49 protein-coding genes, 1 tRNA gene and 3 pseudogenes (1 of these 53 running past the window's edge) are annotated in these 57671 nt (G+C 55.1%); 27 read left to right on the top strand and 26 right to left on the bottom strand.

The annotated features are described in order from the left end of the window. The 15 genes from RUA4292_RS06130 to RUA4292_RS06060 all read left to right on the top strand — a co-directional run. Positions 1-613 carry the 3' portion of a 5-bromo-4-chloroindolyl phosphate hydrolysis family protein gene (locus tag RUA4292_RS06130; protein WP_058276800.1) on the top strand. The gene continues 302 nt to the left of window position 1, outside the view, so the window shows 613 of its 915 coding nt (coding positions 303-915); the start codon falls outside the window, past its left edge; it ends in the stop codon at positions 611-613. A 29-nt stretch (positions 614-642) separates the two neighbouring features. After that, entirely contained in the window at positions 643-1833 is a 1191-nt protein-coding gene (locus RUA4292_RS06125; protein WP_058275612.1) for a toxic anion resistance protein, read from the top strand. A gap of 49 nt (positions 1834-1882) precedes the next feature. Then, positions 1883-2803: a DUF2927 domain-containing protein gene (locus RUA4292_RS06120; RefSeq protein WP_058276873.1), complete on the top strand. Its 921-nt coding sequence runs from the start codon at positions 1883-1885 to the stop codon at positions 2801-2803. Positions 2804-2824: 21 nt separating this feature from the next. After that, positions 2825-3970 carry an SPFH domain-containing protein gene (locus RUA4292_RS06115; protein ID WP_058276799.1) on the top strand — a complete coding sequence of 382 codons (1146 nt, stop codon included), beginning with the start codon at positions 2825-2827 and terminating at the stop codon, positions 3968-3970. Between the two features lie 17 nt (positions 3971-3987). Further along, positions 3988-4464, top strand: a complete 477-nt coding sequence (locus RUA4292_RS06110) for a protein tyrosine phosphatase family protein (protein WP_058276798.1) — start codon at positions 3988-3990, stop codon at positions 4462-4464. Beyond that, positions 4464-5573 (top strand): TFIIB-type zinc finger domain-containing protein, encoded by a 1110-nt coding sequence (locus RUA4292_RS06105; RefSeq protein WP_058276797.1) that lies wholly within the window; start codon positions 4464-4466, stop codon positions 5571-5573. Before RUA4292_RS06110 ends, RUA4292_RS06105 begins: the two co-directional genes overlap by 1 nt. A 79-nt stretch (positions 5574-5652) precedes the next feature. After that, entirely contained in the window at positions 5653-6321 is a 669-nt protein-coding gene (locus RUA4292_RS06100; RefSeq protein ID WP_058276796.1) for a nitroreductase, read from the top strand. A gap of 25 nt (positions 6322-6346) precedes the next feature. Beyond that, a complete protein-coding gene (gene dtd / locus RUA4292_RS06095; protein WP_058276795.1) occupies positions 6347-6784 on the top strand; it encodes a D-aminoacyl-tRNA deacylase in 438 nt (145 codons plus the stop codon). Further along, on the top strand, positions 6784-7887 hold the full coding sequence (locus RUA4292_RS06090) for a glycerate kinase type-2 family protein (protein WP_058276794.1): 1104 nt from the start codon (positions 6784-6786) through the stop codon (positions 7885-7887). The genes dtd and RUA4292_RS06090 overlap by 1 nt, the downstream gene beginning before the upstream one ends. 51 nt (positions 7888-7938) lie before the next feature. Further along, positions 7939-9933 carry a CocE/NonD family hydrolase gene (locus tag RUA4292_RS06085; protein ID WP_058276872.1) on the top strand — a complete coding sequence of 665 codons (1995 nt, stop codon included), beginning with the start codon at positions 7939-7941 and terminating at the stop codon, positions 9931-9933. A gap of 125 nt (positions 9934-10058) precedes the next feature. Further along, complete coding sequence (locus RUA4292_RS06080; RefSeq protein ID WP_058275605.1) at positions 10059-11645, top strand: ABC transporter substrate-binding protein; 1587 nt, start codon at positions 10059-10061, stop codon at positions 11643-11645. Between the two features lie 15 nt (positions 11646-11660). Next, complete coding sequence (locus RUA4292_RS06075; RefSeq protein ID WP_058276793.1) at positions 11661-12617, top strand: ABC transporter permease; 957 nt, start codon at positions 11661-11663, stop codon at positions 12615-12617. Beyond that, on the top strand, positions 12617-13432 hold the full coding sequence (locus RUA4292_RS06070) for an ABC transporter permease (protein WP_058276792.1): 816 nt from the start codon (positions 12617-12619) through the stop codon (positions 13430-13432). The genes RUA4292_RS06075 and RUA4292_RS06070 overlap by 1 nt, the downstream gene beginning before the upstream one ends. Further along, positions 13429-15066 carry an ABC transporter ATP-binding protein gene (locus RUA4292_RS06065; RefSeq protein ID WP_058276791.1) on the top strand — a complete coding sequence of 546 codons (1638 nt, stop codon included), beginning with the start codon at positions 13429-13431 and terminating at the stop codon, positions 15064-15066. The genes RUA4292_RS06070 and RUA4292_RS06065 overlap by 4 nt, the downstream gene beginning before the upstream one ends. Before the next feature lie 158 nt (positions 15067-15224). Further along, positions 15225-16061, top strand: coding sequence for an alkaline phosphatase family protein (locus tag RUA4292_RS06060; RefSeq protein ID WP_058276871.1), 837 nt, complete (start codon positions 15225-15227; stop codon positions 16059-16061). Positions 16062-16065: 4 nt separating this feature from the next. On the opposite strand, the gene RUA4292_RS06055 is transcribed toward RUA4292_RS06060, so the two are convergent. The 4 genes from RUA4292_RS06055 to RUA4292_RS06040 all read right to left on the bottom strand — a co-directional run bounded on the left by RUA4292_RS06055 (position 16066) and on the right by RUA4292_RS06040 (position 21205). Further along, on the bottom strand, positions 16066-16989 hold the full coding sequence (locus tag RUA4292_RS06055; RefSeq protein ID WP_058276790.1) for an alpha/beta hydrolase: 924 nt from the start codon (positions 16987-16989) through the stop codon (positions 16066-16068). A 12-nt stretch (positions 16990-17001) separates the two neighbouring features. Next, positions 17002-18891: an acyl-CoA synthetase gene (locus RUA4292_RS06050; RefSeq protein WP_058276789.1), complete on the bottom strand. Its 1890-nt coding sequence runs from the start codon at positions 18889-18891 to the stop codon at positions 17002-17004. Between the two features lie 154 nt (positions 18892-19045). Further along, on the bottom strand, positions 19046-20866 hold the full coding sequence (locus tag RUA4292_RS06045; RefSeq protein WP_058276788.1) for an ABC transporter transmembrane domain-containing protein: 1821 nt from the start codon (positions 20864-20866) through the stop codon (positions 19046-19048). 264 nt (positions 20867-21130) lie between these two features. After that, positions 21131-21205: transfer RNA gene (locus tag RUA4292_RS06040), tRNA-Gly, on the bottom strand. Between the two features lie 536 nt (positions 21206-21741). Here RUA4292_RS06040 and RUA4292_RS24910 point away from each other — a divergent pair. From RUA4292_RS24910 to RUA4292_RS06005, 6 genes and pseudogenes are all read left to right on the top strand, one after another. Then, positions 21742-22449 carry a hypothetical protein gene (locus RUA4292_RS24910; protein ID WP_058276786.1) on the top strand — a complete coding sequence of 236 codons (708 nt, stop codon included), beginning with the start codon at positions 21742-21744 and terminating at the stop codon, positions 22447-22449. Between the two features lie 44 nt (positions 22450-22493). Next, positions 22494-23153, top strand: a complete 660-nt coding sequence (locus tag RUA4292_RS06025; RefSeq protein ID WP_058276785.1) for a response regulator transcription factor — start codon at positions 22494-22496, stop codon at positions 23151-23153. After that, positions 23153-23485, top strand: a complete 333-nt coding sequence (locus RUA4292_RS06020) for a hypothetical protein (RefSeq protein ID WP_058276784.1) — start codon at positions 23153-23155, stop codon at positions 23483-23485. The genes RUA4292_RS06025 and RUA4292_RS06020 overlap by 1 nt, the downstream gene beginning before the upstream one ends. Positions 23486-23533: 48 nt before the next feature. After that, on the top strand, positions 23534-24127 hold the full coding sequence (locus RUA4292_RS24725; protein ID WP_058276783.1) for a hypothetical protein: 594 nt from the start codon (positions 23534-23536) through the stop codon (positions 24125-24127). Beyond that, on the top strand, positions 24013-24492 hold the full coding sequence (locus RUA4292_RS25620) for an ATP-binding protein (protein WP_082637020.1): 480 nt from the start codon (positions 24013-24015) through the stop codon (positions 24490-24492). The genes RUA4292_RS24725 and RUA4292_RS25620 overlap by 115 nt, the downstream gene beginning before the upstream one ends. A gap of 476 nt (positions 24493-24968) precedes the next feature. Beyond that, positions 24969-25495 (top strand): annotated as a pseudogene (locus RUA4292_RS06005) (tyrosine-type recombinase/integrase). A 373-nt stretch (positions 25496-25868) separates the two neighbouring features. Here the strand turns inward: RUA4292_RS06005 and RUA4292_RS06000 are convergent. The 3 genes from RUA4292_RS06000 to gntH all read right to left on the bottom strand — a co-directional run bounded on the left by RUA4292_RS06000 (position 25869) and on the right by gntH (position 30330). Next, complete coding sequence (locus tag RUA4292_RS06000; protein WP_082637019.1) at positions 25869-27119, bottom strand: HupE/UreJ family protein; 1251 nt, start codon at positions 27117-27119, stop codon at positions 25869-25871. Next, positions 27116-28873, bottom strand: a complete 1758-nt coding sequence (locus RUA4292_RS05995) for a hypothetical protein (RefSeq protein WP_058276780.1) — start codon at positions 28871-28873, stop codon at positions 27116-27118. The genes RUA4292_RS06000 and RUA4292_RS05995 overlap by 4 nt, the downstream gene beginning before the upstream one ends. Before the next feature lie 125 nt (positions 28874-28998). Then, entirely contained in the window at positions 28999-30330 is a 1332-nt protein-coding gene (gene gntH, locus RUA4292_RS05990) for a guanitoxin biosynthesis MBL fold metallo-hydrolase GntH (protein ID WP_082637018.1), read from the bottom strand. Between the two features lie 211 nt (positions 30331-30541). Here gntH and RUA4292_RS05985 point away from each other — a divergent pair, with 211 nt between their 5' ends. Beyond that, the gene (locus RUA4292_RS05985) at positions 30542-31846 is read left to right on the top strand and encodes a tetratricopeptide repeat protein (RefSeq protein ID WP_058276778.1); all 1305 of its coding nucleotides are present in this window, start codon (positions 30542-30544) and stop codon (positions 31844-31846) included. 287 nt (positions 31847-32133) lie between these two features. On the opposite strand, the gene RUA4292_RS05980 is transcribed toward RUA4292_RS05985, so the two are convergent. The 7 genes from RUA4292_RS05980 to RUA4292_RS05950 all read right to left on the bottom strand — a co-directional run bounded on the left by RUA4292_RS05980 (position 32134) and on the right by RUA4292_RS05950 (position 38680). Beyond that, complete coding sequence (locus RUA4292_RS05980; RefSeq protein ID WP_058276777.1) at positions 32134-33006, bottom strand: NAD(P)-dependent oxidoreductase; 873 nt, start codon at positions 33004-33006, stop codon at positions 32134-32136. Between the two features lie 14 nt (positions 33007-33020). Then, entirely contained in the window at positions 33021-33983 is a 963-nt protein-coding gene (locus RUA4292_RS05975) for a 2-hydroxyacid dehydrogenase (RefSeq protein ID WP_058276776.1), read from the bottom strand. A 4-nt stretch (positions 33984-33987) separates the two neighbouring features. After that, the gene (locus RUA4292_RS05970) at positions 33988-34182 is read right to left on the bottom strand and encodes a hypothetical protein (protein ID WP_058276775.1); all 195 of its coding nucleotides are present in this window, start codon (positions 34180-34182) and stop codon (positions 33988-33990) included. A gap of 4 nt (positions 34183-34186) precedes the next feature. Continuing rightward, on the bottom strand, positions 34187-35542 hold the full coding sequence (locus tag RUA4292_RS05965; protein ID WP_058276774.1) for an amidase: 1356 nt from the start codon (positions 35540-35542) through the stop codon (positions 34187-34189). After that, the gene (locus RUA4292_RS05960) at positions 35539-36903 is read right to left on the bottom strand and encodes a TRAP transporter large permease (protein ID WP_058272737.1); all 1365 of its coding nucleotides are present in this window, start codon (positions 36901-36903) and stop codon (positions 35539-35541) included. The genes RUA4292_RS05965 and RUA4292_RS05960 overlap by 4 nt, the downstream gene beginning before the upstream one ends. Continuing rightward, the gene (locus RUA4292_RS05955) at positions 36896-37504 is read right to left on the bottom strand and encodes a TRAP transporter small permease subunit (RefSeq protein WP_058272736.1); all 609 of its coding nucleotides are present in this window, start codon (positions 37502-37504) and stop codon (positions 36896-36898) included. Before RUA4292_RS05955 ends, RUA4292_RS05960 begins: the two co-directional genes overlap by 8 nt. 81 nt (positions 37505-37585) lie before the next feature. Beyond that, entirely contained in the window at positions 37586-38680 is a 1095-nt protein-coding gene (locus tag RUA4292_RS05950; RefSeq protein ID WP_058272735.1) for a TRAP transporter substrate-binding protein, read from the bottom strand. A 246-nt stretch (positions 38681-38926) separates the two neighbouring features. On the opposite strand from RUA4292_RS05950, the gene RUA4292_RS05945 reads away from it, so the two are divergent. Next, the gene (locus RUA4292_RS05945) at positions 38927-39760 is read left to right on the top strand and encodes an IclR family transcriptional regulator (protein ID WP_058276773.1); all 834 of its coding nucleotides are present in this window, start codon (positions 38927-38929) and stop codon (positions 39758-39760) included. A gap of 433 nt (positions 39761-40193) precedes the next feature. Here RUA4292_RS05945 and RUA4292_RS05935 read toward each other — a convergent pair whose 3' ends face one another. After that, the gene (locus tag RUA4292_RS05935) at positions 40194-41138 is read right to left on the bottom strand and encodes a glutathione S-transferase family protein (RefSeq protein WP_058276870.1); all 945 of its coding nucleotides are present in this window, start codon (positions 41136-41138) and stop codon (positions 40194-40196) included. A 305-nt stretch (positions 41139-41443) separates the two neighbouring features. Next, positions 41444-42082, bottom strand: a complete 639-nt coding sequence (locus RUA4292_RS05930; protein WP_058276771.1) for a glutathione S-transferase family protein — start codon at positions 42080-42082, stop codon at positions 41444-41446. Positions 42083-42336: 254 nt separating this feature from the next. Here RUA4292_RS05930 and RUA4292_RS05925 point away from each other — a divergent pair. Continuing rightward, positions 42337-42523: pseudogene (locus RUA4292_RS05925) on the top strand (IS6 family transposase); the annotation flags it as partial. Between the two features lie 78 nt (positions 42524-42601). Here the strand turns inward: RUA4292_RS05925 and RUA4292_RS23895 are convergent. The 5 genes and pseudogenes from RUA4292_RS23895 to RUA4292_RS05905 all read right to left on the bottom strand — a co-directional run. Beyond that, positions 42602-42928 (bottom strand): annotated as a pseudogene (locus RUA4292_RS23895) (helix-turn-helix domain-containing protein); the annotation flags it as partial. A gap of 135 nt (positions 42929-43063) precedes the next feature. Further along, positions 43064-44131: an L-glyceraldehyde 3-phosphate reductase gene (gene mgrA / locus RUA4292_RS05920; RefSeq protein WP_082637022.1), complete on the bottom strand. Its 1068-nt coding sequence runs from the start codon at positions 44129-44131 to the stop codon at positions 43064-43066. 125 nt (positions 44132-44256) lie between these two features. Then, entirely contained in the window at positions 44257-44781 is a 525-nt protein-coding gene (locus RUA4292_RS05915) for a cysteine dioxygenase family protein (RefSeq protein WP_233493369.1), read from the bottom strand. 225 nt (positions 44782-45006) lie between these two features. Further along, positions 45007-45276 carry an HlyU family transcriptional regulator gene (locus RUA4292_RS05910; RefSeq protein ID WP_058276768.1) on the bottom strand — a complete coding sequence of 90 codons (270 nt, stop codon included), beginning with the start codon at positions 45274-45276 and terminating at the stop codon, positions 45007-45009. A gap of 327 nt (positions 45277-45603) precedes the next feature. After that, positions 45604-46401, bottom strand: coding sequence for a GNAT family N-acetyltransferase (locus tag RUA4292_RS05905; RefSeq protein ID WP_145974885.1), 798 nt, complete (start codon positions 46399-46401; stop codon positions 45604-45606). 352 nt (positions 46402-46753) lie between these two features. Between RUA4292_RS05905 and RUA4292_RS05900 the strand changes: the two genes are divergently transcribed. Next, positions 46754-50095, top strand: coding sequence for an adenylate/guanylate cyclase domain-containing protein (locus tag RUA4292_RS05900; protein ID WP_058276766.1), 3342 nt, complete (start codon positions 46754-46756; stop codon positions 50093-50095). Positions 50096-50469: 374 nt separating this feature from the next. On the opposite strand, the gene RUA4292_RS05895 is transcribed toward RUA4292_RS05900, so the two are convergent. Next, a complete protein-coding gene (locus RUA4292_RS05895) occupies positions 50470-52125 on the bottom strand; it encodes a sulfatase-like hydrolase/transferase (protein WP_058274123.1) in 1656 nt (551 codons plus the stop codon). Positions 52126-52257: 132 nt separating this feature from the next. Here RUA4292_RS05895 and RUA4292_RS24720 point away from each other — a divergent pair, with 132 nt between their 5' ends. Continuing rightward, on the top strand, positions 52258-52404 hold the full coding sequence (locus RUA4292_RS24720) for a hypothetical protein (RefSeq protein WP_158506969.1): 147 nt from the start codon (positions 52258-52260) through the stop codon (positions 52402-52404). A 419-nt stretch (positions 52405-52823) separates the two neighbouring features. Here the strand turns inward: RUA4292_RS24720 and RUA4292_RS05890 are convergent, their stop codons facing one another. The 3 genes from RUA4292_RS05890 to RUA4292_RS05880 form a co-directional block, all read right to left on the bottom strand. Further along, entirely contained in the window at positions 52824-53219 is a 396-nt protein-coding gene (locus RUA4292_RS05890) for a hypothetical protein (protein WP_058276765.1), read from the bottom strand. Positions 53220-53287: 68 nt separating this feature from the next. After that, positions 53288-54868, bottom strand: a complete 1581-nt coding sequence (locus tag RUA4292_RS05885; protein ID WP_058276764.1) for a DUF1254 domain-containing protein — start codon at positions 54866-54868, stop codon at positions 53288-53290. Between the two features lie 92 nt (positions 54869-54960). Beyond that, positions 54961-55467, bottom strand: a complete 507-nt coding sequence (locus RUA4292_RS05880; protein ID WP_233493366.1) for a TetR/AcrR family transcriptional regulator — start codon at positions 55465-55467, stop codon at positions 54961-54963. Positions 55468-55817: 350 nt separating this feature from the next. Between RUA4292_RS05880 and RUA4292_RS25185 the strand changes: the two genes are divergently transcribed. Then, complete coding sequence (locus tag RUA4292_RS25185) at positions 55818-55976, top strand: hypothetical protein (RefSeq protein ID WP_233493365.1); 159 nt, start codon at positions 55818-55820, stop codon at positions 55974-55976. A gap of 329 nt (positions 55977-56305) precedes the next feature. On the opposite strand, the gene RUA4292_RS05875 is transcribed toward RUA4292_RS25185, so the two are convergent. After that, a protein-coding gene (locus RUA4292_RS05875) for an IS3 family transposase (RefSeq protein WP_145974883.1) occupies positions 56306-57432 on the bottom strand; the annotation gives its coding sequence in 2 pieces (ribosomal slippage) (positions 56306-57168 and positions 57168-57432; 1128 coding nt in all). Positions 57433-57671 lie beyond the last annotated feature (239 nt).

Raw genomic sequence — 57671 nt, 5'->3', positions numbered from 1 at the left:
GATATTCTCCAGCCTATTGACCGGACTTGGCGTCGGATTGGCCGCTTATCGCACCGAATATCTGGATGCAGCCGCAGCGTCTGAGGCCAGCCTGATCGCCCCGATTCTGTTCGGCTTGATGGCCGGCGTCCTGCACTCTGTCTCTTTCGGAATTGATCCGATGACTGACAAAGGCATGGAAGGCATCGACACTTTCCAGCAAGACCGCGTTGCCCGCGTCGTGGAAGATGCTGAAACACATCTGTCCGAGATGACCGACGCCATCAAACGCGCTGGCGACCGCAGGATCGAGGCCCGGGTTGAACGTTTTCAGGATACCGCTCGCGACCTGTTCCGCACGGTCGAGGAAGACCCCCGCGATCTGGCCGGTGCGCGTAAATACCTGACCGTTTACTTAAAGGGCGCCCGTGACGCGACGGTCAAGTTTGCTGACGTTTATGCCCGCACACGCGATGCCCAGGCGCTGGAGGATTATTCGTCCCTCCTGGATGATCTTGAACAGAATTTCGCGGCGCGTACCCGCAAGTTGCTTTTGGACGACCGCAGTGATCTGACGGTTGAAATTGATGTGTTGCGCGAAAGGCTGCAACGCGAAGGCGTCCGGTTGGACTGACCGGCCACAATTTGAGAGAGGATTACCCCATGTCCGATGACATCAAGAACAAGGCGGTCGAGGCTGAAACGCTGGTGCAGGAAGTGACCGCTGTCACCCTGCCCGACCCGACCGCCGAAATCGTCTTGCTTGAGGAAGCCGACGAACCTGTCAGCGCCGAAATCCGCAAGCGCATGGACGAGATCGACATGGATAACACCAATTCCATCGTCGCGTTCGGGTCGTCTGCCCAGGCGGAATTGCAGGAAATCAGCCAGGCCATGCTGGCGGATGTCCGCAACAAAGATGTCGGACCTGCCGGGGACAGTCTGCGCAATATCGTCACGACGATCCGCGGGTTTTCAGTCAGTGAGCTGGATGTCCGGCGCGAACGCAGCTGGTGGGAAAAGCTGTTGGGCAAGGCTGCGCCTTTCGCCCAGTTTACCGCCAAGTTTGAAGACGTTCAGGGGCAGATCGACAGGATCACCGACGATTTGCTGGGCCACGAGCATACGCTGCTGAAAGACATCAAGTCGCTGGACCTGTTGTATGAAAAGACGCTGGGTTTTTATGACGAGCTTGCGCTGTATATCGCAGCAGGTGAAGAAAAACTGACTGAGCTGGACAGCCAGAACATCCCCGAAAAAGAAGCCGAAGTTCAGGCCGCGCCCGAAGACCAACAAGTTATGAAAGCGCAAGAGCTGCGTGACCTGCGTGCAGCGCGGGATGATCTGGAACGGCGTGTTCACGACCTGAAGCTGACACGACAGGTGACGATGCAATCGCTGCCCTCGATCCGGTTGGTGCAGGAAAACGACAAGTCGCTGGTGACCAAGATCAACTCGACCCTCGTCAACACCGTGCCTTTGTGGGAAACGCAACTGGCGCAGGCCGTCACCATCCAGCGTAGCGCCGAGGCAGCTGCGGCCGTGCGTGATGCGAATGACCTGACGAATGAGCTGCTGACCTCGAACGCGGCAAACCTGCGCGAGTCGAACAAGATGATCCGCGAGGAAATGGAACGCGGTGTGTTTGATATTGAGGCGGTCAAGCAAGCCAATGCTGACCTGATCGGTACGATCAACGAAAGTCTTGCAATTGCTGACGAAGGCAAGGCCAAACGCGCCGCAGCCGAACAGGAACTGCAGAAGATGGAGACCGAGCTGCGCGACACCCTTGCCTCTGCCAAGGCGCGCAAAGACGGCGTTGGCGACAACGCTGGAACTGCGGTTTCGAGCTAAAGGCAGGCTGGACGTGCCGGTGCCGGGATATCTGAAACCCTTGTTGGGTATGGTGGCGCTGTTGGCGCTGGCCAATTGCGATGAGGCGCTGACGTCGTCCGTTGTGCCGCAACCGCGCCCGGTGGCACCTGCACCGGCACCCAATGCTTATGTTCCCCCGTCTGCGGCAAGTCAGGATCTGGCCCGGTTCTATCAGCGGGTCGAACGTGACCTGCTGACCCGCGATATGTTGCGCGTGGACGGAGGCGGTCCCGACACACCCTATGATGCCGATGATCTTGCCCGTAATTTCGAGGCTATAGCCTTTTACAGCGAATACCCCGATCACGCTGTAACTACACGCATTCGGCGAACGGACGGACAGCTTAGCCGGTGGGCAGGACCTGTGCGGATTCAGACCGAGTTCGCCCCGTCCGTGGCACCCGAGATACGCAAAAAAGACGCGGCTGACGTCGAGGCGTTCGCGGAGCGGCTGAGTAAATTGACGGATCACCCGATCTCGGTCGTCAATCGCAAGGCCAATTTCCATGTCTTCTTTGCAGGCAAGGATGACAGCGCCTATGTGGTGAAACGCCTGAAACAGCTGATTCCGGGCATCAGCACGCCTTCACTGGATTTGGTTGCAAACCCGCGCGCCAATATTGACTGTCTTGTTTTTGCGTCTCCTACCAATACCTCACCGTATAAATTTGTGCGGGCTGTCACTCTCATCCGGGCTGAACTGCCGGACCTGACCCGGCGCAGTTGCATCCACGAGGAAATTGCGCAGGGGCTTGGATTATCCAATGACAGCCCGGCGGCACGGCCGTCGATATTCAACGACAATGATGAGTTTGCGCTGTTGACCAGCCATGACGAGAAACTTCTGACAATGCTTTATGACCCGCGCCTTGAACCCGGTGTGACAGCCGAGGACGCCCGCCCCGTGGTACGGATCATTGCACGCGAATTGATGGGCCAGCAGCTCTGAGCCCAAGAAAAGGAGACCCCAATGGGTATTTTCGATTTTCTGACCGGAGAGTTTATCGACGTCATTCACTGGGTCGACGACACCCGTGACACCATGGTCTGGCGATTCGAGCGTGAAGGACATGCCATCAAGTACGGCGCCAAACTGACGGTGCGCGAAGGACAAGCAGCGGTGTTCGTGCACGAGGGACAACTGGCAGACGTGTTTACGCCCGGTCTTTATATGCTTGAGACCAACAACATGCCGATCCTGACGACGCTGCAGCATTGGGATCACGGGTTTCAATCGCCCTTCAAGTCCGAGATCTATTTCGTCAACACGACGCGTTTCAATGATCTGAAATGGGGCACCAAGAACCCGATCATGCTGCGCGATCCGGAGTTCGGACCGACCCGTATCCGCGCCTTTGGCACCTACACGGTCCGGGTCAAGGACCCGGCGAAATTCCTGATTGAGATCGTCGGCACCGACGGCGAGTTCACAATGGACGAGATCAGCTTTCAGATCCGCAACATCATTGTGCAGGAATTCAGCCGCGTGATCGCCGGATCCGGCATTCCGGTTCTGGACATGGCCGCCAACACCGCCGATCTGGGCAAACTGATCGCGGCCGAAGTCTCGCCCGTGCTGGAAGGGTACGGGCTTGAAATGCCGGAGTTCTACATCGAAAACATCTCGCTACCGCCTGCCGTCGAGGCTGCGTTGGACAAGCGGACGTCGATGGGATTGGCGGGCGATCTGGGCAAATTCACTCAGTATTCCGCCGCCGAGGCGATGACTGCAGCCGCCAACAACCCCGGACAAGGTGGAGGCATGGGTGCGGGTCTTGGCATGGGCATGGGCATGGCGATGGCCAACCAGATGGCAAACATGGCAGCGGGTCAACCAAGCGGACCGTGGGGCGGTTCCGCCCCCGCTGCCCCGCAACCAGCGGCGCATGCGGCACCGCCACCTCCTCCGGTTGAGCACGTGTGGCATATCGCGGTGGACGGGCAAACCAGCGGGCCGTTTTCCAAGGCCAAGATGGGTCGTATGGCGACAGATGGTGAGATCACGCGCGACACCCATGTCTGGACAGCGGGTCAGGACGGTTGGAAAAAGGCCGGGGATGTTCAGGAATTGGCGCAGTTGTTCACGATCTTGCCGCCACCACCGCCGGGAGCTTAGGCTCGGAAACGTAAGAAATGGCGTCGCTGACAGATATCCTCAATTTTCGTCGCGTCGATGAGCGGCTGACTTTATCAGGCCAGCCGACCGAAGAACAGATCGCAGCGCTGGCGGATGCTCGGATCACGGATATCATCAACTTGGGACCGCATGCCAACAAGGGGGCGCTTGCGGACGAACCCGGAACTGTCGCAGCAGCCGGTATGACCTATCATTATATTCCGGTGGATTTCGAGAACCCGACCGAAGACAACTACTCCGCGTTTGTCAGAACTCTGGATGCGCTCGGCGATACGCCGGTGCATGTGCACTGCATCTACAATGCCCGCGTTTCAGCTTTTATGCTGCGCAGAGCACGGGATGGATCTGGTGACATTGAGGCCGCCGAAGCGCTTATGGATGGGATTTGGCGTCCCGGAGGCGTTTGGGCCGCCTTTCTGGGACATGGAGCCGATATCGACAAACCGAACCGTTTTTTAGGTTATGAGTACTGATGAACGAGAATCCAGCCAACCCGTTGACCGAACATCGTTTTCCCTGCGATCAATGCGGCGCGGATTACCGATTCAATCCGGGCGATGGCACGCTGACCTGCGATCACTGCGGTCACTCGGAACAGATCGGAGCCGGGCCGTGGGGCGGTGCCAACCTGAAAGAACTGGATTTCAACGCTGCGCTAGCGAACAAACTGCCAGATGCTGAAATTGAGGAAACGCGAGTTCTGTCCTGCCCGAACTGTGCGGCTCAGGTCGAGTTTGACCCCAACACCCATGCCGCCGAATGCCCATTTTGTGCCACGCCGGTTGTGACAGAGACCGGTGTAAACCGGCATATCAAACCCAAGGGCGTATTGCCCTTTGCCTTGGATGAACGCGCGGCTCACAAGGCGATGTCAAGCTGGTTGGGCAAGTTGTGGTTCGCGCCCAACGGGTTGAAGGATTATGCCCGCAAAGGTCGCAAGATGCAGGGGATTTACGTCCCCTACTGGACCTTCGACGCGGATACCAAGTCAGCTTATCGCGGCGAGCGGGGCACGGTGTATTACGAGACCCAGACCGTCATGCGTGACGGCAAGCGCGTGCAACAGCAGGTGGCAAAGGTGCGGTGGTCCCCAAAATCCGGTCGGGTTGCCCGGTTCTTTGACGATGTTCTTGTGCTGGCGTCCCAGTCATTGCCGAAACGCTATACTGACGCGTTGGAACCCTGGGACCTGCCGGCGCTTGAACCTTACCAGCCCGAGTATCTGGCCGGATTCCGGGCCGAGGCTTATACAGTCGAACTGCAGGACGGGTATACCGAAGCGCGCGGGCATATGGCCCGTGTGATCGAACGGGATGTTCGGTTCGATATCGGCGGTGACCGGCAGCGCATTCACGCAATCGACACGAATGTGCAAAATGTAACCTTCAAACATATTCTACTGCCTGTCTGGCTGGCCGCATACAAATACCGGGGCCAGACCTATCGTTTCGTTGTTAACGGCAGAACGGGGCGTGTTCAGGGCGAACGCCCTTGGTCCGCTATCAAGATCACGATCGCTGTTGTGTTGGGTCTGCTGGTTGCAGCGGGTGTCGGATACCTCATGGCAACTGGTCAGCAGTAGCACCTGTCCCCTTTTAACCGCTTGAACATCGCCGATCCTACCGCCATCCTGCGCCTCGGCTACACGAAGGGGGGGCAGAGTGACGCTATCCGATTTGGATCGATTGCTGGCTGAGCGACATTCTTGCCGGGCGTTCCGACCTGAACCCGTTCCCAAAGACCAGATCAAAAAGATTCTGACCAGCGCGTCCCGTGCGCCCAGCTGGTGTAATGCGCAGCCCTGGAACATCGTGATCACCAGTGGAGCCGAGACTGACGCTTTTCGAAAAGCGCTGCAAAACGAAGTCACAACCGGCGCACCGGAACCCGACCTGCCGTTCCCAACGGCGTATACCGGTATCTATCAGGAACGACGTCGCGAATGTGGCTGGGCATTATACGAAGCCGTGGGCGTGCAGCGCGGGGACCGCGTCGGTTCGGCCAAGCAAATGATGGAAAACTTTGCCCTCTTCGGTGCGCCGCATTGTGCGATCATCTCAAGCCCTGCCGACCTTGGCCCTTACGGAGCAATGGACTGCGGAGGTTTTGTCATGGCTTTCACCCTCGCCGCGCAAGCCTTGGGAGTGGCCACAATCCCTCAGGCCGCCGTGGCCAGCTATGGCAAGTTTCTGCACCGGTATTTCGACATTCCCGATGATCGGTTGATCTTGTGCGCAATCTCATTCGGATACTCGGATGCAGACCACCCTGCGAACGGGTTTCGAACCGACCGGGCCGATCTGGACGAGATCGCTCGTTGGGTCGGATAACCACGCCACCAAACGGAGAACAGATTTGCGTGCACTTTTACAGAGGGTTTCCCGGGCAAAAGTCTCGGTTGACGGACAAACGGTTGGGCAGTCCGGTCCGGGGCTGATGATCCTGGTCTGTGCGATGAAGGGTGACGACGAACAAAAGGTCGAACAACTGGCGGCCAAGGTTTCAAAGCTGCGTATTTTCAAAGATGACACCGGCAAGATGAACCGCTCTGTCGTGGATGTGGGTGGCTCGGCGCTGGTGATCAGCCAGTTCACGCTGGCCGCCGATACCTCGCGCGGGAACCGGCCGGGATTTTCCGAGGCCGCCCCCCCTGATGTGGGGCAGCGCCTCTATGAAGAGTTTGCGCGGCGGTTGCAGACCCATGGCGTGCCCGTCGAAACCGGGCAGTTCGGGGCCGACATGGCGGCAGAGCTGGTCAATGATGGACCAGTCACAATTTGGATGGAAAGCTGATGGACCAAAGGCAACAGGCAATTCGTATTTGGCAGGCCGGTGTTGATGCGGTTGACGGAAAACGAGCCACCAAAGCTGCTCTGGATGAGGTCCCAACGCCCGACCGGATTTTGGCCGTCGGCAAGGCAGCCGCAGCGATGGCCAGCGCGGCATTGGACCATTTCGGCCCGCGTCCGACGTTGGTTGTCACCAAGGACGATCATGGGCGCGACCTGCCGGAACATGTGCAGTTGATCGAAGCCTCTCATCCGGTTCCGGACACACGCAGTCTGGACGGTGGCCGCGCCCTGCGCGAAGCGATCGAGGTGATGGCACCTGGTTCCCATGTGCTGCTGCTGGTTTCGGGCGGGGCATCATCCTTGGCAGAGGACTTACTGCCGGGTAACTCTTTGGCAGATCTGGCGCAATTGAACACAAGGCTGCTGGCCGAAGGTTTGGATATCACCGCAATGAATGCCGAGCGTCGAAAGCTGTCGCGGATTAAGGGCGGCGGGCTGTTGTCCCATTTCAACGGGGCCAAAGCGACCGTTCTGGCAATCTCGGATGTGCCCGGGGACGACCTGAACGTCATCGGATCGGGAATTGGCGCATTGCCTGACACTTACAAATTTCACGCCACGACCAAGATCGTTGCTTCGAACGCCCATGCACGCTTGGCAGCCGCAGATATGACGCGCCGAGACGGATTGCAATTGCTGGCTGACGAAGAATGCCTGCATGACGACTTCTTAAGCGTCGCATCCCTTATCGGGCAACGCCTGAGGGATATGCCCCCCGGCGTCATGGTTTTCGGCGGCGAACCAACGGTGGTTTTGCCGGACAAGCCGGGCCGTGGCGGGCGCAATCAGGCTCTGGCGCTGGCACTCGCCCGGGAAATAGCTGGAACACCAAACTTGATTGTTGTTGTCGGTGGTACCGATGGCACCGATGGCCCAACCAATGCGGCCGGAGCTGTAGTCGACGGCAAAACTTGGGGCAAAGGGGCCGAGACCGCCTTGCAGCAGGCAGACAGTGGTAGTTTTCTGGACAAGTCCGGGGCTTTACTGGTGACAGGCCCAACTGGAACGAACGTGATGGACCTTGTTGTCGCAATCAAACAGTGATTTGACGATTTTAGTACGTTGCAAAAAGACAAAGACCGAAAGACTTCCGAAATGACTCGCTCGCCCAATTCGCTATGCGATATCGAAGATCTACCGGATGTCGGCATAGTGATGCCGGATGGATGTCGTCTTTCAGCGCGTGTCTGGCGCCCGGTGGATGCGGACAGCAACCCCGTTCCGGCCATTTTGGAGTTCCTGCCCTATCGCAAGCGCGACGGCACGGCGACGCGGGATGCCCTGACCCATCCATGGTTTGCCAAACGCGGCTATGCTTGCCTTCGTGTGGACATGCGCGGCAATGGAGACAGCGAAGGGTTGATGGAAGACGAGTACACCCAGCAAGAGCTGGAGGATGCCGTTTCCACAATTCAATGGCTGGCGGATCAGCCGTGGTGTTCGGGCACCGTTGGGATGATGGGAATCAGTTGGGGCGGGTTCAACGCGCTTCAGGTTGCCGCCCTTCAACCCACGCCGCTGAAAGCAATTATCACTCTGTGTTCAACCGCAGATCGTTACGCAGACGACATCCACTTTAAGGGCGGATGCTTGCTGAATGAAAACCTAGGTTGGGGCGCGACCATGTGGTCGTACTCATCCCGCGCACCGGACCCTACGCTGCGCCCCAACTGGCGGGAGTTATGGCTTGAGCGTTTGGAAAACCAACCGTTCCTACCCTCGGTCTGGCTGCGCCACCAGACGCGCGACGCCTATTGGCAGCATGGCTCTATCTGCGAAGACTTCAGCGCGATCCGCGCGGCGACTTTGGCCATAGGCGGCTGGGGTGACGCGTACAAGAACACCGTGCCGCTGCTGGTCGAACAGCTTAGCGCTCCGGTCAAGGGAATCGTGGGGCCATGGGTGCACAAATACCCGCATTTCGCAGTGCCCGAACCGAGGATCGGTTTTCTGCAAGAGGCGCTGCGTTGGTGGGATCATTGGCTGAAGGGTCTGGAAAGCGGCGTTGAAACCGACCCAGACTATCGAGCGTATCTGATGGACGGCGTCCGCCCAAAGCGGTGGTACAACAACAGACCCGGGCGCTGGATCAGCGAGCAAGCCGGCGCGACCTCGCATTTGTCCAACCTAACTTTGAACCTGTCGAACGATGGGCTCGGGCAAGATGAGCCGCTGGACACGCGGATCCAGTCGCCCCAAACCTGCGGCATGGATGGCGGCGAGTATTGCGCAATTTGGCTGGGCCCGGACATGCCGGGAGATCAGCGCGCCGATGATGCGTTGTCCGCCTGTTTCGATGGCCCGCCTTTGTCGGAAGATCTGGATATTGTCGGCGCTCCGCGCATTTGCCTGAATGTCAGTGCCGACCGACCGCAGGCACAGATTGCCGTTAGGTTAAATCATGTCCATCCGGATGGGGCCTCAACCCAGATCACCTATGGCGTTCTGAACCTGTCGCACCGAGATTGCCACGCGCAACCAACTCCGTTGACGCCCGGAGCGCCCTACGAAATCTCATTGGACCTGGATCACATCGCCTATCGCGTTCCCAAAGGGCATCGCGTGCGGGTGGCTGTGTCTAGCGCGTATTGGCCGCTGATCTGGCCAGCGCCCGAACCCGTCGAACTGCACCTGAAAGGTGGTACGATCAAGATCCCGAACCGGCCGACCGCGGGTGATGATGAGCATGTGTTTCAGCCGCCCGATTCTGAAACCCCGATTGATGTGACGACCCTGCGGGACAGCAGCAACTCTCGCCGGGTGGAGACTGACTTGAATTCAGGTGAAACCCGATTGATCATCGAAGACGATTTCGGTCGCGTAACGGACAATCACCACGGGCTTACGCATGGTGGCACTGCATATGAACGCTGGACCATCCACCCCGACGACCCGCTATCTGCCCACGGGCAGTGCCGCTGGACACAGGAGATCAGTCGGGACGGGATAGACCTGCGCACGGAAACATCCTGCGAAATGTGGTCGGATCGAGAGAGCTTTTTTCTTAAGGCGCAAATAAGTGCCTTTGAAAACGAAACCTTGGTATTCTCTAAACAAACGGAGGACGCCGTTCCACGAAACCAGATGTGATATTTTGGTGGCCAAAGGTCAGACATTTGTCCTTGCTCGGTAGACCGAAATGCGCCTAACTTGACTCATGCGTCAATAAAAATGCCCGGGAAGGGCTGAAATTCAATCAACTGGGAGATCACTAAATGAACGAACAACTCACTCACATGGCCGGTCAGGTCACTGCGGGCAAACTGACCCGTCGCGAATTCATGGGGAAAGCGGCGGCTCTGGGTGTGTCGGCGGCGATGGCCAGCACCATGTTCGCTGACGCTGCGCGCGCGGCAGGACCGAAGAAGGGCGGCGACCTGAAATTTGGCCTGCAGGGCGGCGAATCCACCAATTCGCTGGATCCGGCGACCTATGCCAGCTCGGTGCCGTTCCAGAACGGCAAACAATTCGGCGACCAGCTTGTGGAAGTTGCGCCCGACGGGTCGATCGAGCCGCGTCTGGCTGAAGCCGTCGAAGGCAGCGCGGACGCCAAAGTTTGGACGTTCAAACTGCGTCAGGGCGTCGAATTCCACAACGGCAAGACCATGACCAGCGAAGACGTGCTGAAAACCATGGAGCGCCACTCGAACGAAGACTCCAAGTCCGGTGCCCTGGGTATCATGAAGGGCATCGAGTCAATGAAGGCCGATGGCGACAATTTCCAGGTCACCCTGACTGAGCCAAATGCCGACTTGCCGTATCTGATGGCCGACTATCACCTGATCATTCAGCCTGATGGCGGAATGGAAAACCCAGGTGCGGGCATTGGTACCGGACCATACCAGTTGGAAGTCGATGAGCCGGGCGTACGCCACGTGTTCAAGAAATTTGCCAACCACTGGAACCCCGATTTCGGCAATTTCGACAGCGTCGAAGTGATTGTCATCAACGATGCGACTGCCCGTACGGCTGCTCTGCAGTCCGGTCAGGTTCATGCGATCAACCGCGTTGAACCAAAGGTTGCCGATCTGCTGGGCCGCGCCCCGAACTTGACGGTGCACTCGACCGCCGGCCGTGGACATTATGTGTTCATCATGCATTGCGACACCGCGCCGTTCGACAACAACGAACTGCGGCTGGCGCTAAAACACGCAATCAACCGCCAGGACTTGGTCGACAAGGTTCTGCGCGGCTACGGCACAATTGGCAACGACATGCCGATCAATGCGGCATACCCGCTGTTTGACGGCTCTATCCCGCAACGCGACTACAGCCTTGAAAAGGCGGCAGAGCACTATGCGAAGTCGGGCCATGACGGTTCGCCGATCATCCTGCGTGTTGCAGATGGCGCCTTCCCGGGTGCCGTTGACGCAGCGGCCCTGTTCCAGCAAAGTGCGGCTCAGGCCGGTATCCCGCTGGAAATCAAGCGCGAGCCCAACGATGGCTACTGGTCGGAGGTCTGGAACGTTCAGCCGTTCTGCGCATCCTATTGGGGTGGCCGTCCGGTGCAGGATCAGATGTACGCGACAGCGTATCTGTCGACTGCCGACTGGAACGACACCCGCTTCAAGGTGCCAGAGTTCGACGAAATGCTGTTTGCAGCACGGGCCGAACTGGACAACGACAAACGCAAGGACATCTACAGCAAAATGGGCATGATGGTCCGCGACCAGGGCGGTCTGATCTGCCCGATGTTCAACGATTTTGTCGAAGGCGTCACCAATCAGCTCGAAGGTTGGGAAAGCGACCCAACCCAAGAGATGATGAATGGCAACATGTCACGCAAGATGTGGTTCGCCTGATAGGGCCCACGGATAATGCATCCTATCATCAAACTGGTTTCCCAGCGCCTTGCGCTGGGACTCCTGCTTCTCTTCGGTGCATCGGCTCTGATTTTCGGCCTCACCGAAGCCCTGCCTGGGGACGCTGCGCAAGCGGTCCTTGGCCAATCCGCAACCCCCGAGGCGCTGGCAAACCTGCGCGAGGAAATGGGCCTCAACCGTCCCGCTCTAACCCGATATTTCGAATGGTTGGGCGGCATCCTGCAGGGCGATCTGGGTCAGTCTTTGACCAACAAACTCGACATCGCAGAAAGCATCGGAAAGCGCTTGGGCAACACCCTGTTTCTGGCTTGTGCTGCAGCCGTCGTATCCGTGCCGCTTGCTATCTTTCTGGGCCTTCTGGCCGTTCGGTACCGCAACCGCTGGCCTGACAAACTGATTTCTGCAATCACCCTGACAACGGTTTCAATCCCGGAATTCCTGATCGGTTACGTGGTGATCTACTTCGTCTCAGTGAAACTGGGCTGGTTCTCCTCACTCGCAATGATCAACGACACAATGTCCTTCGGGCAAAAGCTCAATGCCATCGCCCTGCCTGCCTTCGTTCTGACACTGGTAGTGCTGGCGCAGATGATGCGAATGACCCGCGCTGCGATCCTGAACCTGATGCAGTCGGCCTATATCGAAACGGCTGAACTGAAAGGCCTCTCGAATTTTCAGGTCATTGCGCGCCACGCGTTTCCCAACGCGATTTCCCCCATTGTCAACGTTGTGATGTTGAACCTGGCCTATCTGGTTGTGGGCGTCGTCGTTGTCGAAGTGGTGTTCGTATATCCCGGCATGGGGCAATATCTGGTGGATTCGGTGACCAAGCGTGACGTGCCAGTCGTTCTGGCCTGCGGTGTCGTCTTTGCCGCGGTCTATATCGGGCTCAACATGGTTGCCGATATTGTGTCTATCCTTGCCAACCCAAGACTGAGGCATCCGAAATGATGAAGAACATTCCTGTTTCGGCCGCCGTTGGTCTGTTTTTCACCGGACTGTACTTTTTCATAGCCATCGCAGCCCCACTGATCGCCCCCTACGGAATGGCTGAAGTGGTCGGTGATGTGTGGGAACCGTCAAGCGCCGAGCATCTGCTGGGCACGGACAACATCGGGCGCGATCTGCTGACACGCATGATCTATGGTGGTCGCACGACCATTTTTATCGCTGCGATGGCTACGATCCTCAGCTTTATCACTGGCACCTCTCTGGGCCTATTGGCTGCGGTTTTGGGTGGTTGGGCTGACCAGGCGCTTAGCCGGATGGTTGACCTGATCATGTCGATCCCAACGCTGATCCTGGCACTGGTTATCCTGGCGATTGTTCCGGTGACCGTTCCGATCCTGATCCTTGTGATGGGGCTGTTGGACGCCACACGTCCTTACCGACTTTCTCGATCGGTCGCCGTGGACATCAACGTGATGGACTATGTCGAAGCCGCAAAGCTGCGCGGTGAAGGTCGGCGCTGGATCATTTTCCGGGAAATCCTGCCAAACGCTCTGTCGCCTCTGGTGGCTGAATTCGGGCTGCGGTTCATCTTTATGGTTCTGTTCATCTCGACCCTGTCGTTCCTGGGTCTGGGCGTCCAGCCACCGCTGGCGGACTGGGGCGGCATCGTGAAGGAAAACAAGGACGGGATCGTCTATGGCATCGGCGCGGCCCTATACCCCGCTGTCGCCATCGCGACGCTCGCCATCTCGGTCAACCTTGTAGCTGACTGGGTTCTGAACCGTACCACATCGCTGAAAGGAGGCCGGGGATGAGTGATACCCTTCTCAAGGTCCGCAACCTCAAGATTGGCGCGACCGTCTATCCGCCCGGCGAAAAGCCCCATGACATCGAAATCGTGCACGGGGTCAGCTTTGACCTCGAACGCGGCAAGGTGTTGGGGCTGATCGGTGAATCCGGTGCCGGTAAATCGACCATCGGTCTGGCGTCTATGGCTTATGGCCGCGGTGGCGTCGAACTGACCGGTGGCGAAGTCTGGGTCAACGGGCGCGACATTCTGAAAACCTCGCATAGCGATATCCGCAATCTGCGTGGGGGCGAAGTTGCCTATGTCTCGCAATCCGCGGCCGCGTCGTTTAACCCGGCGAAGAAGATCATGGATCAGGTGGTCGAAGCGGCGGTCGAACATAAGAAGTTTTCGCGTAAAGAGGCCGAAGGCCGTGCCCGGGAACTGTTCGCCAAGCTAGGACTGCCTGATCCGGACAATATCGGTGATCGTTACCCTCACCAGGTCTCGGGCGGTCAGCTACAGCGTTGCATGACGGCGCTGGCGCTGTGCCCCGAGCCTGATCTTGTGGTGTTTGATGAACCGACCACAGCACTGGATGTGACCACTCAGATCGACGTTCTGATGGCGATTAAAGAGGCCATTCGCGATACCGGCGTGGCTGCGCTCTACATCACGCATGACCTCGCCGTTGTTGCTCAGGTCAGTGATGACATCATGGTTCTGCGGATGGGCAATACGGTCGAGTATGGCAATACCGACCAGATCATCAACAACCCGCAGGAAGAGTATACCAAGGCGCTGGTTTCGGTCCGCTCGATCGAGCACGAAGAGAAAAAACCCACACCGGAATCGGTATTGAGCGTCGAAGGTATTACCGCGCGCTACAAGGGTTTGAATTTTGACGTGCTACACAACGTCAATGTCGAGCTTCACCCGGGGCAGACACTGGCGGTTGTCGGTGAATCCGGTTCGGGCAAGTCGACACTGGCGCGGGTGATCACAGGCTTGCTGCCGCCGCGCGATGGTGAAATCACCTTTGCTGGCCGCAAGCTTAGTGGTGATCTGAAGGGCCGCAGCCGCGAAGACCTGCGTGAATTGCAGATGATCTACCAGATGGCCGACGTGGCAATGAACCCACGCCAGACTGTTGGTACGATCATCGGACGCCCGCTGGAGTTTTACTTCAACATGCGCGGTGCCGAAAAACGCAAGCGGATCATCGAGCTGTTGGATGAGATCGAACTGGGCGAAAAGTACATGGACCGCTATCCGGCGGAACTGTCAGGTGGTCAGAAACAGCGTGTCTGTATCGCGCGGTCACTGGCGGCCAAGCCCAAGATGATCATCTGTGACGAAGTCACCTCGGCACTTGATCCACTGGTTGCGGACGGCATCCTGAAACTGCTGCTGGACCTTCAGAAGATCGAGGATGTGGCGTACCTGTTCATCACCCACGATCTGGCGACGGTGCGCGCGATCAGCGATAGTATCGCGGTGATGTATCAGGGTCGCGTGGTTCGCTATGGGTCGAAAAGCGAGGTGCTGAGCCCGCCGTTCGACGACTATACCGACCTGCTGCTCAGTTCCGTCCCCGAGATGCATCTGGGTTGGCTGGAAGAGGTCGTTGCCCACCGCAAAATGGAAAGCGCCGGAAACTGACCCCTGCCCTTTCCGTGACAGGTAAGTGAAAAATTGAAATCCCGGCGCCTTGTTCGATGACAGGTGTCGGGATTTTGCTATTGGGGGCGCGAACGGGCAGAGCCCTGATCGCGAATCCCCTAGGGTCGCCAGAAATATTTATTCAAAAGGCCAAAGACATGGACCGCAAACTACTCCTTATCATCCTGGACGGTGTTCCGTGGCGCAATTTCCGACGGTTGTTCGGTAACCTTGAAGGTTGGGTCGACAGCGGTGAGGCGCGCGTGTGGAAACTGCGCGCTGTTTTGCCGTCCACATCCGCCAGCTGCTATGCCTCGATCCACACCGGTGTCACACCACAGGAGCATGGCTGTACCGGCAACGGTAATGTCTTTCGCCTAGGCCATAAGGACGTCTTTGGCCAGGTCCGTGAAGCTGGTGGTGTAACCGGTGCGGTCACCCACAGCTATTGGTCGCAGTTCTTCAACCGTCACCCGTTCGATTACGTCCGCGACATCGAATATGATGAGCCTGAGAGCAAGACAATCAACCACGGCCGCTTTCACACCATGACCGGCTATGGCAAAGCCAATCAGATGACCCCGTCTGACGTGGATCTCTATGCCACTCTGACCAACCTTTGCCTGCGTCATGGGCTGGATTACGGCCTGCTGCATGCCTGCACATTGGACAGTATGGGGCACCGTTTCTACCATGATTGCGAGGAGATGGACCACGCCTGTTTCGTCGCGGATGAGATGTTGGCACCATTCATCCCGCGTTGGCGGCAACTAGGCTATGAGGTCATCGTGACCGCCGATCACGGTCAGGACGAACGCGGACATCACGGCGGGCGCAGCCCGCTGCAACAGGAAACGGCACTGTACTACTTTGGCGACGCGGAAGGCCCCGAGGTCGACACGGTGATCGACCAGCTACGGCTGGCGCCCACGATCCTGAACCGGATGGGTGCGCCCATTGCCGAAACGATGAAGGCGAAACCGTTCCTGAAGTGAGAGATCAGTCGTAGGGCCAGATCTGCTGACCCAACGCCTCGATCGCGACCGAAATCCTCTCAAAACTGTCTGCAGCGCGCTTAACACTGGTACGCGCGCGCAGATAGCCGTGAACGAGGCCCGGCTCGTTGATCCAATGCGCTTGCCCTCCGGCGGCGGAAACCTTGTCGCAATAAGCGCCACCATCATCCCGCAGCGGATCACAATCTGCAGTCACCACTACGGTCGGCGGAAGACCCGAGAAATCTGTGTCGTGAAGCGGCGCGAAGGTCGGATCATCTTGCGGGACATCACCACCACAACGCACTTTTTCGTAGAACTGAATCTCATCCAGCGTCAAAAGCGGCGCGTGGGCGTGCTCTATATACGACCCTTTCGTGCTGTCACCACCCAAACCGGGGTAGATCAGGACCTGACCCAGCACATGGTCCAACTTACCTCGTCCGTATTGGGCGACTGCGGCCGCCAGGTTGCCACCGGCACTGTCACCCGCAAGGACAATCGGGTCGCCGAATTCCTGCGCCACCCAGTTTGTCGCATTCCAGCTGTCTTGAAACTGCGCCGGGTGGACATGTTCGGGACACAGACGGTAGTCCACGGCCACAACCCGATATCCGGTCTGCGCGCAGATCTCGGCGCAAACATCATCGTGGCTGTCCAGACCTCCAACAACAAATCCACCACCATGAAAATAAGTGACGGTTCGCGTCGGCTGACCCGCATTGTAGACACGGACAGGCACGCCAAATGCCTGCCTGTCCTCAGTCTCGACCCCCTGCGGGCGGGGTTGGCGAAAGTCGCGACACATCGTGTCGTACACCCGGCGCTGATCCTCGATCGACTGTTCGACCGCATCATCGGGATAGCTTTCAGCCGTTCGTTTTATGAACGCCCAAGTCTCTTCATCAATCAGACGTTCATAATCCATGTTTCCTCCCGGTCAGGCAGCCCACTCCCACGGCCGGGTGAACGATCCCAGCACCTTGCTGACATCGTCCTCTGCGGAACCCTTCGCGTCAAGCTGCGCAACGAGTCCGCGTTTCTTATCGTCGATGACCGAAATGACCCGTGCCTCAAGACCAGCCTCTTCCAACGCGCCGTTATAGATACGCGTGATCGCCTGTTTGCGAAGCTCAGGCTTAAAGACCTTTCCGACGGCAGTTTTGGGCAGCTCGTCCAGAATGGTCATGTGTTTGGGTTGTGCCGCGCGTTCATGGACATGCACATTGCAATACTCCATCAGCTCTTTCTCGGTGACCGAGGCTCCATCGACCAGTTCGACAAAGGCGCAGGGCACCTCGCCCGAATAGGCGTCAGGCTGCCCGATGGCACCGGCAAACGCGACAGCATCGTGCCCCAGCAGAGCTTCTTCGATCTCGGCCGGGTCAATGTTGTGACCACCGCGAATGATCAGGTCCTTGGCACGACCTGTGATCCACAGGTAGCCGTCCCCGTCAAAGCGTCCCAGATCACCTGTGCGCAGGTATTTGTCGAAGTGGTAAAGACCTACGTTCTTATCCGCCTCGGTATAGGTATTGCCGGCATAGACCCCGGGGTTCGAGATGCAGATCTCGCCGATTTCATCTGCGGCGCATTCCTTTGGTCCGTCCGGACCATCCTGCAGGATTTTCACATCCGTATAGGGGAACGGAATACCGATCGAGCCAATCTTCTTTTCCCCGTCCACCGGGTTGCAGGACACCAGGCAGGTGGCTTCGGTTAGCCCATAGCCTTCCACGATGGTCACACCGGTCGCTTCTTCGAACCTGCGGAACAGTTCGACGGGCAAAGGCGCTGAACCTGAGAACGCCGTCTTTACGCTTGAGATGTCCGCATCTACGGGGCGCTGCATCTTGGCAGCAATCGCTGTGGGTACGGTGATGATGAACGTTACTTTCCAGCGCTCAATCAATTTCCAGAAATTGTCGAAAACACCGTCGCCGCGATATCCCGCAGGCGTTGGGAAGACCACATGGGCGCCCGACGATACAGCAGCCATCATGATCACGTGTACGGCAAAAACGTGGAACATGGGCAGCGGGCACATGATCACGTCCTCGTCCGAGAACAACAGAGTGTTCCCCAGCCAGCCGTTGTAGATAAGGCCCGAGTATTTGTGCTGCGCGACCTTCGGCATGCCCGTTGTGCCGCCGGTGTGGAAAAAGCAGGCAACGCGATCTTCCTTACTGTCTTCGAAAGTCAGCGTCGTAGGCTGCTTGGCCAGTTCTTTATTGAAGTTCTTGTAATCCGCATGGGCCAGTTTTTCCTTGTCGCCCATCTTTGGACGCAGGAACGGCACCAGCCAGGATTTTGGCGGCGTCAGATAGCGGTTGAGGTCAATCTCGAGAATGGTTTTGACGTTGGGCGCGTGGCGCACCGCCTCTTCGACCTTTTGCGCCACATCCGTTTTGGGGAAGGACTTCAATGTCACAACCACTTTGGCACCGGTTTCGCGCAGGATTGCGGCGATCTGCTCGGGCTCTAGCAGCGGGTTAATCGGGTTCACGATCCCTGCGACTGCACCGCCCATCATGGTGACCAGCGTTTCGTTGCAGTTGGGCAGCACATATGCCACCACGTCTTTCTCACCGACACCCAAAGACCGGAACAGGTTCGCTGCCTGATTGACTTTGCCAAGCAGTTGCGACCACGTCAGAGTCTCGGCCTTTTCTGTCGGACCAGACATGAGCTGAAAGCTGACCGCATCACTGTTCGGAAATTTGCCTGCTGTGCGTGACAGCAACTGGTGGAAAGTGACCGGAACATCCCGATCCTCCCACGACATTTCCTGCTCCATTCTCGCCTTGTCTTCCAAACCCACAAAGGCCATGTGACTCCTCCCTGTTTTTCTCCCGCGTCTTGCGCGGTTTTTTCCAAAACAAGATGGAAGCAAAACCCCGCAGGTGCAAGCGACGGGTTAGAGGGGCCACGCCCAATTTTGTAGAATTACGCAGCGGCGTAAAACTGACTTCCCCGACGTCAGGCTATTCTGCCGCAACTCCGTCGGTGAATTGCAGGCGCGCCAGACGGGCATACAGGCCATCCTGAACGACCAGATCCTCGTGCGTGCCTTGGGCCACGATCTGACCGGCTTCCATCACAACGATCCGATCCGCCTTTTTGACCGTCGCCAGACGGTGGGCCACGATCAGTGTGGTGCGCCCGGCGCGCATCTGGTCAACCGCGCCCTGAACCGCGCGTTCGCTTTCGGCATCCAGGGCCGAAGTCGCCTCGTCCAGCAGCAGAACCGGCGCATCTCGCAGGATCGCACGGGCAATCGCGATGCGCTGTTTCTGACCACCCGACAGCATCACACCACGCTCCCCGACGAAGCTGTCATACCCTTCGGGCAGTTTCGAAATGAACTCATGTGCCGCAGCTGCGCGCGCGGCGGCCTCGACCTCTGCATCCGAGGCGTCCAGGCGCCCGAACCGAATATTCTCGCGGGCCGAGGCTGCAAAGATGATCGGGTCCTGGGGCACCAATGCCATGTGCTGCCGGAAATCGGATCGGTCGAGGTCACGCAGGTCAACGCCATCCAGGCTGACATGGCCGGCGTCCGGATCGTAGAACCGCTGGATCATCTGGATGACCGTCGTTTTGCCTGCGCCCGATGGACCAACGAAAGCCACGGTTTCACCCGGTTGAATCGACAGGGTCAGATGGTCCAACGCCACCACATCCGGACGGGCCGGATAGTGGAAGATCACATCCTCAAAACGGATCTCGCCCCGAACAGGTGTAGGCAGCGATGCTGACTTGTCCGGATCAATCACGGTATCCTGCGCATTCAGCAATTCCACCAGACGCTCGGTCGCGCCGGCTGCACGTTGCAGCTCGCTCCAAATCTCAGAGAGGGCGGCGACAGAGCCGGCCATGATGATTGAGTAGATCACGAACTGGATCAGAACACCTTCGGTCATCACGCCGTTGCGAACGTCGTTTGCCCCCATCCACAGCACGCCGACGATGCCCGAAAATACAAGGAAGATAACGATTACCGTCATTACGGCGCGCGTTTGAATACGCCGAAGAGAAACCGCATAAGAGGTTTCAGTCATATCGCCGAATTGCTTCCGGCTGGCTTTTTCATGCGTAAAGGCCTGAACGGTTTGCACCGCGCTCAGTGCCTCTCCCGCGTTGCCCGACGAGGCCGCGATCCAGTCCTGGTTTTCGCGGCTGAGGACCCGCAGACGACGCCCCAGAACAAGTATCGGCACCACCACCACCGGGATCAGCAAAAGCACCAAACCTGTTAGCTTGGCCGAAGTCAGCAGCATTAGAACCAAACCGCCCGCGAACAAAAGCATATTGCGCAAGGCAATGGATACGGACGATCCCAGCACAGACTGAATCAGGGTCGTGTCCGTGGTGATACGGCTGAGAACCTCTCCGGTCATGACTCTTTCGTAGAACTCAGGGCTCATTCCTATGACGCGGTTAAACACGGCCTTGCGGATATCGGCCACAACGCGCTCACCCAACCGGGTGACCAGCGCATAGCGGATGCCAGTTCCCACCGCCAAAATCGCGGCAATGCCCAGTGCCGCCAGAAAGTACCAATCCAGCAGTTCGCCATCTTCAATTCGGAAATTGTCGACTACTCGGCGTACCGCAAGTGGCAGGGTTAGCGTCATGCTGGCCGTCAACACCAGCGCCAATACCGCACCCGTCATCAGGGCCCGATACGGCTTCATAAATGGCCAGAGAGACGACAGAACGCCTATCTTCCGCGATCCAGCACGCTCTTCCGTGGCGCCGGGTGCAGGTTTGCCCTTAGGCGTGGCTGAGGCAGAGTTCGCCATAATTGGCCCTTACGTCTTTTTCGCACTTAAGTGTTCGCTTCTTGGCGGCCACGGCAAGCCGGGTCAAGCACCACAATATATGACCCAACATAAAAGGGCTATTTGACGCAGAATTTTAGGGCTGATTTGGAGCGGGCGGCGGGAATCGAACCCGCTTCATCAGCTTGGAAGGCAAGCGCCTTCATCACTACTTTCACAACTATTTCAATGCACTATTAGAATCAATATAGTCGTTTTGCAGGTTATATGTCGGAGAAAAATTCTTGGAGCGGGCGGCGGGAATCGAACCCGCTTCATCAGCTTGGAAGGCTGAGGTAATAGCCAGTATACGACGCCCGCTCATCTCAAGCGGGTCTATTTCATCCCGAATTTGCGGTCAACAGAGGATTTGTTTTTTTTCAGACAACTGATCTTTGTTGAACAAAAAATCTGCAGCTGAATCGCAGACAAGTTATGGAGTTTGGCCAAAAAGTAAGCTGTCAATTTTTTAATAGAACCACCGGAACAATCAAAGTGTCCCTGTTCCCATCGGAACTGTTCGAATGTCCCCATTGCGTAAAGAACGGGCATTCGTCTTATTGGCGGCAACGACTGCACTGAGCCCGAAGCAGACGCTTGCGATCAGTGAGTTGCCGCCCCGAACAAATCGACCTGATTGCAGGCAAGGCTCTATTTACTTTCATAACGGGCGGTACGAGATCAGCATCGAACGTGGTCATATTTGTGGACAGGAAGGATGGGCTTATTTGAGAGCGATTTGACATGCATTGCATATTATATCATTTTGCAGTTGCAAGACGCTGCCCCCTCGAGAATTTTGTTGACGGCTTGTGCGAAGCAAGCCCGTAATTAGACTAACCTGGGGGGTGCGTGATATGCGCCAATTTCTGTTAGTTGTTGTTCTTTTGTTGGATGGATGCGGTGAAGCATCCCGGGGCATTTCGGAAATACAATACTTGCAAAATATAGATAATCTTTTGCAGGCGGACGATCTTTGTGGAGTGCATCGATACGTGGTCTTGCGACCACGTGCTCTTTACCGCGACGACGAGTTATCAAGGGAATTGCGCGATTTTGTGAGGAATTCACGCGAGGAATGCTCCCCTCCAGTCAGAAGTGGCGCGAATGGTTCAAGAACTGATCAGTGGGGAACCACTCTAAGAAACAGTGAAAATCCAGGCAATCGCGTATCTCAAGCAAGAGCCGACAATGAAACCAACAGCGCTGAAACGAGTGCAAATGAGTCGGACGAAATAGAACGGGACGAAAATGAGCGTGAAAGCAGCGCCACCAATGGAAACGGCAATGGCAATGGCAATGGCAACGGCAACGGCAACGCTGGTGGCAACAGCAGCGGCAACGGCAAGGCTGGTGGCAACAGCAGCGGCAACGGCAACGCTGGTGGCAGCGGCAACGGCAACGGCAACGGCAACGCTGGTGGCAACAGCAGCGGCAACGGCAACGGCAACGGCAACGCTGGTGGCAACGGCGGCGGCATTGGCAACGGCAACGCTGGTGGCAACGGCGGCGGCAATGGCAACGGCGGCGGGAATTCCGGCGGGAACGGCAAAGGCGATCGTTAAAAATAGTGCTTAAACCAAAACTGTTGTGACTGTAGCTTTTGAATATGAGAGTACTTCTGGCCGAAGATGAGCCGAAGCTATGCGAGCAGATCAAGAAACTTCTAAGTGCAGAAGGTCGTGTCGTAGATGTGGCCAACAATGGAACAGACGCCCTGCACTTGGGCGCGACCGAACCTTACGACATGATCATCCTCGACATCGGGTTGCCACAACGCGACGGTATTTCTGTCCTGCGTGAATGGCGTAGTGCAGGCGTAAAGACACCTGTATTGATCTTGACGGCTCGCGATGGGTGGAGCGAGCGCGTGGATGGCCTGGATGCCGGCGCGGACGATTACATGACCAAGCCGTTTCACATGCCCGAGTTGGCAGCACGTGTGCGTGCAATTCTGCCCAGACAAAGCGGTCAGTTGAACCCCTTGATCGAAATGGGGGATGTCTCGCTCGACACTCGAAACGGGCGCGTCAGTGTTGGTGGAATTCCTGTGGATCTGACCGCACAAGAGATCGCCGTTCTTACCTACCTTGCTCACAACATGGGACGCATGGTTTCGCGTACCGAGTTGTCAGAACACATTTACGAATACGACGGCGATCGGGATTCCAACACCATTGCTGTTTTCATAACCCGGCTGCGCAAAAAACTAGGCTCTGAACTTATTACAACTGTCAGAGGGCGCGGCTATATGATCGATACCGCCTGATGTTGTCGCTTCGCCAACGCGCGTTGCTTGGTGGCCTCGCGACTGGCGCCCTTTCTGTAGGGGTCGGAACGCTCGTTGTGTTTTCCCACATCAATACCCGTGTCCTGGAACAGTTTGATGAAACGCTGCGCGACAGGCACACGCAACTTATTGTGGGCTTGAGCGCAACTACAGACGCCCCTGAGGCTCTGCGTGATCTCATGTTCGACCCGGCCTACGGAACGCCCTATTCCGGCAGGTATTGGCAAGTGACAGATGGCAGCGGAGCCATATTTACGTCCGCGTCGCTCTTTGACGAAACGATTTCCGAACCTGTTGATTTACGTGGATAGGCAGTCGTCTGGAACACCGCTGGCCCGGATAATGAGTCCGTGCGCAGTGTGTTTCAGAAAATCACATTCGAAGACGGAACCGAATGGGGCGTGACAGTCGCTGAAAGTAGAGGAGAGCTGATAAGCGAACGCCGGGCTGCGCAGGACAACTTGCTGCCGGTTTTTGGATTGGTTGGCTTGATCGGAGTTGCTGGTTCGTTGATGTTAATGTCTGCAATTGGTGGCCCCCTCAGGAAGCTGCGCGCTGATGTGACGCATCGCTGGGACAAGGGAGACGATCTTAGGCCGGAAGACTATCCGGAAGAGGTCTCGCCGCTTGTCGACGACCTTAATCAATTGCTGCACAGGAACCGCGAGATTGTATCTGGCTCCCGACGGCAAGCGGCTGATTTGGCGCATGCGCTGAAAACTCCGACTGCTATACTGCGAAACGAACTGACAGCTTTGTCGGATAACGGAGCGGATACCCAACCTGCCGACGACGCGTTGAACAGATCGATGCTCAGCTCAAGCGTTCCCTTGCAAGCATGCGTGCGTCAAACACCGCTGAACTTACATACTCTCGAACTGATCTTACTCATTCGGTTAATAGGCTATCCAGATTGTTCTCGGTCACGGCAGAGCGTGAAGGAAAATCTTTAACGAGGGAATGCGAGAGCGGGCTTCACGTCCGAATGGACGCTCAAGACATCGAAGAGGTGATTGGAAACCTCCTCGACAACGCTCTGAAATGGTGTCGGACAAGAACTCACATAGCTGCCAATCGTGTTGAAGGTGGTATTGAGATTTGCATTGAGGATGACGGACCTGGAATTCCGGAAGATGCACGTGAAGGGGTACTGCATTCCGGAGGGCGGCTGGACACTTCTGTTAGAGGCACTGGTTTGGGTTTGGCCATAACAGTTGACTTGTTGAACGCCTACGGCAGCAAGCTTACACTGGGTACATCCTCTAGCCTCGGCGGCTTGGCTTGCCGGGTTCTAATTTCAGGAAAGACACAAACGTGAATAGCCGAGACCAGTCCCTGGCTTCCGGCAATCGAAGTACAACTCATTTGTGAAGAATGTGAATTCGAACGACTTCGGCATTGTTCGTGCAGGTAACGGTGGCAATGCAGGCCGCGACCGCGGACTTGCAGCGAGATGTAGAACAACTGATGCGTGCCACAGGGTGAACTTTGCAAAGTCTGCTTACTACGCTTCACTGTTATTCTAACAGCATGCGGGATCTTTTGGGTTTGGGCTCAAAGTAGTCGCTCGCTGCGCTTTGCACGAACGTCGGGTATGCTGATGCCACCTGCCATTTTGTTCCTTTATAGCTTCAGTTGGTCGACACGGTGTCGGTGCCAGGAGAGGGAGGTAAGGATGGAGGACAATCGATATCCATTGTTCAACTTACTGCGATCACACCGAAACGCCCGCCCCGGAACAAAGATCGTCTGATAGGCCAGAAACGCCCGCTTCTGGCGAAGCAGGTCTGAACCATCCAAGCCCAGCTTGAATTCTCTATCAATATCAAAAACTTGGCACCCTTCAATCTTGCAATCGATAGTAAGCTGCGGGGCTGCGATCTCGTTCGGTTGAGCATAGCCGATCTTGCTACTGGTGATCGTGTCCGCGAACGCGTGAGAGTTGCCCGGCGCAAAACAATGCGGCCGCCCAATTCGAGGTTTCAGAAAACACCCGCTAGTCCATCTGGACCTGGGTATGTCGCCCGCAGATGCTTGGACGCACGCTTCTTTTCCCAAGCAGCTTTCACGAACGGACGCATATTTCGGCACGACAGTACGCGCGTCTGGTCCGCGATTGGGTGTCGGCGATTGGTTTGGAACCAGGCGGTTATGGCGCGCATGCGCTGAGACGCACCAAAGCGGCACTAATCTACCGGAAAACAGGCAATCTTCGCGCGGTGCAGCTTTTGCTTGGCCACACGAAATTCGACAGCACAGTTCGATATCTTGGCGTTGATTTGGAAGTTGCGCTGAGTATCGCAGAAAAGATCGACGTGTGAAGACTGAGCGGGCGGCAAGAGTTGCCCGTTTTTCACGACTGGCAATTGTCGCATTAGTGCTGACCTTCCACTGGACTTCCGTACCGAGACGAGCGTCACTGTCGTCGTCGATTGAATCGCCAAGCTCCGGTCTGTAGCTGGGGTGTCATCACTCCCAAGTGACTGCTTGTGCGAAGTAAGCAGTCACTCATGTAAAGTGCGGCGAACGGTTGAAACGGCAGCCCAAATCGGCCAGTGCCGCAGTTTGGGTGAATGACAGTTTCTCGCGAGGAGCAGACGCGATTGGTTCTTAGAGGGCCAGCATGACTGCACGCTCAGCTGGACGAACGGCAAGTGAAGCCATCGCACCACTCTCAATCGAAAAACTTTAGCATCACAGGAGAAACTCCGCCCGTTCGACCACCCAAACCATTGCAATCACGGCAGCGCAAGCAGCCACGGTCGCACGAGACCCAATCCAGATTTTTCCCGGTTGCTTACGCAAAAACAGGACAAGCGGCCAGACCAAAAGGACGATCATCAACTGTCCTATCTCGACCCCTATATTGAAGGCCAGAAGGCTGTGCCAGACGTTTGGAGCATCCACCTGCAAGATTTGGTGCAGCATGAAGGAAAAGCCGAACCCATGCAGCAAACCGATGCTAGATGTTACACCAAAGGCTTTCAGATCACCGTGCTCCTGGTTCGATGCTGTTACCGCCATGACTGCCGCGTAAACAATTGACAGGGCAATCGCCAGTTCGACGGTGGGAATGAACCAGGCGCCACTGGGTGCGATGCCAAAAAAACCCAAAATCAATGTGACGGTATGACCGATAGTAAAGCCCGTGACCCGAGCCAGCAGACTACGCAAATTAAGCGCCCCGATGATCATGCAAAGAACAAAGAGAACGTGGTCGGGCCCTTCCAGGATATGCCGGACACCTTCAACGATAAAGGTCGCAGCCGCAGCAGTGGTCGACCCAGAAACATTGACAGGATCATGCATCAACCCGGTGGCGCGAAAGGTGCGGATCGCCTGGCCGTTGTAATCAAGTATCAGGTTGGCTGTGTCCTCCTGTCCCTGCAGTTCAGGGTTAGACCTGTGGGACAAGCTGTAAGCACCGACAAAACCGCTGTCGTAACGCAAGTGAATATCGACCATAACGTCGCCGACATAAGTTTCGTTTGCCGAAGCTGGAAAAACATCGCCTGAAGCAAGCGCCGCTTTGGCTTCAGACAAGTTCGCAAAGCCAGGTTCGGTTCCCAAAGGGTGCAACCGAAGGACGGTAACCGATGCAGCCTGTATCTGACCTTTAACCGACAACACGATTTCGTCAGCAGCGATCCTCGCGAACCCGTCGGGATCATTGCGCAGTTCTTCCTGAGCCACGTAGTGCATGAGGACGCCATCTTCGAGGCGATTGGAAGTATAAGGCGCAGGCGTCGGCAAGCCATCCGCGCCTTCGGGGCCAACCAGTTCCGCAACAAGGTAAGACATTGGCATACGCAGATAGACGTCAAGACCATCGTCCGAATGCACGACATGATGTATGCGGACATTTTGGTTCAGCTTGAAATGTGCCTGAGATGGCGCGGCGCTCAAACCAACTAGGAGTGTGCATAGAACAACCAAAAGTCTCATGAGTTTCCTCCCGGAAAAGATGCCGCGTTGTTCATACGGGCTTCCAGAACGGTTAACCCGTTCAGATACCAAGCCCCCTTGTTGTTTTGGACATCCAGAAAAGCCCGGTAAGAAACGACACGCTGATGCATGTGGCCCCAATGCCCGCCGCTGACGGATGCATCCCAACGCGCAAGGACTTGCGCCCCTCCGTCGGTGCTGGAATTGATATTTTCCACTGTCAAATTCGCGATCTCGTTCACCCGCGCCTTAGCACCGGATGGCAACGCTACGGTCATGCCCCGGCGAATTTCTGCTTTCACATCGTTTGTGTGTTCCGCGAGAACAAATTTGCTCAATGCCGTGGCAAGTTGGGGCGTTTGTGTCTCGAGTTGTGCCACAGCTACGTTTTCCAGGATGGCATAGGTGATACTTGCGGCCGCTTCATTGTCTTGGATTGAATTGCTAGGCAAAACCACATCCATTGTTGCCGTTTTCAAGAATCCAGAAGCTATGCAGATAGATACAGCCGCGACGGCCCACCCTTTTCGGCGGCCTGACCCAGAACGCATGCCAACGATTGCGAGCAAAAGCGCGAAGGTCAGTAGGCCAATCGTGTAAGCCGGAATTTTGTAGGACGTTGCCGCAGAAACCGTCACAAGCTGAGTTCTGGGATCGGTCCAATTGACTATGTAGTTGGTCCATGAAATCTCGGGTGATCCCTTGGTGATCTGTCCCGGCACAGCCCCGGCTGGGTCGCTGATCTGGATCGGAATGGCGTCTGTGTCTTGGGCAAACAAAGTCCATGACAGAGAGAGATTCTCAGGCAGTTCGTTTCGCGGATAGGAAAGAATGATACCCAGCATGGCGGTCGAACGATCCGTTCGATCTTTAATTTCCAAAAGCTTCAGACCCTCGACGCCAACCGACAACTGGTCGACACGCGCAGAAGCGGGAGTGGCGGGAGAACCGTCGATGACCATCGGGTTGCTTTCTGAAAACAATTCGACGGCACGGATTTTGATCTGTTCCATTTGATCGGCGTCTAGACTGGTCACATCGCCAAGCCCGAGGTCAGTCCAACCTTCCAGATCGCGCAGCCGGAAAATGACTTCGTGGCGCACTTCCCTAGGCTCGACCGAAATGAAGGACATCAAAGCCGATTTGTGATGACGCGTCAGGTTTGGGTTTTCAAAACGGCTGTACCAGGGATCATCCCAGTTGGGATAAAGCGTCTCTGCTCGGGACAGAAAACGGTAGTCTGTGACCGCTACTCCCTGATGGTCGAAAATCACACCAATTGGTACAGAAGGCATCCCATCCGGCTCTAGAGGAGGCGTAAATGTGATGGTTTCTGGTTTCTGGTCAAATGGGAAATCAAGCGTCACAAACACCACTTGCGTCGAGCGCTCGTCCTGTTGTGCGAACCCGTAGCTCGGCCTGAAAGATGCAGCGCGCGTTTTTCTGTCTCTGACATCTACGTGCTGTATTTCTGGAACAAGGTTTACCCCGTCAGCCGAAACGTTGAGTGCCTTGCCAACACGCTCAGACAAGGCGGCTGCCGGGTCAACGCCCGCGGGTGCTTTCGACAAAAAGGCGGGCATGTCCTTGAGGTCTATTTCAAGCGCAATTTTAACGCGATCTTCTTGCACGGAAATTTCTGCGAAGTTGCGCGCAGTCTCTGCGCCATTGGCAGGCAGCAGGTCAGCCTGCGCCGACGGAACCGTGAGCAAATTAAATGTAACCACCGCGAACAGAAATCTGAAAACAGTCATTGCTAATTTCTCCAGTGCTGGCTGACCCCGGCTTCGCGATCTGAACACGAGGTTAGATTGAAATCGGAAGCCGAGGTGCCGATGCCGAGCTTAGGTCCCGCCACCGATAATTTTCGCTCGTGGCTTTACTTCGGCTCGGAATTTTCCGGGTAGGGAAAGTCCTGACCCAAGGCCTCACTTGCGTCTTCATAGATAGGTCGTAGAACGTCATCCACGTTCCAGACACCGCCTGCAATGAACTCGCTAAAGTCGATGGTTTCCAGACCAAGGCTTTCGGCCATGGCGGTTTTGTCTTCTACTTTGGGGGGTTCTGCTGGAGCGGCCAGCGGAGGTGCCCAAGTTGCTTCGTCCGTCACGGCCATGCGCACCCGGATGTCATCCTTCGTCACATTCCAAACCATGAAATCTTGCGCCAGGCTCAGCGGTCCGTCGTAGGTGGACCGAATGCGCTCATACACGGCCGTTGTCGTGTCGAAGTCATTGAAGAAGTGATAGGCGACCGCCATGCGTGGTTGGATTTCACTCATCACTTTGCCGAATGCTTCAGGAGCGGTGTGAACCTGCGTACCAACTTGGAGCGCGGATTCCGGTGTGAACTTCATTTTTGACACCAGTTCCGGTACGGCGATGAAACTTTCGTGGATAACGAGGTCAGCCTCTCTGGAGTAGTCGACGAACCACTTGTTGGGATAAGTATCCGAGCTGAAGACGAACTTCAGATCGTTCCACTCCAGCGAATAACTGACAGAACCGTCTATGGAATGGATCGCGGGGAAGGTACGGATTTGCACCCCGTTTTCCTCGTAGAGGATCTCGTTCTCAAGCTTATAGTCAAATTCGGTGACATCCATTTTGTAGCCACGGAAGTCCACGTTGCCAGCACGGCCCGCCAGATCCCATGTCAGCATCTTCTGCATATGCTCAAGTGCATAGGCCGTACCAAGTTCAGGCGCAGCTCCGCTCGGCCCCCAGACCCTCAGCGGAACGTTCCGCCCCATCAAAGCGCCACCGATGAAGAGGTCGTGAAGACCGCCGAAATGGTCCGTGTGAAGGTGGCCCAAAAACACTTTGTCGAGGTAGTTGTATGGAATCTGTAATGAAGAGATCCGCTCGGCAGAACCCGAGCCCGCATCGAACAGAAACTTGTCACCGTTCCCAAGCTCGACCAGAAAACACGCCGCAGCCTGTGCAGCACGGGTCGTCGGCATGCCAGTGCCACACGCGATTACTCGCATTTCATCTGGCTGAAGATCTTCACTGTTCGGGTAATACGTTTCCCTTTCCCTCGCCTTGACCGGGGACACTTCCGGGGCTGTCTCCTGAGCCAAGGCCATAGAAGGGCCGAACGTATCCCCCAACGTCTTCAGCCCACCATTCGGGGCAGCCATCCACAATCCGAAGGTTATCCCCGCCGCTAGATAGGCAGAGTATTTCAATAATCGTTTGGTTCTACGCATGATGTGAACTCCCTTTTCCGCTAGAGCCGACCGTGTTCCATTGAGAAAACGGAAATGACGGCGTGCATCCGTGATGATGCCAAACCAACGTTCCTCAAAGTTGGGGCGCTCGTAATGGACTCACGGTGACACAGGGGTGACTCACGTCCGTTTTCGGTGCATCATTACATGTGAATATGGTGACCCATCACCTTCAGAAATAAGGATATTGATGGAAGACGGCATCCATATCGCTGAAAAACAGGCCGCGTTGCAGGCTGTCTGCGATAGTGACCTGTTTTCACATCTGGATCGTCTTCGTGCCTTCCTGACTTACATCGTCAACGAAGAAATGGCCGGTCAGGGCGAGTCGATCAGAGGCAAGACAATCGCTCAGGACGTATACGACCGAAGCCCGTCGGAAGAGGTGGATGCAGACAATGTCGTTAGAGTAGATGCGCGTCGGCTCAGGCAAAATCTGGAGCACTACTACGACACTGTCGGCGCCGCGGATCCCGTCCGGATTTTTGTCGATACCGGCGGATACAGGCCGCGATTTGAAAAAGTCGAAATGGCACCCAACAACGAGGCCGCATCATCCAAGCGCACCTTTGGCTTGGCAGCTCTGACTTTTGCTGCGGGGACGGCGCTTGGTGTCTTCATCGCACTAGGCCCTTTGCAGCGCGAACCAGCAATGCGACCGCACTTAGAAAATACAAATCAGGATGTACTGAAACGCCAAGCGCTGCGTGAGCAGTCCGGCTCGTCCTTGCAAGCCGTAAATCTTGCTGAACAAGCTCGACGCATGATGTTTCCCATTTTTGATCGACCGCGACAAGAGTTGGTAAACGAGGTGTTCGCACGGGTTATCGAACTGGGCCCGGACTATTTCGGTGGCTATGCTGGATCAGCGCAGACCTATGCGACACTTTCAATATTGACATCAAAGGGTCCAGAAAAAAGCGCCCTTCTGGATCAAGCTCGCTCTATGGCCGAACGCGCGTCCAGCCTCGCCCCCTCTGACCCATGGGCACAGTCCGTTCAAGCCTGGGTGAAATTTTCCGACCGCGATTTCGAAGAGGCAATGAGGATATCGTCAAGAGCCGTGAAATTGGCGCCTGCGGATGGATATATTTTGGACATACATGGTTCTATCGCATTATTTTCTGGCCGCTTTGCCGAGGCGGTCAGTTCAGCCACGAAGGCAATGAACTTGGGCCCAAGCAATCAACGCTTTGCCAATCGAAACATTTATGGTGCGTCAAATTTTCACTTAGGCAATTACCGAAAATCTCTGGAGGCGTTTTCACAAGCCGCAGATTATGGTGATCCGATCAGCGCGCCATCCTTCGCATATCAGGTCGCGGCACTGTTTAAGCTTGGTCGGACCAAAGACGCAGCACGAAAACACATTGAGATGAAGAAGTCCTGGCCTGATGCCGACGTGGAAAAGATACTGACCGGTGTTTTCCGAGACCCACAGCATGTCGAAGAGATTATTTCGAGTATTAGGACAGTGGAAGCCACAAACAACTAGGTGTTTGGAAGCGGCAAGCAGTTAGCCCAAACGGCATCGAACTCAGGCTGTCTAGGACTGGATTGCTGCAGTCAACACCAAGGCCAGTATCGACAGCGGTCATTCGGGTGGACGCGGCGAACGGCGGCTAAGTCTGCTACGCAGTCATTGATGCATCGCGCAGCGAACGACTGCTCCGAGCCCAAAGCAGACGCATCAAATCATATTTTTGGACAGGATTAGTCATAAGAACGGATTGCGTCATAATTATTAAGTTGTTGGTGAATTCGTGCGCGCACTTTTGTGGTTCAGTCAAATGCCCGAAGTCTTTTTAGCAACGACGAGGTATCCCATCGACCGCCGCCAAGTTTCTGAACGTCCTTGTAGAATTGATCTACCAACGCTGTCACGGGCAGGCTCGCACCATTTTCACTGGCAGTATCTAGGCAAATACCTAGGTCTTTGCGCATCCAGTCCACGGCAAACCCGTGGTCAAATTGGTCACCGAGCATGGTCTCGTATCTATTGTCCATCTGCCAGCTTCCGGCCGCCCCTTGGCTGATGACTTCGACAACAGCGCCACCATCGAGACCAGCCCTCTCTGCGAAGTGTAACGCTTCACTCAATCCTTGAACCAAGCCAGCGATAGCGATTTGGTTGCTCATTTTTGTCAACTGTCCTGCACCGCTCGCCCCAATCCGACGACAAATTTTCGAGTATACATGCATGATGGGTTCAGCCGCGTCATACACCGGCTGGTCCCCGCCACACATAATCGACAGAACGCCGTTTTCAGCGCCTGCCTGACCGCCCGAGATTGGGGCGTCTAAAAAGCCTAAGCCTTGATCCTTGGCAGCGGCATAAAGTTCGCTCGTGACCTTTGCTGATACGGTGGTGTGGTCGACGAGCGTAGCGCTCTTTGACATGCCCGCGAAGGCGCCATCCTCTCCTGTGCAAACGCTGCGCAAGTCATCGTCATTGCCAACGCAAGTCATGACGAATTCCACGCCTTCTGAGGCTTGATGTGGAGTCGTGCCCATGGTGCCACCATGTGCTGCAACCCATGCTTCGGCTTTGGCTGTAGTCCGGTTGAAAACTGTTACATCGTGCCCTGCAGCCTGCAGGTGGCCCGCCATCGGAAAACCCATTACGCCTAGGCCTAGAAAAGCAATTTTTGCCATTAAAGTTTCCTAATCTATAAAAGGTCTTGCGGTGTATTACCTGCAAAGAAAGCATCTAAATTGTCTAAAGCGCGAAAGCCCATAGCGTCGCGGGTTTTAGTTGTTGCGCTTCCGATATGGGGCAACATGAAGATGTTCTCGTGAGCTGCGAACTTTGGGTTGCCGCCCGGTTCTATCTTGAAGCAATCAAGACCTGCGGCAGCTAATTTGTCACTTTCAATCGCGTTCAGTAGCGCGTCTTCGTCCACAAGGGCACCGCGTGCAGAGTTGACTAGTATTGAACCGTCAGGCAGCGCAGCTAACCGTTTGGCATTCATAAGGTCTAGTGTTTCGGGCGTAGCTGGGCAATGAAGCGATAGATAGTCGGACACTGGCAGAAGGGTGTTGACGCTTTCATGATACATAGCTCCCTGTTCCTGATCAGGTGACAGGCGTGTGCGGTTGAAATAGTGGATTTCCATGTCAAACCCGCGTGCCTTCGCTGCAAATGCCCGACCCACGCGCCCCATTCCGATGATCCCCAGTCGTGCCCCGGTTACTTGCTTGCCGACCATAAACGAAGGGCTCCAACTGTCCCAGTTACCTGTGCGCATGAGACGGTCGCCGCGGACTGCATGTCGCGCCGCGCCGAGCATCAGAAGCATTGCTAATTCCGCAGTGGCGTCAGAAAGGACATCGGGTGTGTTTGTAACGACGATCCCTCTTGATGCCAAAGCCGGCAGGTCGCAATGATCCACGCCAACAGAATGGTTCGCAATAATTTTCAGTCGCGGGTCGAGTTGTGAAACGACGTCAGCAGAGAAGTGTTCTGAATGACAGGGCATCATTGCGTCGACCTGTGCACTCATGGCAATGATCTCTTCTGCCGTGCCCGGCGTGTCGGCATCGTTGAGGATTACGTCGTAGTCCCGACGTGCACGATCGATGGTCGCGTCGGACAGCCGGCGTGGAAGCCAGAGGACTGGTTTGTCGCTCATGAGATCAGTCCTTTTTAACGGCGTCTTCCCAGAAATTGTATAGCGCAAGGGCTATGACGAAGACCGCAATGCACAGAAACGGCAAACCACCCCGAAACCCGGCGAAACCGGTCGAAATACTGTGCGCGAGGCCAAGAATGAAAGTCATCATCAGGCCAATACCAATCAAGCCCATGATAATGTTTGTCAGCCGCGACATACGTTTACTCTCCTTGTTGTTCCTGTGCGTTGAGGCTGCGTTGGACCCATGATGCCGTGCGCAGCAATCGGTCATCTTCTTCAACCGCACCAATTAATTGCACACCGATGGGCAGGTCGTTCTGCCCAACCAGTAAAGGCAGCGTGAGGCACGGCAGACCCGCCAATGTCCAAGCTAGGCAAAAAACTGAATCTCCAGTGTGCCCTGCGTTCAGTGGCACTGCCTCTCCTTTGGCCGAAGGGGCCAGAATTGCATCAAAATCGTTGAAGTATTCCGTAAAAAAGCTTTGCGCCGACGCCATGACTAACAAGGCATCTTCATATTGCGTCGCACTAATTTCTGCTCCGCGGTTAACTGCAGACTGCATCTCGGTGCTAATCGCAGGCCAATGATTTTCGGAAATCTCAGCCATATTCTGGCGAATTTCGTAATCATAGATCGTTTTGTGAACATTAATTAGATCAGACAGTTCAGGGGATGCCGAAAACCGCTCGACCTGCCCTCCCAAGCCATCGATTACGGCATTGATACCTTCAACTGTATCCGCGTCCAAACGATCGTCGAACGGAAAATCAAGCCGGGCAATGTTCGGCTCAACCGGAACCTCTGCCTGGGCTCCTTCCAACATTTTCGCGCGTGGTCGTGCAAAGCTGGCTGGATCGCTTTGATCGTAGCCAGATATCACGTCCGTCAGCAATGCGATGTCTTCAAGAGAGTTCGCAAACCCGCCGACTTGGTCCAGCGACACCGATGTCCGAAACACCCCTGTTCGAGAGATCGTTCCTTGGGTTGGCTTGAAGCCATAGACGCCGCAGAAGGACGCTGGGCGAATAACGGACCCCCCGGTTTGCGTCCCAATGGCTAGTGGTACGTGTCGGGCTGCCACCGCCGCAGCAGACCCGCTTGACGATCCGCCCGGTGTTCGGGCCGAGTTGAAGGGGTTAGTGGTGTCCGTTGGATGCATGAAGGCAAATTCAGTGGTCTTGGTCTTACCCATAATCACCGCACCAGCCTCTCGCAGATGTTCGACAAGCCTTGCATCTGTTTCTGATCGCCGACCTGAAAAGATCGTTGTGCCGCGCTGTGTGGGCATGTCATTCGTATCGACGATATCTTTCAGCCCAACGGGCACACCGTGCAGTGGACCAGTAGCCCGGCCCGCTTTGCGGATGCGATCCATCTCGCGCGCCTGATCTAGCGCCACGCCTGCATCAAGATAAGCCCAGGCGCGGATAACACTGTCGGTCTCTTCAATGCGCTTAAGGCAGGCTTCGACCAATGCTTCGGATGATATGCGCCCATTTTGAATGGCCTCGGCGGATTGAACCGCAGAGAACAGGGCCAGATCATGCTTGGTCATGGCACCCAAACCCCGAACAGGTAGTCAGGTAGCCACAGCGCGATCCCCGGGAACTGATACATCAGCACCATACACAGTATCACGATGCCCAAATAAGGCATCAGACCTTTGAAGATTTCCATAAGCTGAATCTGGTTTTTGAGAACCCCTTTAAGATAGTACGCTGACATCGCCATGGGTGGTGTCAGGAACGAGGTCTGCAGATTCAGAGCAACCAGCATCGCGAAGAAATACGGATTGACCCCAAACGTATCCAGCATTGGCAGAAAGATCGGCACGAAGATAATTAATATCTCGGACCATTCAAGCGGCCATCCCAGCAGGAAGATGATCAACTGAGCAAGAACTAGGAATTGCCAGGGTTGAAGGTTCATGCCTACGACCCAATGCTCGATCACATCATGCCCGCCGAGATAGGAAAAGATCGATGCAAAGGTCCAGGAACCAACGAACAACCAGCACACCATTGCGGTGGCCTTGGCTGTGAGGAAGACACTCTGCTTTACCTTTTCCCATGTGAGCGATCTGTAGAGCATCGCTAGCACCAACCCACCCAATGCGCCCATTGCGGCCGCTTCAGCCGGTGTCGCCAGACCTCCCAAAATTGAGCCAAGCACCAGCATAATCAAGACGGTCAACGGCACGAATGAAACCAGCAAATCCATATAGATCTGCCGTTTCGGAGGAATGTCTTCCTCCTGTGGTTTCGGTGCCAGGGCCGGGTTCAACCAGACACGAACCATGACGTAAACGATGTACAACCCCGCCAACATAAGGCCCGGGAAAACTGCCGCAGCGTACAATCGCAACGGTGAAAGCTCGGCAATAGCGGCATAGACGATCAGCATGATCGACGGCGGGATCAGAATTCCCAAAGTTCCGCCCGCGCAGATAACGCCAGAGGCGAAACTGCGTTGATACCCGGCATTGGCCATCGCAGGGTAGGCAAGCAGACCCATCAACGTAACAACTGCACCAACAATTCCGGACGCTGTCGAGAAAACCGCACAGGTAAGTAACGCCGCAATGGCTAGGGAACCTGGCAAGTTTCGCGCCGCCATGTACAAAGAAAAAAATAGTCGATCAACGATGTTCGCCCTCTCGACCACGTACCCCATAAATAAGAACAGTGGGATGGCAACAAGCGTGTCGTTCTCCATCACCGAGTAGGTGTTTTGGTTGAGAAGGTAGAAGATGTTGTTGTTGAAGATGTCCGAAATGCTCTCAGGCGCAGACTGGTAGTAGGCGTAGTACCCAAAACCAACACCCATGGCGAGCAAGGTGAACGCTATTGGAAAGCCCAGCAACACCAAAAGAATGAAGAGGCTGAGCATCATGATGGCGACTTGTGGATCAGTCATCGCGACGGCCTCCCTCTTTTGAACCCGTTGTCCGAATTTTGTCGATAGTCTCTTCCATCAACATGTCTTCGGTCTCGCGAACGTCATCCAGCCGCTCAAGCCATACACCATTTCGCATCGCCAGCCAGCATCGGGCCATTTCGGCAATTCCTTGAAGCATCAGTAGGAAACCAGCGACTGGGATCAGTGTTTTGAAGAAGTAAATCTGGATACGGGCAGGGCTGTTCCAGCTGACCTCCTCATAGCGCCAACTGTCCTTTGCGATCTCCCACCCGTACCAGAACAGAGCAAACATGCCGGGAAAGAAGAAAAGGATATATAGAACAAAATCGACGCGAGCCTGCCAGCGGACTGAGAATAGTCGGTACAAAACATCGCCGCGGACATGTGCGTCTTGTGCCAACGCATAGGCCCCGGCCATTAGAAACAACGCGCCATACATCTGGACCATCATGTCGAACGCCCAGACGGTTGGCTTGTTTAGCACGTACCGGACGAACACTTCGTAAGACACGGAAAGTGTCAGAATAAGGATGCACCATCCGAAGGCTTTGCCGACCCATTGGCTTAGCCCTTCGATGGCGTGGATTGTTTTGATCAAGGTCAGTCCCTCGCCTGTTCTGCCCGGTGTTCAGAAAGCCGCGCAAAAGCGCGACTTTCCCTTTTCAACGATTTACACCTCTCAGCCGAAATAATGCTTATAGGCCAGCTTGTAGTCCGGCTGGTTCAGGTTGAGGTAATTCATCACGGTCTTCGCGTAGGCCATCTGGCTTTCGATGACTTTGGCAAAGAAGGGGTCTTCATTTGAGATCCGCTCAACCACAACGTCCCAAGCTTCAAGCTGCGCTTGCATTACGCTGTCCGGCGTCCGATAGACGTTGACCCCTTGCTCTTCCGCAAGCGTGACAAGGTCTTCGGAATAACGCTTGGTGTTGTTCCAGTAGAAGTTAGAGTTCTCAGCTTCGGACGCGTATTTAAGGATCGCCTGAAGTTCTGGCGCCAGTGCGTTGTACTTGTCCTTGTTGAAGGTAACTTCAAAGAACTCCTGACTCTGGTGGAACGACGCAAGATGGTAATGTTTGGACACATCCTGCATACCAAAGTCGCGGTCCGACGTCGGATTGTTGAACTCTGCGGCATCAATCAGGCCTGATTTCATTGCAGGCTGGATTTCACCGCCTGGCAGCTGCACCACGGACATGCCCATCTCAAGCAGAACATCCGCGGCAAGACCAACGGTCCGATACTTCAAGCCGTTCATTTGATCCGCGCCAGTGATCTCTTCCTTGAACCACCCAAGAGGCTGAGCCGGCATCGGCGAATTGAAGAAGGAAACAACGTTGAGTTCGAGTATCCCCATCAGCTCATCAAACAATTCCTGGCCACCGCCATAGTTCACCCAGCCCAGAACTTCCTGACTGGACCAGCCAAAGCAGGGGCCGGTTCCGAACAGAGATGCCGTTTTGGACTTGGAATACCAATACGCTGGAACATAATGCGCAGCATCCAGAACGCCGCGGTGAACCGCGTCCTGCATCTGGCTGGTTTTCACAACTGAGTTTACTGGCAGCAGTTCGATCGAAAGCTTGCCACCAGACATCTCGTTTACACGGTTCACATAGGACTGCGCGTTTTCAAGAAAGATGCCGCCGCCCCAAGCAGCCTGCATCTTAAGTGTGGTTCCTTCCTGCGCATGGACAGCCGGTGCTGCAAGCGCACCAGCGCCAACAACAGCAGATCCACGCAGGAAACCCCTGCGGTTCAAAGATTTTGTCATGTTTCCTCCCTTGACTGGGCCGCCTCCGATATCGTTTCGGAATTAGCACCAATCCGCTATCCTGCGGATGGTGACAACGATATGACAAAAATCCAAGTTTTCAAAATATTTTGGAAACTCCTTAGCTTTTTTACCTTATATTCGTTTAACAAATTGAATTAAAAAAATTTATATTTTCCATTTTTTTAATTTCGGCGAACAAGTTAGAATCAATAGATAAGAAACTCAGCGTTGGTTGCCCAAACTATGAATGAAACAAAAAAACCGCTTCGCCGAGGGCGCCCGCGTCTAAAAGCAAATGAGGAGAAAGCAGAAGTATCGCTCGTTGTTGCGCTTGATCGCGGCATTCAAGTGCTGATCTTTCTCGCGGATCGGCGTTGTGCGACACTCGCGGAACTTGCCAAGGTCACGGCCATTCCAGCTGCCACGGCACACAGACTTCTGACCACGCTCCAGCAGAGAGGTATGGTTGTTCATGATGCCGAGAAAGGCAAATGGCGCATTGGACCGCAGTCGTATCGAATCGGAAGTACATTTGAAGAAGGATCAAATTTGCTCGAAGTCGCTCCGGCGGAGATGAGGATACTGTCGGAAGAGACTGGCGAGACGGCAAATCTGGCAATCGAAGAAGGTGGCCTGTTACTTTTTCTTGTTCAAGTCGAATCCGAAAACCCGATAAGAGCCTCTTTCAAAAACGGGACCGCAGCGCACTTTCACACATCAGGTGTGGGAAAAGCTATAATGGCGTTTATGGATGAGGCCGCGTTGGAGAGCTTTTTGACCCCACAAATTTTAGTCCAGCAAACTCCTAATTCAATTACAGACGTGCAAGAGTTGAAGGCAGAGCTTTGTAAATCTAGGGAACGAGGATGGGCATTGGACGATGAAGAACGGTTTTTGGGTATGCGTTGTATCGCTGCTCCTATTTTCGATTCGTTAGGAAAAGTAGTTGCGGGGGTTTCGGTCTCGGGTCCGATTACAAGGTTCCCCGACCACAAGCTTGAGGACCTGGCGAAATTGGTCGTAAAGGCCGCTACAACCATCTCAGATAAGCTTACGCAGTCATCAGCAGGAAGTTGAATTTTTCAATCGTTCAGGCCTCTAGAAACTTAATTTGTCATTTGTACAGTCCTCTATAAGACGCAGCATTCTATTTCTTTTTGCTTAGATAAAATTTCGAGGGATGCCTTGGTAGGCTACAAATGGCTGTTTTGGATAAATGTTAATAGATGATCAGGCCACGTCATCTACTTAGACAACAACAAACCTAGACCAAGGGCAGCGAATAAATGCACAGAGACCTACACCTACCGCATGCTGCATGTTGGCCGAGCGACGGAGACCATCGCCGAAAAAGCCGAAGACCTCGCGCAACAAGACGAAGTCATATTTGATTTTCTTCGGCGCAAGCGTTTCCACAACGGCTTGTTTCACGCATTCGCGAATTCATTTCTTAGCCTTCTGCGGCGTTCATTTTGGCACTTCTATTCGAATGACGGGCAAAAATTTTCGTTTAGGCTACGGATACGCGATAGCCACTACGTGGAAAATGCACACAGACCGTTCCCACCTCATCGCTCGTACGCAAAATCGCAATTGTCTCAGCATCCGCGTAATGCACCTTGCCTTCGACGGGTTGCTCGCCGCCTTCGACATCAGGGCTGACCGCTACAAAAGTACCAACTCGAAGGTCCTGCGGATCGTGAGGGGTTGCACCGGTCTTTGACGCGGGCTCGGTATTTTTTGCCTGATCAATTGCGTCTTCAGCACGCATTGCGTGGGAAGTTCCATGTCCGAGTGCGCGCACATTTTCCTCCCAGCGTGTCAGGTCAGGAAATTCGGATAGCATCTCAGGGCCACCATCCCACCGCCCACGAATAAACCAAATGCAATGATACATCTGCGCGTCAATGGCCGCAGGATCAGAGCCAAGCAAAAAAGAGCGTCCGTCGCGCAACTGTGCATCCATCCAAGACAGCGGCGCACGCATCTGTGCGACCAGATGAGGAAGCTGCTTGTTGGCACGTTTAAGGCCTTCAGCCCAATCCTTGCCAATGTATAAACGTCCACGGTCCTCCGCAAAATCACTTGGCAGATCATCACCGGCAGATCCAAGAACGATTTTCACTGCAAGCGAGAACAGATCACCATCGGTGTACCGACTGAGACACCACATCAACCCGGGCTCAGATGTTGGCATGAACGTCTGTGTCGGGTGACGACGTTCAAGCTCGCGAAGGATACATTGGCTGTCGCAATAAATGTCCGCGCCAATTTGCATGACGGGGGTCCGTCGGTAGCCGCCCGTAAGCGCTGTCAGCATCGGTTTCGGCGGCAGACGTGGTATCTCAACATTGCGCCAGGACAGCTGCTTGATTCCAAAGGCCACGCGCACTTTCTCCGCTACGGGGGATTGCGGATAGTTGTGCAAGATTATCTCCGTAGTTGGATCGGGCATGGTGTCAGCCTCTTTTCTGTTTGCGGTGTGATCTAGAACGTTAGTGAAACTCTCAAGATCACAAAACCCCAATAATTGGCGTTGCCGGGAAATGCCCGGTTGGCAGGTATCAAGACTGATCATGCTTCATTGTGGCCTGCAGAGTGCCCGTCCACTTCGTCTGAATCAATGACTGAAAATTTCGCAGAGTGGTAATTGATGAGGGATGCAGCCGATCACCGATTTGAGCCCGCAGCAGACCATCAACAAACTGCGAACTCGCAGTGGATTGGTGGCTGGTTTTGAGGCCCTTCCTGTCGCAAACCTCAGGGCATGGGAACTTTGGTTATGTACTTCGGGACTTGGTATCCCCGCTGAACGGCCGGACGTTCGGCGATGCGTACGTACCAGCCTTTCACGTTCGGATAGTCGTTCAAGTCTATCTCCTGCCACTCAAATCGTGAGACCCATGGCCACGTGGCCATATCGGTGATCGAGTATTCGCCGCGCCCGGCGCCAGCGATGAAAACCCGGTCCTGCAGTCGCGTGTTCAGGACACCATACAAACGTTTTGCTTCGTTGGAGTATCGCTCTTCTGCATAGCTTGATTGGCCGCGGTTGTACTTCACGAAATGGTGGACCTGCCCGAACATCGGACCTACACCACCCATCTGCCACATAAGCCACTCAATAGCGGGCCATTTATCGTCGCCTTCAGGAAGGAACCGGCCATACTTTTCGGCGAGGTAAAGCATAATCGCACCAGTCTCCATCAAACTGATCCCTGTCTCATGGTCGATGATGGCAGGGATACGGTTGTTTGGCGCGATCTTCAGAAATTCAGGGGCAAATTGCTCGCCTTTCGAGATGTCGATGGAATGTGTGCTATACGGCACGCCAAGCTCTTCGAGCATGATCGAGACTTTTCGACCGTTGGGGGTGGTCCAAGTATGAAGGTCTATCAAGGCTTATCTGTCCTAAACTCCGGTTGCATCAACGGATATCAGTTTGTTACGGCAAAAGCACCAGCACAGCGATACTTCGTTAAAAAAGTGTCCCACAACGGGTGCTATCAGAACACTTTAACTTTGCTAGACCCACGGAACAGTTTCGCTCGTCTCTGGCTGTTTGTATCTGACAGTAGCGACCGACGCGCTTTGGTGGCCATGTCAGAAGAACTTTGCTTGAGTTGGGTAGGGTGGTTCCGTAGCTTCGTGGGATGACAAAACCCAATCCATTTCGCCACTTCAAAACCAGCCCAGAGATCATTTGCCTAGCGGTTATGATGTATGTCCGGTTCCCGCTGTCGCTGCGGAACGTGGAAGATATTCTGCATGAGCGCGGCATGGACGTAAGTCACGAGACGGTTCGATTTTGGTGCAGCAGATTTGGACCTATGTTTGCATCCGAGATCCTTAAAAAACCGCGCCAGTCGAATAAGTTTCGAAAAGGTTTCAACATGATCTCACTGAAAGGCTGCCATTTCGCCAATGTTTGGCACCACCATTACGTCGGACCTCTCGACTGATTGTGGACGCCGATCGGTTCAAAGCACGGGCAATCGACCGTATCGAGACCCTCGCACGTAAGCCCCTCGATATCTCCTCTCGATCGCAGAGTGTCAGAGCGCGCCGGGATCTGACGCGGGCCGGCGGGCGAATGCCGCCAGTGCGAGCAAGGAGTGGATAGATCGAAGACGACTCGCGATCAAAAAGCCGCCCTATAGAACTCATCGACTCTCCGCGTTGCCATCGATCCCATATCTCTGACTTCTGTTTGTCTGTGAAAAATATGCGACGACGATAGGCCATGGCTTACACTCCATCTTTCCAAAAAGATTAAAGTGTTGCATCGATCAGTTGAAACCGCCGCCCAAAGCAGACTTTTTCTCGCTATGCGATTAAGCAGAAGAACCTGCTAGCACCAAAAATCAGTGGTCAACAATCTTACTCAATTTCCGAGGATCGCGCCCAGAGATTGATTTCCTCTTCCGAGCTGACCTCGTCAATCTTAGCGAGTTCCGCTTCGGTAAATTCCAAATTCTGGACCGCACCTACGCAATCCACGATCTGCTCAGGTCGCGAAGCGCCAATAAGGGCTGTCGTAATCCGGTCCCCTCTCAGCACCCAAGAAAGCGCCATCTGAGCTAATGATTGACCGCGTGACGCCGCTATGTCGTTTAGAGCCCTGACACTCGTCAATGAACGTTCGTTGATCATGCCGTCCAATAGAGACTTGCCTTGGGTCGCACGACTGTCTTCGGGAATGCCGTTCAGATACTTCGATGTCAAAATACCCTGGGCAAGTGGCGTGAACGCAATCGATCCCACGTTCAATTCGTCAAGCGTGTCCAAGAGCCCGTCCCGCTCAACCCAACGGTTGAGTAGGTTATACGACGGCTGATGAATCAGGCACGGCGTGCCAAGGTCTTTCAAGATGGCCAGCGCTTCGCGCGTTCGTTGTGAATTGTAGCTTGAAATTCCGGCGTAAAGTGCGCGCCCAGAGCGCACTATATAGTCTAAGGCTCCCATAGTTTCTTCCAGAGGGGTATCTGGATCGTAGCGGTGGGAATAAAAGATATCTGCGTATTCTAAACCCATCCGCTTGAGCGACTGATCACAAGAGGCCACAAGATACTTTCGTGATCCCCACTCCCCATAGGGGCCCGGCCACATATCATACCCTGCCTTGGTAGATATGATGAGTTCGTCCCGATAGCCTGCGAAATCAGTTTTTAAAATTTCACCGAATGCTTCTTCCGCCGATCCCGGTGGTGGGCCATAGTTATTTGCTAAATCAAAGTGCGTTATACCCAAGTCAAAAGCAGTGCGGCAGAGATCGCGCTTTGTCTGATGCGGGGTATCCCCACCAAAGTTGTGCCATAGCCCAAGGCTTATCGCGGGTAGCTTTATGCCAGACTGCCCACAACGGCGATAGACCATTTGCTCGTAGCGGTCCGGATTAGGAAGAAATGGGCGTGGCCGAGGCTTCGGGGGGCGTTGTAATTTGCTCATCTGTCCATAATCCGAGATCATCACCCCGTGTCAATTCAACGAGATAGTAATCGGCTATCAGCGAAGCCTGACGTATGGACGGAACATGCCTCAGGCATTGCCAACGTAGATTGTCAAACTGCAAACTAGTCCTCGAATAACGCGCGAACCTTCGACATGTCATAGGCATGTTCCGTCAGGTTTTCAAGATCCCATTCGCTTCGCTCAGCTTCAAAAAAATCCCCGCCGTATACGTGGATTGCTCCGGTCAACTTGGGGATAGGGTTTGTAACCGAGTGAATGAGGTCCTTACCAAGCGGAGCATATTCACCCGTCGACAATGCTCGAGCCCCCGCCGCTTCAATGCGTCCGTTAGGGTCATCTGCTACGCGCCGCCAAAAAATGTTATCTTCTCGGCCACCATAAATACCGATCACGGCCCACATTTCGTGATTGTGGGGCATTATGGTCATTCCTGGCTTCCATACGACGTTGACGATTGTCAGATCACCTGACTTGTAAATGGGAAATATACCGCTTTCGGTCGGCTCTCCCAAGGCTTGCGTCACGCCCGCGGGATCGCGCATCGCCCGGTCCACCACCTCAGCCATCGATTTGTGAGACGCGTCCTGATCTACTGCGGTCCGGCAGTCCGCTACAAACTGTTCCATGTTCCACATATCTTCAGCCCCCAATTACATACGATAAATGCAACAGGGTAGCACAGGCAGTAAAATAGACGAAATTGGGACCCAGATTGCAGCTGCATGTATCGGGTATCTAAGACTTCCAATGACTGCTTGGCCTGCTTAGCGTTCTTTCGCCAGATCGGGGCGGATGTCTACTTTGCGGAACCATCCGTCGATTGCATCGCATACCTTAGGCTGTCTGTTTGCTTAATCGAAAATGCGTTCGCCCTGCTCGTCGATCATCTGTTTCGCCTTTGCGATGCTGAAGCTTTCGCCCTGATCCCGGGTCTCAAAAACATCCGCCCGGATCACAGTATGGGCCTTGCGATCTCCGTCGATGGTCTTTTCGATACGGGCTAGAAGGCGGTATTTGCCACCTTCGGGCATCAGGTCCGGATAGATTTCGAACCCTCTGTAAGAGACTGGCTCCAGCTCCGACTTTTCACCACCACCGAAGAGTTTAGAGAAGAGGGACATTGGGCGGCTCCTTTCAGCGTTGCTATGACGGGAGACTAGCGCCGCTTAGGAAAGGCGTGAAGCATGTCGTGCTGCCACAACATTTGCCTTCGATCCGTTGGCACGCTCCTTGCGTTGCCTAGTACGTCCAGATCCGCGGTAGAAGTCCATTCCCCACACCACGCTCCCTTGTAAGACTGTCCAGACCGCCATTCTGACACGCCGCCGCCGACGACCACTTTGAGCCCAAATGAGACTAGAGTTTACCCCGTTTTACCTTTTTCAAGGAACTAACTCAGGCTCTTGGTCGCACTGATTACACAATGCGACCACAGACAGCCGGATGGGTCACTTGGTTAACCGATCTTCTGAGTATACGAGAGGGTCTATGATCGCGACTATGTCGCTTCCACTGTCCTCCAAGCCAAGGCTTTCGCAAAGCCGTGCAGAGGGAATGTTGCCCGGAGCGACGCCTGTCTTGAACCCTGTGGCCCCAAGCTTTTCATGCGAGTGAATTAGAGCTATCGCCCCCAAGACTTTTGCAATGCCCTCGCCCATGCGTTCAGGTTTGGTCGAGAGTTGCCCCCATTGTGCGCGACTATGCAGCCGACTGCTGGAGGGATGACACAGAACTGAGCCCGCAGTTGCGACTGGGGCACCAGATTTATCAACGACGACCATAGCAAATCCGGGACGAGACAATCCGCGCATCACCGGACCTATTGGCGATAAAACACCGTGGTTCAACGCGACTTCTGCGAAAGCTTCAAGCCATTCTGGCGGAGAGGTGCGATCAATCACTCGTATGGATAAATCTTCGGGCAACGCCTGAGTTGCGACCACTTGCCGAGCGGCTTCGACACAGTTCAGACCGCCAAGATAGCAAGCAATCGTGTCGGTCTTTAAACCCTCGCTTTCAATTCGTTCGCGCGCCGACGCAACCTCCTCACGCGGTATGCTTTCTATCGCCGTGATGCCAAGAATTCGGGCCATTGCGACGGCATCATCCAACGCCCCGCTATATTCGTTGGCAATCTGTATACCACGCCCATGGCTACAAAACCGAGGGTCATCACCCAACAGCTGCATAAGATGCTCGCCCATGGTTGACATGCGTCGTTGTGCTTCACTTCCGAATACTTCCATGAGATTTCCCTCGAAGTACCACATGACAGTTCGGAGATGATCGTTTGATAGGGGTCGTGTCGTCAAGCGGACGTCACGCGCAAGACTGCGACACAAAGAGGATTTTGGGAAAGGGCGAATGGCAGCTATGTCCGCACAGCGGTCACTGGCGCACTGCGCAGCGAACGACTGTTCCGAGCCCGGAGTCGTCGTAGGCGTTTGGACTAGGCGTAGAAGCTTACAATGTTCAGAACGGAAAACTTTTTCGGTTTTGGATAAACGAGAGTAAGAAGCGACAACTTTCTAAGTTATTGCTAGGGTCTCTTTGCAACGAGTGCCGTGAGCGCGAGTTAAAGGTTTGAGAGGGGCGCCGATGGTAGATCTGACTGAGTTTCTCGAGAGCTTGGCCCTTGGGCAGTATCTGAGTGCTTTCAACGATAACGATGTGGATTTCGAAACACTGCACCATCTGACTGATGATGATCTGATCTCGTTGGGCCTTTCCCTTGGTCATCGGCGAAAATTGAGTGCCGCGCTCAATTTCCTGGAGACGAACGAAACCTCTGAAAAGAAACAGCTAAGAACTGAGCAGCGAGACGTGCTGGCCGAACGGCGGCAATTGACCGTTATGTTCTGCGATTTAGTGGGGTCGACCAAACTGTCTGCCCAACTCGACCCGGAAGATCTCCGTCGCCTCATGCAGCAGTATCATCACGCAGTTTCCCAAACGATAGTCGATCATGGTGGCCATGTGGCCAAATTGCTGGGCGACGGGGTCCTCGCCTACTTCGGGTTTCCGGACGCGAAAGAAAATGACAGTGAAAACGCTGTTCGGGCGGCGCGACATGTCGTCTCGAGTGTAAGCCAAGTCTCACCCGTTGGACCTGGCGCCCCGGACAGTCTGGAAGTCAGAATTGGTATTGCAACAGGCACGGTCGTGATCGGTGATATGACCGGTGCGTCAGTGACTGATTTTGACTCGGTCGTCGGTGAGACACCCAATTTGGCGGCCCGCCTCCAAACCCTGGCCGACCCCGGTTCAATTGTCATCTCGGCAGAAACTCAGGCGTTGGTTGGAGATGTCTTCGACTACGAAGCGTTGGGCGCGCAACAAATCTCCGGTTTTTCCGATCCTCTGCCTGCATGGCGCGTTTTACACGAGAAGACAGGCACCAACCGGTTCGATGTGCTGCGCGGCGCCGACATTACGGACTTGGTGGGCAGATCAGAGGAAGCCGACCTGCTTCGGCGCCGATGGGCTTCGGTGGAGCAGGGAACCGGTTCCGTTGTTTTCATTTCGGGAGAAGCTGGAATTGGCAAGTCAAGGCTTCTCAAAAGCCTGCGACGCGAAATTGTGAATGACGACATCACCCGACTGCAATTTCAGTGTTCGAATTTTCACAGGGGAACCGCTTTTGCGCCAGTCATCGGGTATTTTGAGCACGTGGCAGGGTTTGCCCACGACGACAACCCTGAAAGACGCTTGTCCAAGTTCAAGTCCGCGCTTGGTGAAAATCCAAACGAGATAATCGCGTCTCTCCTCCGCCTGAAAAACGCTCGTAAGATGTCAGACATCGAACCTGATCCGGAATTGCGCCGGGAACGTGTTCTGGTTGAGCTCATGGAAATGGTTGAGTTGCGCGGCGCGAAGGGGCCCATGCTCATCGTGTTCGAAGATCTTCATTGGAGCGATGATTCAACACTGGAGTTCGTCAATCGAGTTGTCGACGCGGCGTCCAGACTTCCGATTTTACTGGTTGTCACAGCACGTCCAGGTGTCGAAGTGGCTTGGACCAACGATCCGCATGTTTCATTCATGATGCTGAAGCGACTGGACCGGAAGGCGGTGCGAGCTCTTATTCAAGCGGTTACGCAAGGTCGTTCGTTGCCCGCCGCCGTGCAAGATCAGATCGCGCAACGTACGGACGGAGTGCCTTTATTTATTGAGGAATTGACACGCTCGATACTTCATTCGGACTATTTGCGAGAAGATGGGGACCGCCTTGTGGTCGCGGGTGCCATCTCTCAGCAAGCCATTCCCATGACGTTGCAAGAGACACTGATGGCGCGACTGGACAGATTGTCGCCTGTCAAAGACGTTGCACAGCTTGGCGCAGTCATTGGTCGTCGTTTCACAGCCGATCTTATTCTGGTTGCCTCTCAAGCCGATCAAGAAACACTTTTTTCTTCGCTAAAAATACTTGAACTGGAAGGGCTTGTGTCACGGCGCGGTTCGGGGCCCGATGCCGTCTACGAATTTCGGCACGCCTTGATCCAGGAAGCCGCCTATGGGTCGCTTCTCAAGTCGCGACGTTTAGAGTTGCACGAGCGTATCGGACGCCATCTCATGGAACACGCCGAAAACAGTGATCCTGCGATGATCGCCTATCATTTGACGGAGGCTGGTCTGCGCCCGGAAGCGATCGATTTTTGGATCGCGGCGGGTGATCGCTCCAATGAAACTGCTGGATTTGCCGAAGCACTTGAGAACTATTCGCATGCTTTGGAACACTTGCGGGAGATTTCGGCGAGTGAAGCGCGCCACGCAAGGGAAATCGACGTCCTACTTTCAATTGGACCTTGCCAGGTACAGGTGCTCGGCCCCGCTAGTGATGAAGTGTATGAAACTTACTTTACCGCCCTGCAGCTTGGCGATGATCACGGGGCGCCGGAGCAACGGTTTAAAGCACTCTGGGGCCTTTGGTTCTACTATTTCATGCTCGGCGCAGTGCCAAAGATGCGCGATCTCGCAAATCGACTTATTCCACTGGCAAAGGAAATCGGAGACGAAGCGCTCGAATTGGAAGGTCACCACTGCGAGTGGGCTGCTCTGTCCTTGCTGGGCGATTTTGCCGGTGCGCTGACGTCCACGGAAAAAGGCATTGAGGCTTATGAAGAGGAAAAACATCATTGGATGACATTTCACTACGGTGGTCACGATCCGGGGCTTTGTGCCCACAGTCTGAAGGCAGTAAACTTGTGTGTTTTAGGGTATCCGGATCGCGCCAAGGAGATTGCGGATAAAGCGATCGGGCAGGCAATTCGCCTGAACCACGGCTATTCGCTTCTCGAAACGCTCTTCTGTTCGTTGATCGTCATGATGCTCAGATCGGAGTATGATGCGATCAATTCACAAGCCGGTCGCCTTATCGCGTTGACGGATGCCGGACGTTTACCGCCGGAGGCACGCGATCTGGCAAGTGGTTTTGTCGGCTGGGTGGAAACCGAAACTGGCTCCGAAACCGAGGGCCTGGCTCGTATGGAAAGGTCGATTTCAGGGTGGCAGGGTTTCTGGGGAGCTTGGTGTTTTCCGTTGGACGCCGCCTTTGCGTTGGCGCTCGCTCAAAAGGGCAATGCCGAGGCCGCGCTGCAGATCGTTAAGACTGCGTCCGAGATGGGTGGAAATACGGGTGGTCATTGGTGGGATGCGGAATTTAACCGGATCCGTGGAAACATTCTACTTTGCAAAGACGCGTCGGAGCATGACGCCGCGGAGGAGTGCTTCGTGAGAGCCAAGGCAGCAGCCCAAGCGCGGCAAGCGCGGCTTTTTGAGCTGCGGGCGGCGGTGGATCTCACGAAGTTGCGCCTGCAGTCCGGAGATCTGCAAGCAGCGCGCGACCATCTGGAGCCAATCCTGACAAAGTTCACGGAGGGAAGAGATTTGCCGGATTTTCTCAGAGCGAGAGAAATTCTGGATCGATGCAATTTGGAGTAAGGAAGTTGCAAACACATTTCGGCTCATTCACCTCCGAATGAGCGACCGGTTTGTCCGCACTTCGGTCGTTCATCTGAACTCGTCGAAGGTCTGTTTTGAGCCCAAACTTGCCGGTCGATAGCAACGCTACGTCCGGCGGCTTTGCAGACATTGCGGTCATACTCGGCGCCGCAGCATCCAGCGGCGAAAGCAGTCTGCCTCGCGAAAGATGAAAAAGAGCAGACTTTCGTTGAGGACCTTGTCGACTTCCGTTCAGCGAAACGGTGCCGGCGTTGCTGCCATTGGCGAAGCCGTTTTCAAGCGGATGACATGCGGGAACGGCAAGGCTTGGATTGACGTTCCATGCCAGCTCAACAAAAGCGAGGCTCTATCCGCTACTTGTTGCGGCTGAAAAAGAGTTCCCGCGCTTTGATGCTTTCGGGGCGCAGGTTATCGATCCCTTCGTAGGGAACGTCCGTTCCAAGCGGCAGATGGGGATACTCGGCTATTCGCTTCAAGTGGCGTTTGACCATGTCCTGAAAAGACGCTGACGACCAAAGAGAATTTTCCACAAAGGGGAACATCTCACGTGGATCACGCAGAAGGTTGTAGACACCCGCAGTGGCAGCCGGCGCCCCCGGCGCAGGAAGATGAAGCTTGTACTCCTGCTTCACCACGGAACGCAGGACCGGACCTTCGTAAATGTAGACAAAGTCTCTCCGCCCGTTTCCATCGCCCTCCAGCAGCAGAGCGGTTTGGTCTATGCCGTCAATTACGCGATCGCGCGGGATGAACTCCTTGCCTCCCCCAAGGCGTGCAAAGGTCGTGAACAGGTCCGAAACGTGAACGATGTCAGCCATTCGGCTGCCCGGTGCGATTACATCCGGCCACCGAATGTAAGCGTCTACCCGAACTCCGCCTTCGAGGTGTTGAGTCTTACCGCCACGATAGATCAGTTGGGAAAATCCGGACTTGCCTTCGAACTGATACATTAGCCCGTTGTCCGACATCAGGATCACAATGGTGTGTCCACCGATCCCGAGGTCATCGACCTTGTCAAACACTTCCCCGAGCATTCCGTCCAGAACCTGGAGTTTTTCGGCTTGGAAACCCCCATTGCGCGAGACGTACTCACCGTCCTGAACGAAGTTGATCGGCCATAGCGGCCAGTATTGAAGGAAGAAAGGCTCCTCCTCTGACGCAAGGCGATCCAACTCCTCCAGCGTCTGTCTCTGATAACGCTCGTTCATTTCGATGTAATGTGACTGGGTCCACTCTTCCCCCGGTTCAAGACCGACTTCAATAGCGTTGCCGCCAGCTTCGGCTTCCAGCCCGGTGACCAGCCCAAACGGTTTGAAGAAAGCGTCGATCACATAGCCCTGCGACTGCCCAGTCGAGTGCCAGCCCACGAGGTTGCCGGACCTCGCACCTTCAGGTGTCATCAGGCTCAGCTGCACTTGTTGGTGAACCGGGAAAAACGCCTTGTCGAAGCCTTGATTGTGCGGGAACGCTTCGTTGATGTCGCCTTGGTGCCATTTGCCGACATGACTGGTGTTGTAGCCTGATTGCTTGAGAACTTCTGCGACTGTCACTTCTTCTGCGGACAATCCCTCACCGACAATCACCCCTTTGACATCCGTAACACCGGCCCGAACCGGCAGGCGGCCCGTCAGAAGGGCTGTCCGCGTGGGGGTGCAGGAAACCTCCGTGTACATTCGGGTCAGTGCCGCGCCTTCCGCGGCCAACTGATTGATGCGCGGCGTGGCGATACCAGAGACGTCGTTCATGATGGGAATTCCCATCTGGCCGAAACTGACATCGTCGATCAGGATATAGACGATATTGGGAGGTTTGCCGCCGTTGGCCTCACGCAGTTCGTTTAGTCGCTGGTCGACCCGGGCGTCTTGCTCGGCCCAGTCTTCTGCGTGTTGTTCGAAGAGGATGTCGTATTCGGCATCGTGAATGATGGGCCCGGATTGAGCCATGGCCAAACTTGCTAGGCTCACAATGAAGAAGGCGGCGGCAGTTGGGGTGTTCAGTCTTTGTATCATGTACGATTCGCTCCCTGGTTCGAGGGATTGGACCTGAATGGCAAATGGGAATCAACTGACCTGCAGGCGAAAATCGGCTGCATCCCGCGGTCTGCTCTCGGCAAATGCCGCACTTTGCGGCGTCTTTGTTAAATGGCAGCTTTCGGTCGAGTTCTCCTCGAAATCCACGCCAAACGTGCGATTGCAGCAAATAGAGCCAACGGCAGGATTGCGCATTTAGCTGTCGGCTGGCTGAGCCTGGTGACCGGCGGGTTCGTCCGCAAGGCAGCCGTTCACTGAATTGCTCTGATTGTCCGCATCGAGCCCAATCCGGACATAGTCTTGCGGCACTGTTTGCAGACGCAGCTAAAAAGTTGGCATTATAAGTCCGCCGCATCGCAGCCAGGAAAGCGGTCATTCGTTTTCGGTGCAGCAAAATCTGAAGTGCCTATGACCGAGTTGCGGACCAAGCCGCCTTATGCGGACGCAGAGAATTTGACCACATCATGTGGGCTCGATTGCTGGCGGGCGCGCAGCGCTGCAGCGCGGTTTCCCCACTGCGGTCATTCAACCCCAGAAAATCTTACCATTTGGGTCAGATGTCACTGAAGAGCCCAAGGCGGACGCCCAGGTAAGCCTTGGCGAATAGCAGTTACAATCCCATTCATCGTTTTGCAGTGAGGGCATTCGCGCACCTAGCGCTGGAAACCTCTACCTTCCTACTGTGATGTGCGTTGTCTTACCGCATACCTGAACGAAATCGCGAAACAGATCAGGCACACCGCCCAGATCACGCCTTTCAGAATGACCGAATTGACGTCCTCATGCGGATGATCGGGCCGGAATGTCTCCTGCCGCAGCCACGCTTCCAGATGGGCGGCAAACGGCACGAACATCCCGCCGGTGCCATAAGCCCAAGCAGAGGCCATCAGGACCGGGCCGTATCTATGACCTGAGTGCCACGTCAGGGCCGCCGCCAAAAGCAAAAGGCCACACAGGTAATCCTCGATCATCGTCGTGGCGTTGATCGAGAAGTAGCCAATGCCACGGCGTGCGGTTTCCCCAAGCAGAAAAACGGCAACCATGACCCATGTCAGAATGTAAACCACGCGCAAAACGATGTCTCCGGCCTATGTTTGAATTTGTGTCGGGAGCGAGCGGGCCCGCTCCTGACCAGTGAACATCAATCGAGAAGTTCGATATCCCCGGGGCGCCAGGTTTTCTCGAACCATGGCTCGGTCGGGCTGTAAAGCCGCAGGATAGCGAAGAAGCCTTTTCCGGGCACCGTTTCGATCCAGTTGTTTTCCCAGCCTTCCGGCGCTTCCGGTCCGAAATACAGATCGACAGACCCGTCTTCGTTGTACGTCACCTTATCCTTGTGCTTCTCGCTGTTGTAGCTCGGGAAAGGCTGACCGGTCTGAAGCTGCGACCGGGTTTGCGGATCATACAGCACGATCGACAGGAAGTTCTCCGCCGGTGGATCGGCCGGAATATTCAGGCGATAGCTCTTGCTACCGTCAAGGTAGTCACCGTTCTCGTCCAGCGCGCCCCACGCATATTGCGACCCTTTACCTACCAGCTTCAGGGTCATGGCGGGTGTATTCACAGTCGCGAAGTAGAAGAACTCTGTCCGGCCATCAAGATCGCGGCCACCGGCCCCATCGTCGAGCAGGAATTCATAGTTCCCACCCGGGAACCCGACCTTCCAATAGCTGCCTTCATAGATGAAGTCCGCCGGGTTGCGCTCGTACCAAAGCAGCGTGCGCGCGGTTGCGTTGGCAACCTCGGCGGCCTTGATCAGGATGTTCTTCATCCGCAAATCAGGATTGAACGGCTTGCCTTTCTGAACGCCAATGGACGTAAACAGGCCCCGCAGTTCCGGGTCAAGGAAGGCAACAGGCTCGCGGTCGATGACTGTGTGCAACTCCTTGTAGAAGTCGAAATCGGTGGAGTGAATGGTGTTGTAGGCGACACCCGATTTGTCGGTGAACACCATCTCCGGCGGATTGTCCTTTGCCGCAAGCGGATAGACTTTCAATCCCTCGCGGAAAAGCTCGCTCGAGAAATCCGGCTTGCCGTCCTTCAGGAACCCTCGGGCAATGAACCAGTTGATCCAGCTTGTGGACTGGGCAACGAAATAGGTTTCGCCGTCGATTTCGGTCTCCTGACCGCCGACCGGGCCTTCCAGCTCGCCTTCGTAATCCGGCGGCAGGATCAGGTACTTGCCCCCCTTGCCCGCATCTGGTCCCGGCGCGCCGGTATCAACCACGAACCGGAAGAACGCGTCGTTCACTGTACCGGGGCCTGTGCCCGCCGGAAGCTCAATAACCGTCGGTCCGTCTTCCTTCAGGTTGAGAATGACACTGACATAAACCGTGTCGGTGTTCCCGGTCAGGAACAACGAGTTGCTGTCCATCAGCGTGTCGAAAATGGACACCCTGTTGGAACTGGTTTTTCCGTCATGCATCTCGCTGCGCCGGATCGCTTCAAGCGAAGCAGCGGGCATGCCGGTCAGGAACGTTTGAACGCCCCGTATGTAGTCCAGGTGATTGTACAGCGCTTCGGCTGTTGCGGCCGTGGGAATGCCATCAAAGAACTCGATATCGCCAACCCGTGTCGGGTATTTGTCCGGCGTTAGCAATCCCTTGGGAATCTTGGTGTTGTACCCGGGCGTTGGGTCGTCAGCGCGCACAGCGCCGGCCGACAGCCCTCCAACAACGGCGGCCACACCGGCCGCGATACTTAATGATTTGAAAATTCCCATCTGTTTTCCTCCTTGAAGTTTTTTGGTGTTCGAGTGTTCGAGTGGTGGTTGTGACCGTAGAAAATCGTAAAATAATGTTTTGTGCGGTGGCCTTACACGCCCCGCGCCTTGTTCAGGTTGAATGGATAGAGCGTTGAAATCCAAATCCGCGTGATGGTTTCAAGGACCACGTCTTTGTCGGCCTTTTGAGTGGTGCCAAATGCCTGAATAAGGACGCCCGCACCCATTCGGTTCAGCGCATGTGCCATAGAAAGCGGATCAAATTCAGGCGTGATGCCTTTGGCTTGATCATGTGCAATGCGGGCCGAAACCACCTCGTCAAAGGATCCAAGGAAGGTCTCCCAGACATGCTCCAGCCTCGCATCACTTGGCGCCGCGTCCGAAACAGACTTCAGAATGCCCCCGCATTCGTACCCAACGTCAACCAGTGCTTTGAGGCTTTCTTGAAGGCTGGCAATCGCATCTCCCTCGTTTGTGAGCCAGATCCGTGCGCCTTCGACAATGCCTCCTTTGACCTCGTCCAAAAGCGTCTCCATCAGTCCGTGAAGATCATTGAAGTAAAGATAAAATGCCGGTCTGCTGTATTCCGTTCCGGCCATCAGGTTACCAACCGTCAAATCGCGAAATGGATGGGTCTCCAAATATTTTCTGCCTGCGTCGAGTATAGACGCCCTCGTCAATGCCGCCTTGCTTGGCGCCATGTGACGAACGGAGACGCCAGAATCCGAGTGTGTTCCAGTGTTTTCTGACATGCTGTAATAAACTCTGACACTGCGTCAGGAGTCCAGAAATATCTGGCTGCATGTTTTCCACAGCGCCAACAGGCACCCCGCCACCTTATGTCCTCTTGGTCCCGCATCTCCTCGATTTAAGCCCTGACCCGCTCTGCGGACCGTATCAATGACCGCTTTTCTTGCTGCGGCGCAGCTGAAGCCACAGGCCGTTAGCGATGCAGCATCTGCGAGAGCTAGCGCCGGATCACTTCCGGGTTGGGCTCGAATCGGCCTTGCGGCAACGCAGCGGGGCAACCTTGGGGCACGCTCCGGAAGCAGCCATTCCCGAAACTCAGATGCTTCAGCAATTTCAGGGGCGTAACTCGACTCCCTGACATTCGACTGTTTGAAGCGGTCGCTAGGCGAATGGCGTCGGAATGGCGGCACCGAGCCCAACCCGGAAGTGTCGTGATCTCGCTGCGCGCAGCAAAAAAATTTCCGTAGGCGCTTAAATTTCTACGCCGCAGGGCAGCGGAAAGACCGGATATTCGTTAACTTTGTGGCAAAACTCAGTTGGCCAATTTACAGGTCGCGCGATTTCGCTGTCATTGGACACCTTTTGTCACATGGCAGTAGCGCACCCCAATGTTCACCTTGAGGACAAAAAACCTTTGCAATCAGAGGCCCCGCTGAGCAGCCCTATCTGACGGGTCCAACGTGATTGTTAGTGCATGATCGGCCTGTGTTCCATCGGGATGATGGTTTCTGGTGCCGGAGAGCGATAACCCAGTGCACTGTGTGGTCGTTTGGTGTTGTAGTGCTTCCTCCATTCTTCGATGATGATCTGCGCTTCTCTGAGCGAGTAGAAGATTTCCCCGTTCAACAGCTCGTCCCTCATGCGACCGTTGAAGCTTTCACAAAATCCGTTCTCCCAAGGCGAGCCTGGTTCGATGTATGCCGTTTTGGCTCCGACAGCTGCAATCCAGTCGCGAACCGCCAGAGCAACGAACTCAGGACCGTTATCTGAACGGATGTAGGACGGTGTGCCGCGCAGAATGAACAAATCCGTCAGAGCATCGATCACATCCGCCGAGTTTAGTTTTCGCTTTACCCTGATTGCCAAGCACTCCCGGCTGAACTCGTCGATGATGTTCAACGTCCGGAAAGGTTTCCCATCATCGGTGCGACAATGCACGAAGTCATAGCTCCAGACATGATTGCTATGTTCCGGCCTGAGTCGAACACATGAACCATCGTTTAGCCAAAGCCGTCCCTTCTTGGGCTGTTTTGCAGGCACCTTCAGCCCCTCTCGTCGCCAAAGCCGTTCAATGCGCCCATCACTGACAGACCATCCAGCCTCTCTCAGCAACACCGCAACCCGGCGATACCCATACCGACCATACTGCCTGGCAAGCTCGATCATGTCGGCCACCAGCTGTTCTTCATCGGGTCGGCCCCGTGGAATACGCCTTTGCGTGGATCGGTGCTGTCCCAGTACGCGGCATGCACGGCGCTCGGAAACTTTGAACTGGCTGCGAACATGAGCGACGCAAGCACGGCGACGAGAGGGGCTTAGAAGTTTCCCTTCGATGCTTCCGTCAGGATAAGCTTGTCGAGCGTCAGGTCTGATACCGCACGCCTGAGCCGCTCATTTTCCTTCTGAAGCCGCCTAAGTTCCTTCAATTGGTCTACACCCATTCCGCCATATTGCTTGCGCCAGCGGTAATAGGTTTGCTCCACAACGCCGATCTGTCTGATCGCATCCAGACGCGGCATCCCTTGCCCCATCAGAACTTCAACCTGCCGCAACTTCGAGACAATTTCTTCCGGCTTCGGTCGCTTGTTTGCCATTCTTGGTCCTCCGTTTCCTAATCTTAACGGTGGGCCCATTCAAATGGGGAGGCTCACTTCCTTTACGAAGTCGCTAAGTTATTGATTTTGAATCAAGTGGAAACCGGAACGCGCACCGCTCTTACCTTTTAGGGATAAAAGCGGCAACATTTTCTGGGCCAAGCGCCACAATGGCGTTTTCCAAGTCCGAAACGTTTTCTCTCAGAAAGCTTTCTTCGCTTTGACCAGGTGCACGATAG

Origin of the sequence: Ruegeria atlantica (assembly GCF_001458195.1) — a bacterium.
Taxonomy (GTDB): Bacteria; Pseudomonadota; Alphaproteobacteria; order Rhodobacterales; family Rhodobacteraceae; genus Ruegeria; species Ruegeria atlantica.
This window is presented reverse-complemented; position numbering and strand designations above follow the sequence as displayed.

What these genes read in the sequence shown, in the direction of transcription:
- RUA4292_RS06125 (WP_058275612.1), top strand. Translation starts at nt 643, where the DNA reads ATGTCCGATGACATCAAGAACAAGGCGGTCGAGGCTGAAACGCTGGTG.
- RUA4292_RS06120 (WP_058276873.1), top strand. Translation starts at nt 1,883, where the DNA reads ATGGTGGCGCTGTTGGCGCTGGCCAATTGCGATGAGGCGCTGACGTCG.
- RUA4292_RS06115 (WP_058276799.1), top strand. Translation starts at nt 2,825, where the DNA reads ATGGGTATTTTCGATTTTCTGACCGGAGAGTTTATCGACGTCATTCAC.
- RUA4292_RS06110 (WP_058276798.1), top strand. Translation starts at nt 3,988, where the DNA reads ATGGCGTCGCTGACAGATATCCTCAATTTTCGTCGCGTCGATGAGCGG.
- RUA4292_RS06105 (WP_058276797.1), top strand. Translation starts at nt 4,464, where the DNA reads ATGAACGAGAATCCAGCCAACCCGTTGACCGAACATCGTTTTCCCTGC.
- RUA4292_RS06090 (WP_058276794.1), top strand. Translation starts at nt 6,784, where the DNA reads ATGGACCAAAGGCAACAGGCAATTCGTATTTGGCAGGCCGGTGTTGAT.
- RUA4292_RS06085 (WP_058276872.1), top strand. Translation starts at nt 7,939, where the DNA reads ATGACTCGCTCGCCCAATTCGCTATGCGATATCGAAGATCTACCGGAT.
- RUA4292_RS06080 (WP_058275605.1), top strand. Translation starts at nt 10,059, where the DNA reads ATGAACGAACAACTCACTCACATGGCCGGTCAGGTCACTGCGGGCAAA.
- RUA4292_RS06075 (WP_058276793.1), top strand. Translation starts at nt 11,661, where the DNA reads ATGCATCCTATCATCAAACTGGTTTCCCAGCGCCTTGCGCTGGGACTC.
- RUA4292_RS06070 (WP_058276792.1), top strand. Translation starts at nt 12,617, where the DNA reads ATGAAGAACATTCCTGTTTCGGCCGCCGTTGGTCTGTTTTTCACCGGA.
- RUA4292_RS06065 (WP_058276791.1), top strand. Translation starts at nt 13,429, where the DNA reads ATGAGTGATACCCTTCTCAAGGTCCGCAACCTCAAGATTGGCGCGACC.
- RUA4292_RS06060 (WP_058276871.1), top strand. Translation starts at nt 15,225, where the DNA reads ATGGACCGCAAACTACTCCTTATCATCCTGGACGGTGTTCCGTGGCGC.
- RUA4292_RS06055 (WP_058276790.1), bottom strand. Translation starts at nt 16,989, where the DNA reads ATGGATTATGAACGTCTGATTGATGAAGAGACTTGGGCGTTCATAAAA.
- RUA4292_RS06050 (WP_058276789.1), bottom strand. Translation starts at nt 18,891, where the DNA reads ATGGCCTTTGTGGGTTTGGAAGACAAGGCGAGAATGGAGCAGGAAATG.
- RUA4292_RS06045 (WP_058276788.1), bottom strand. Translation starts at nt 20,866, where the DNA reads ATGGCGAACTCTGCCTCAGCCACGCCTAAGGGCAAACCTGCACCCGGC.
- RUA4292_RS24910 (WP_058276786.1), top strand. Translation starts at nt 21,742, where the DNA reads ATGCGCCAATTTCTGTTAGTTGTTGTTCTTTTGTTGGATGGATGCGGT.
- RUA4292_RS06025 (WP_058276785.1), top strand. Translation starts at nt 22,494, where the DNA reads ATGAGAGTACTTCTGGCCGAAGATGAGCCGAAGCTATGCGAGCAGATC.
- RUA4292_RS06020 (WP_058276784.1), top strand. Translation starts at nt 23,153, where the DNA reads ATGTTGTCGCTTCGCCAACGCGCGTTGCTTGGTGGCCTCGCGACTGGC.
- RUA4292_RS25620 (WP_082637020.1), top strand. Translation starts at nt 24,013, where the DNA reads ATGCGTGCGTCAAACACCGCTGAACTTACATACTCTCGAACTGATCTT.
- RUA4292_RS06000 (WP_082637019.1), bottom strand. Translation starts at nt 27,119, where the DNA reads ATGAGACTTTTGGTTGTTCTATGCACACTCCTAGTTGGTTTGAGCGCC.
- RUA4292_RS05995 (WP_058276780.1), bottom strand. Translation starts at nt 28,873, where the DNA reads ATGACTGTTTTCAGATTTCTGTTCGCGGTGGTTACATTTAATTTGCTC.
- gntH (WP_082637018.1), bottom strand. Translation starts at nt 30,330, where the DNA reads ATGCGTAGAACCAAACGATTATTGAAATACTCTGCCTATCTAGCGGCG.
- RUA4292_RS05985 (WP_058276778.1), top strand. Translation starts at nt 30,542, where the DNA reads ATGGAAGACGGCATCCATATCGCTGAAAAACAGGCCGCGTTGCAGGCT.
- RUA4292_RS05980 (WP_058276777.1), bottom strand. Translation starts at nt 33,006, where the DNA reads ATGGCAAAAATTGCTTTTCTAGGCCTAGGCGTAATGGGTTTTCCGATG.
- RUA4292_RS05975 (WP_058276776.1), bottom strand. Translation starts at nt 33,983, where the DNA reads ATGAGCGACAAACCAGTCCTCTGGCTTCCACGCCGGCTGTCCGACGCG.
- RUA4292_RS05970 (WP_058276775.1), bottom strand. Translation starts at nt 34,182, where the DNA reads ATGTCGCGGCTGACAAACATTATCATGGGCTTGATTGGTATTGGCCTG.
- RUA4292_RS05965 (WP_058276774.1), bottom strand. Translation starts at nt 35,542, where the DNA reads ATGACCAAGCATGATCTGGCCCTGTTCTCTGCGGTTCAATCCGCCGAG.
- RUA4292_RS05960 (WP_058272737.1), bottom strand. Translation starts at nt 36,903, where the DNA reads ATGACTGATCCACAAGTCGCCATCATGATGCTCAGCCTCTTCATTCTT.
- RUA4292_RS05950 (WP_058272735.1), bottom strand. Translation starts at nt 38,680, where the DNA reads ATGACAAAATCTTTGAACCGCAGGGGTTTCCTGCGTGGATCTGCTGTT.
- RUA4292_RS05945 (WP_058276773.1), top strand. Translation starts at nt 38,927, where the DNA reads ATGAATGAAACAAAAAAACCGCTTCGCCGAGGGCGCCCGCGTCTAAAA.
- RUA4292_RS05935 (WP_058276870.1), bottom strand. Translation starts at nt 41,138, where the DNA reads ATGCCCGATCCAACTACGGAGATAATCTTGCACAACTATCCGCAATCC.
- mgrA (WP_082637022.1), bottom strand. Translation starts at nt 44,131, where the DNA reads ATGAGCAAATTACAACGCCCCCCGAAGCCTCGGCCACGCCCATTTCTT.
- RUA4292_RS05915 (WP_233493369.1), bottom strand. Translation starts at nt 44,781, where the DNA reads ATGGAACAGTTTGTAGCGGACTGCCGGACCGCAGTAGATCAGGACGCG.
- RUA4292_RS05910 (WP_058276768.1), bottom strand. Translation starts at nt 45,276, where the DNA reads ATGTCCCTCTTCTCTAAACTCTTCGGTGGTGGTGAAAAGTCGGAGCTG.
- RUA4292_RS05905 (WP_145974885.1), bottom strand. Translation starts at nt 46,401, where the DNA reads ATGGAAGTATTCGGAAGTGAAGCACAACGACGCATGTCAACCATGGGC.
- RUA4292_RS05900 (WP_058276766.1), top strand. Translation starts at nt 46,754, where the DNA reads ATGGTAGATCTGACTGAGTTTCTCGAGAGCTTGGCCCTTGGGCAGTAT.
- RUA4292_RS05895 (WP_058274123.1), bottom strand. Translation starts at nt 52,125, where the DNA reads ATGATACAAAGACTGAACACCCCAACTGCCGCCGCCTTCTTCATTGTG.
- RUA4292_RS24720 (WP_158506969.1), top strand. Translation starts at nt 52,258, where the DNA reads ATGGCAGCTTTCGGTCGAGTTCTCCTCGAAATCCACGCCAAACGTGCG.
- RUA4292_RS05885 (WP_058276764.1), bottom strand. Translation starts at nt 54,868, where the DNA reads ATGGGAATTTTCAAATCATTAAGTATCGCGGCCGGTGTGGCCGCCGTT.
- RUA4292_RS05880 (WP_233493366.1), bottom strand. Translation starts at nt 55,467, where the DNA reads ATGGCCGGAACGGAATACAGCAGACCGGCATTTTATCTTTACTTCAAT.
- RUA4292_RS25185 (WP_233493365.1), top strand. Translation starts at nt 55,818, where the DNA reads ATGCAGCATCTGCGAGAGCTAGCGCCGGATCACTTCCGGGTTGGGCTC.